At 55.8% G+C, this 57671-nt stretch carries 44 protein-coding genes and 8 pseudogenes (1 of these 52 only partly in view); 14 read left to right on the top strand and 38 right to left on the bottom strand.

The features are described 5' to 3' along the window. Window positions 1-493: 493 nt before the first annotated feature. Window positions 494-604, bottom strand: a pseudogene (locus ACYJL1_RS17670) (nuclear transport factor 2 family protein); the annotation flags it as partial. A 551-nt stretch (window positions 605-1155) separates the two neighbouring features. Here ACYJL1_RS17670 and ACYJL1_RS17665 point away from each other — a divergent pair. Next, window positions 1156-1737: an MBL fold metallo-hydrolase gene (locus tag ACYJL1_RS17665; RefSeq protein WP_460898237.1), complete on the top strand. Its 582-nt coding sequence runs from the start codon at window positions 1156-1158 to the stop codon at window positions 1735-1737. Here ACYJL1_RS17665 and ACYJL1_RS17660 read toward each other — a convergent pair. The 3 genes and pseudogenes from ACYJL1_RS17660 to ACYJL1_RS17650 all read right to left on the bottom strand — a co-directional run. Next, window positions 1734-2780, bottom strand: a complete 1047-nt coding sequence (locus ACYJL1_RS17660; RefSeq protein ID WP_460898236.1) for a glutathione synthetase — start codon at window positions 2778-2780, stop codon at window positions 1734-1736. The two genes, ACYJL1_RS17665 and ACYJL1_RS17660, sit on opposite strands and share 4 nt — an antisense overlap. A gap of 22 nt (window positions 2781-2802) precedes the next feature. Further along, the gene (locus ACYJL1_RS17655; protein ID WP_460898235.1) at window positions 2803-4671 is read right to left on the bottom strand and encodes a flavohemoglobin expression-modulating QEGLA motif protein; all 1869 of its coding nucleotides are present in this window, start codon (window positions 4669-4671) and stop codon (window positions 2803-2805) included. Beyond that, window positions 4668-4868 (bottom strand): annotated as a pseudogene (locus ACYJL1_RS17650) (N-formylglutamate amidohydrolase); the annotation flags it as partial. The gene ACYJL1_RS17655 and the pseudogene ACYJL1_RS17650, both read right to left, overlap by 4 nt. Before the next feature lie 718 nt (window positions 4869-5586). Here ACYJL1_RS17650 and ACYJL1_RS17645 point away from each other — a divergent pair. Further along, window positions 5587-6432 carry a DMT family transporter gene (locus tag ACYJL1_RS17645; RefSeq protein WP_460898234.1) on the top strand — a complete coding sequence of 282 codons (846 nt, stop codon included), beginning with the start codon at window positions 5587-5589 and terminating at the stop codon, window positions 6430-6432. After that, complete coding sequence (locus tag ACYJL1_RS17640; protein WP_460898233.1) at window positions 6433-7104, top strand: dienelactone hydrolase family protein; 672 nt, start codon at window positions 6433-6435, stop codon at window positions 7102-7104. 884 nt (window positions 7105-7988) lie between these two features. Here the strand turns inward: ACYJL1_RS17640 and ACYJL1_RS17635 are convergent. Continuing rightward, window positions 7989-8891 carry an AraC family transcriptional regulator gene (locus tag ACYJL1_RS17635; protein WP_460898232.1) on the bottom strand — a complete coding sequence of 301 codons (903 nt, stop codon included), beginning with the start codon at window positions 8889-8891 and terminating at the stop codon, window positions 7989-7991. A 108-nt stretch (window positions 8892-8999) separates the two neighbouring features. Here ACYJL1_RS17635 and ACYJL1_RS17630 point away from each other — a divergent pair, with 108 nt between their 5' ends. The 3 genes from ACYJL1_RS17630 (at window position 9000) to ACYJL1_RS17620 (ending at window position 11199) form a co-directional block, all read left to right on the top strand. Then, window positions 9000-9752 (top strand): SDR family oxidoreductase, encoded by a 753-nt coding sequence (locus ACYJL1_RS17630; RefSeq protein ID WP_460898231.1) that lies wholly within the window; start codon window positions 9000-9002, stop codon window positions 9750-9752. 18 nt (window positions 9753-9770) lie between these two features. Further along, window positions 9771-9953, top strand: a complete 183-nt coding sequence (locus ACYJL1_RS17625) for a hypothetical protein (RefSeq protein ID WP_460898230.1) — start codon at window positions 9771-9773, stop codon at window positions 9951-9953. 304 nt (window positions 9954-10257) lie between these two features. Beyond that, window positions 10258-11199, top strand: a complete 942-nt coding sequence (locus ACYJL1_RS17620) for an alpha/beta hydrolase family protein (RefSeq protein ID WP_460898229.1) — start codon at window positions 10258-10260, stop codon at window positions 11197-11199. A 622-nt stretch (window positions 11200-11821) separates the two neighbouring features. On the opposite strand, the pseudogene ACYJL1_RS17615 reads toward ACYJL1_RS17620, so the two are convergent. Both ACYJL1_RS17615 and ACYJL1_RS17610 read right to left on the bottom strand, forming a co-directional pair. Then, window positions 11822-12203, bottom strand: a pseudogene (locus ACYJL1_RS17615) (alpha/beta hydrolase); the annotation flags it as partial. A gap of 501 nt (window positions 12204-12704) precedes the next feature. Beyond that, the gene (locus ACYJL1_RS17610; protein WP_460898228.1) at window positions 12705-12863 is read right to left on the bottom strand and encodes a hypothetical protein; all 159 of its coding nucleotides are present in this window, start codon (window positions 12861-12863) and stop codon (window positions 12705-12707) included. A gap of 30 nt (window positions 12864-12893) precedes the next feature. On the opposite strand from ACYJL1_RS17610, the gene ACYJL1_RS17605 reads away from it, so the two are divergent. Then, window positions 12894-13151, top strand: coding sequence for a hypothetical protein (locus tag ACYJL1_RS17605; protein WP_460898227.1), 258 nt, complete (start codon window positions 12894-12896; stop codon window positions 13149-13151). Window positions 13152-13205: 54 nt separating this feature from the next. On the opposite strand, the gene ACYJL1_RS17600 is transcribed toward ACYJL1_RS17605, so the two are convergent. The 3 genes and pseudogenes from ACYJL1_RS17600 to ACYJL1_RS17590 form a co-directional block, all read right to left on the bottom strand. Beyond that, window positions 13206-13388: a Stf0 family sulfotransferase gene (locus ACYJL1_RS17600; protein ID WP_460898290.1), complete on the bottom strand. Its 183-nt coding sequence runs from the start codon at window positions 13386-13388 to the stop codon at window positions 13206-13208. A gap of 31 nt (window positions 13389-13419) precedes the next feature. Further along, window positions 13420-13728: a hypothetical protein gene (locus tag ACYJL1_RS17595; protein WP_460898226.1), complete on the bottom strand. Its 309-nt coding sequence runs from the start codon at window positions 13726-13728 to the stop codon at window positions 13420-13422. A gap of 939 nt (window positions 13729-14667) precedes the next feature. Next, window positions 14668-15695, bottom strand: a pseudogene (locus ACYJL1_RS17590) (IS110 family RNA-guided transposase). A 103-nt stretch (window positions 15696-15798) separates the two neighbouring features. Between ACYJL1_RS17590 and ACYJL1_RS17585 the strand changes: the two are divergent. Further along, window positions 15799-15964: pseudogene (locus ACYJL1_RS17585) on the top strand (IS6 family transposase); the annotation flags it as partial. Window positions 15965-16268: 304 nt separating this feature from the next. Here ACYJL1_RS17585 and ACYJL1_RS17580 read toward each other — a convergent pair. From ACYJL1_RS17580 to ACYJL1_RS17545, 8 genes are all read right to left on the bottom strand, one after another. Continuing rightward, window positions 16269-18134 carry an ABC transporter ATP-binding protein gene (locus tag ACYJL1_RS17580; RefSeq protein ID WP_460898225.1) on the bottom strand — a complete coding sequence of 622 codons (1866 nt, stop codon included), beginning with the start codon at window positions 18132-18134 and terminating at the stop codon, window positions 16269-16271. Next, on the bottom strand, window positions 18134-19060 hold the full coding sequence (locus tag ACYJL1_RS17575) for an ABC transporter permease (RefSeq protein WP_460898289.1): 927 nt from the start codon (window positions 19058-19060) through the stop codon (window positions 18134-18136). The genes ACYJL1_RS17580 and ACYJL1_RS17575 overlap by 1 nt, the downstream gene beginning before the upstream one ends. Then, window positions 19060-20040, bottom strand: a complete 981-nt coding sequence (locus tag ACYJL1_RS17570; protein ID WP_460898224.1) for an ABC transporter permease — start codon at window positions 20038-20040, stop codon at window positions 19060-19062. Before ACYJL1_RS17570 ends, ACYJL1_RS17575 begins: the two co-directional genes overlap by 1 nt. A 77-nt stretch (window positions 20041-20117) precedes the next feature. Beyond that, the gene (locus ACYJL1_RS17565; protein WP_460898223.1) at window positions 20118-21704 is read right to left on the bottom strand and encodes an ABC transporter substrate-binding protein; all 1587 of its coding nucleotides are present in this window, start codon (window positions 21702-21704) and stop codon (window positions 20118-20120) included. A 37-nt stretch (window positions 21705-21741) separates the two neighbouring features. Continuing rightward, complete coding sequence (ggt, locus tag ACYJL1_RS17560; protein ID WP_460898222.1) at window positions 21742-23352, bottom strand: gamma-glutamyltransferase; 1611 nt, start codon at window positions 23350-23352, stop codon at window positions 21742-21744. Window positions 23353-23354: 2 nt separating this feature from the next. Further along, window positions 23355-24794, bottom strand: a complete 1440-nt coding sequence (locus ACYJL1_RS17555; protein ID WP_460898221.1) for a M20/M25/M40 family metallo-hydrolase — start codon at window positions 24792-24794, stop codon at window positions 23355-23357. Then, window positions 24791-25207 (bottom strand): AtuA-related protein, encoded by a 417-nt coding sequence (locus tag ACYJL1_RS17550; protein WP_460898220.1) that lies wholly within the window; start codon window positions 25205-25207, stop codon window positions 24791-24793. Before ACYJL1_RS17550 ends, ACYJL1_RS17555 begins: the two co-directional genes overlap by 4 nt. Beyond that, window positions 25207-26586: an acyclic terpene utilization AtuA family protein gene (locus ACYJL1_RS17545; protein WP_460898219.1), complete on the bottom strand. Its 1380-nt coding sequence runs from the start codon at window positions 26584-26586 to the stop codon at window positions 25207-25209. The genes ACYJL1_RS17550 and ACYJL1_RS17545 overlap by 1 nt, the downstream gene beginning before the upstream one ends. A gap of 688 nt (window positions 26587-27274) precedes the next feature. Here ACYJL1_RS17545 and ACYJL1_RS17540 point away from each other — a divergent pair. Continuing rightward, entirely contained in the window at window positions 27275-28207 is a 933-nt protein-coding gene (locus tag ACYJL1_RS17540) for a LysR family transcriptional regulator (RefSeq protein ID WP_460898218.1), read from the top strand. A gap of 274 nt (window positions 28208-28481) precedes the next feature. Beyond that, window positions 28482-28934, top strand: coding sequence for a hypothetical protein (locus ACYJL1_RS17535; protein ID WP_460898217.1), 453 nt, complete (start codon window positions 28482-28484; stop codon window positions 28932-28934). Window positions 28935-29449: 515 nt separating this feature from the next. Here ACYJL1_RS17535 and ACYJL1_RS17530 read toward each other — a convergent pair. The 13 genes and pseudogenes from ACYJL1_RS17530 to ACYJL1_RS17470 all read right to left on the bottom strand — a co-directional run bounded on the left by ACYJL1_RS17530 (window position 29450) and on the right by ACYJL1_RS17470 (window position 45854). Further along, entirely contained in the window at window positions 29450-29698 is a 249-nt protein-coding gene (locus tag ACYJL1_RS17530; RefSeq protein WP_460898216.1) for a hypothetical protein, read from the bottom strand. Window positions 29699-30804: 1106 nt separating this feature from the next. Then, window positions 30805-31110 carry a hypothetical protein gene (locus ACYJL1_RS17525; RefSeq protein ID WP_460898215.1) on the bottom strand — a complete coding sequence of 102 codons (306 nt, stop codon included), beginning with the start codon at window positions 31108-31110 and terminating at the stop codon, window positions 30805-30807. A gap of 339 nt (window positions 31111-31449) precedes the next feature. Continuing rightward, a pseudogene (locus ACYJL1_RS17520) lies at window positions 31450-33035 on the bottom strand (ISL3 family transposase). A gap of 253 nt (window positions 33036-33288) precedes the next feature. Next, window positions 33289-33648, bottom strand: a pseudogene (locus ACYJL1_RS17515) (amidohydrolase); the annotation flags it as partial. A gap of 344 nt (window positions 33649-33992) precedes the next feature. Then, a pseudogene (locus tag ACYJL1_RS17510) lies at window positions 33993-35023 on the bottom strand (IS110 family RNA-guided transposase). Between the two features lie 743 nt (window positions 35024-35766). After that, window positions 35767-37332, bottom strand: a complete 1566-nt coding sequence (locus tag ACYJL1_RS17505; RefSeq protein ID WP_460898214.1) for an indolepyruvate oxidoreductase subunit beta family protein — start codon at window positions 37330-37332, stop codon at window positions 35767-35769. Beyond that, the gene (locus ACYJL1_RS17500) at window positions 37329-39482 is read right to left on the bottom strand and encodes a thiamine pyrophosphate-dependent enzyme (RefSeq protein WP_460898213.1); all 2154 of its coding nucleotides are present in this window, start codon (window positions 39480-39482) and stop codon (window positions 37329-37331) included. The genes ACYJL1_RS17505 and ACYJL1_RS17500 overlap by 4 nt, the downstream gene beginning before the upstream one ends. Before the next feature lie 18 nt (window positions 39483-39500). Next, complete coding sequence (locus tag ACYJL1_RS17495; RefSeq protein ID WP_460898288.1) at window positions 39501-39986, bottom strand: MarR family winged helix-turn-helix transcriptional regulator; 486 nt, start codon at window positions 39984-39986, stop codon at window positions 39501-39503. Between the two features lie 180 nt (window positions 39987-40166). Beyond that, on the bottom strand, window positions 40167-40958 hold the full coding sequence (locus ACYJL1_RS17490) for a cyclase family protein (protein WP_460898212.1): 792 nt from the start codon (window positions 40956-40958) through the stop codon (window positions 40167-40169). Between the two features lie 790 nt (window positions 40959-41748). After that, on the bottom strand, window positions 41749-43035 hold the full coding sequence (locus ACYJL1_RS17485; RefSeq protein WP_460898211.1) for a cysteine desulfurase-like protein: 1287 nt from the start codon (window positions 43033-43035) through the stop codon (window positions 41749-41751). Window positions 43036-43098: 63 nt separating this feature from the next. Beyond that, window positions 43099-43773 carry an amino acid ABC transporter permease gene (locus ACYJL1_RS17480; protein WP_460898210.1) on the bottom strand — a complete coding sequence of 225 codons (675 nt, stop codon included), beginning with the start codon at window positions 43771-43773 and terminating at the stop codon, window positions 43099-43101. An 86-nt stretch (window positions 43774-43859) separates the two neighbouring features. Further along, window positions 43860-44654 (bottom strand): ABC transporter substrate-binding protein, encoded by a 795-nt coding sequence (locus ACYJL1_RS17475; protein ID WP_460898209.1) that lies wholly within the window; start codon window positions 44652-44654, stop codon window positions 43860-43862. 81 nt (window positions 44655-44735) lie between these two features. Beyond that, window positions 44736-45854, bottom strand: coding sequence for an aminotransferase class V-fold PLP-dependent enzyme (locus ACYJL1_RS17470; RefSeq protein WP_460898208.1), 1119 nt, complete (start codon window positions 45852-45854; stop codon window positions 44736-44738). A gap of 224 nt (window positions 45855-46078) precedes the next feature. Here ACYJL1_RS17470 and ACYJL1_RS17465 point away from each other — a divergent pair, with 224 nt between their 5' ends. Then, window positions 46079-46753, top strand: coding sequence for a GntR family transcriptional regulator (locus tag ACYJL1_RS17465; protein WP_460898287.1), 675 nt, complete (start codon window positions 46079-46081; stop codon window positions 46751-46753). Window positions 46754-47545: 792 nt separating this feature from the next. Here the strand turns inward: ACYJL1_RS17465 and ACYJL1_RS17460 are convergent. From ACYJL1_RS17460 to ACYJL1_RS17430, 7 genes are all read right to left on the bottom strand, one after another. Next, window positions 47546-49063 carry an amidase gene (locus ACYJL1_RS17460; protein WP_460898207.1) on the bottom strand — a complete coding sequence of 506 codons (1518 nt, stop codon included), beginning with the start codon at window positions 49061-49063 and terminating at the stop codon, window positions 47546-47548. Between the two features lie 25 nt (window positions 49064-49088). Continuing rightward, window positions 49089-49457, bottom strand: a complete 369-nt coding sequence (locus tag ACYJL1_RS17455; RefSeq protein WP_460898206.1) for a hypothetical protein — start codon at window positions 49455-49457, stop codon at window positions 49089-49091. Then, on the bottom strand, window positions 49447-50475 hold the full coding sequence (locus ACYJL1_RS17450; RefSeq protein ID WP_460898205.1) for an ABC transporter ATP-binding protein: 1029 nt from the start codon (window positions 50473-50475) through the stop codon (window positions 49447-49449). The genes ACYJL1_RS17455 and ACYJL1_RS17450 overlap by 11 nt, the downstream gene beginning before the upstream one ends. A gap of 13 nt (window positions 50476-50488) precedes the next feature. Then, the gene (locus tag ACYJL1_RS17445; protein ID WP_460898204.1) at window positions 50489-51475 is read right to left on the bottom strand and encodes an ABC transporter ATP-binding protein; all 987 of its coding nucleotides are present in this window, start codon (window positions 51473-51475) and stop codon (window positions 50489-50491) included. Continuing rightward, window positions 51472-52389, bottom strand: coding sequence for an ABC transporter permease (locus ACYJL1_RS17440; RefSeq protein WP_460898203.1), 918 nt, complete (start codon window positions 52387-52389; stop codon window positions 51472-51474). The genes ACYJL1_RS17445 and ACYJL1_RS17440 overlap by 4 nt, the downstream gene beginning before the upstream one ends. Beyond that, window positions 52386-53363, bottom strand: a complete 978-nt coding sequence (locus ACYJL1_RS17435; RefSeq protein WP_460898202.1) for an ABC transporter permease — start codon at window positions 53361-53363, stop codon at window positions 52386-52388. The genes ACYJL1_RS17440 and ACYJL1_RS17435 overlap by 4 nt, the downstream gene beginning before the upstream one ends. 70 nt (window positions 53364-53433) lie before the next feature. Then, window positions 53434-55035, bottom strand: a complete 1602-nt coding sequence (locus tag ACYJL1_RS17430; protein ID WP_460898201.1) for an ABC transporter substrate-binding protein — start codon at window positions 55033-55035, stop codon at window positions 53434-53436. A gap of 681 nt (window positions 55036-55716) precedes the next feature. On the opposite strand from ACYJL1_RS17430, the gene ACYJL1_RS17425 reads away from it, so the two are divergent. From ACYJL1_RS17425 to ACYJL1_RS17415, 3 genes are all read left to right on the top strand, one after another. Next, window positions 55717-56994 carry an NAD(P)/FAD-dependent oxidoreductase gene (locus tag ACYJL1_RS17425; RefSeq protein WP_460898200.1) on the top strand — a complete coding sequence of 426 codons (1278 nt, stop codon included), beginning with the start codon at window positions 55717-55719 and terminating at the stop codon, window positions 56992-56994. Window positions 56995-57118: 124 nt separating this feature from the next. Next, entirely contained in the window at window positions 57119-57460 is a 342-nt protein-coding gene (locus ACYJL1_RS17420; protein WP_460898199.1) for a RidA family protein, read from the top strand. A 42-nt stretch (window positions 57461-57502) separates the two neighbouring features. Continuing rightward, window positions 57503-57671, top strand: partial view of an HpcH/HpaI aldolase family protein gene (locus ACYJL1_RS17415; protein ID WP_460898198.1) — the beginning only. It continues 587 nt past the right edge of the window; the window shows 169 of its 756 coding nt (coding positions 1-169); its start codon is at window positions 57503-57505; the stop codon falls past the right edge of the window.

Raw genomic sequence — 57671 nt, 5'->3', positions numbered from 1 at the left:
TCCCGCTACCGGTTCGACATTCGAAGATCCCGAACGGGGCACCGACTGTAAAGACGTCGTTCAGCCCGGCAGTCGTTGCGCTGCTTATGGAGGCTAGCATTGCCGGATGGAACTAGGGAGACGTTCTCGCTGCTATCGTGAGTGTAGCGGGCTTGCGCGACGACGCTGATGTATGGGAAGTAAAAAACTGTCACGCGAGATTTATTGATGCATCTATCAATATTATTATCGGTTCTTACTTCTTCCCGATTTATTCGATTTAAATTTCCATAACTTTCTCTTGACCCGTACTTCTTGCAATATTTGCGAACAACTAACCGCAAGAAAGTTGCTTATGGTAGTGAATGTTTTACCTCGGTACTCCTACCGATGCTTATCAAATAAACCAACTTGAGCGGCGATATCCGCTGCGATACGAAATAGCTGGTACAGGTCCCGAACTGCATGAGATGTGGCGCTGTCGGTCAATGTCAATTATCGAACTATTGAAGAAGCTGACCACAGTCCACTGGCCATCGACCTTCGGCAGATGGAAGAAGTTGGTGAACGAGATGCCCGACAAGTCGTTGGCGTCGATGGGGACGGTAGCCGCGGTACCGACGATCACTTGCAGGTTATCGCGGACGTCGCGAGTGGCATGTCGACAAAGCTCATAACAGCCTAAAACCTCTTCCACCCGCGATGCCGTTCATAAAATCCCTCGCTTTATCCTTAATCTGCGTGGAGAATTCTAAACTGGTAGGGGTTTGATGGATCTCTATCAGCTATCTGCACGGGTGCCCAGCACCACTGCCAAACGCTGATACGTTGGGCTCGAGAAAACTGAATCCTGCTGCGGGTACCTTCAACTGAAACTTGCTGCCAGAATTCGGACACGTCAGCCTGTTTCGGAGTCGAGACTGTAGCCCCTCGGCGAGGGCAAAAATCGAGTCATAGCCTTCGAAGGCAACAAATGAAGGTGGTTCACCTAGTTGCTCACGCAGGGTCGTCTCAACTCGTAAGCCAAGTGGACTTAGGCGCTCAGGCATGTAACGCAAAAATGGACTCAAGGCTGCATCATCACCCAATTTATCCAACCACTCCCCAAACAGGATAATATGAAGAGATTAGCTTCCCGGTACCGATTATGCCCGATTCACCCCCGGCAAGATCGACGTGATCGCGCTGCGGGACGGCTACATCGACATGCCCAAAAGCCGCTTGCGACAGGAAGACAATCGACCGTGCGAGAAACTCCCGGATCAGGTGGAAGTGGTCGACGGACAGCTGCGCCTTTCTGTCAATGCATTTCTGATCATCGACGGCGAAGATCTCACCCTAATCGACACAGGAGCGGGAAACTCCTTGGGCGCAACAATGGGAGAGCTGTTATCCGCGCTCGAAGAAGCTGGTATTGCACGCGATAAGATCAGTACCGTCGCTCTGACGCATACGCACGGAGATCATGCTCCTGGATTAGTGAGTGCCGAAGGTTTGGCGGCGTTTCCGAACCTTGTAAGGCTGTTCGTCCCGAGAGCTGAACTTCCATTATTTGATGGGATCGCCCGCGTCGCACACGCTTTATGCGTTTTCCGTTTAATTGCAGGCGATGCTACCATGTCAACCAGATGTAACGGCAGAGCGGACAAAGGAGTTTTTCTGGTTTCCGACTTTGGCCAACGAAATGGCGGGCGGGCGCTTATCCCGTTGGTCAGCATTGTCGCTTTTCACCTACACGGTCTGCTAACTTGGCGCTAAAGAGTCGCCAACCGAATATTTGACAGCGTGGTTGGATAGGCCGCACGTATCGAAATCTTACTTTCAAGTGCAGTGATTACGCTTTCTGCAAAATTGGTTTGGTACATCTGCGAAATGCTCCACAGCCCGCCGGGTGTAAAAACGTTGATCTCAAGTATCTTGTCTCCGACTATGTCCAGCCCCACGAGAAACATTCCGTCGTCTACTAGTTTGGGTCGGACCACTTCGGCGACAGCCAGCATCTTGTCGGTGATTTCTACTTTTTCCGGAGTGCCTGCCACATGAATGTTGGAGCGCACCTCTCCCTTGGCAGGTACACGGCGCAGGGCCGCATATTTGCCCGCGCGTTCAAGCGGCTTCCCATTCATAAGAAACAGTCTAACATCTCCACTTTTGGCTTCGGGTAGATAGCCTTGGGCAATCAGATATCCCTCGCCGCTGACCGCCTCGAATATCTGGTTAAGGTTGGCATCTTTTGGCGATTCTATCTTGAATACGTTTTTGCCTCCTGAACCTTGCAGTGGCTTTACAATCGCACCCTTGGGATGTTGTTCAATAAAAGCCCGAATTTCCTCAATGCTTTTGGAGATAAGTGTCACCGGACGCACCTTTTCGGGGAAATCCTGAAAATAGAGCTTATTTTGCGCGAGACTGAGCCTTGCGGGATCGTTGACGACCAGCACACCCCGTTCAGACGCAAGTCGGCCAAACATTGATCCAACATGTGCAGCCCAAGGGCGATCCAGTGCATCTTGTGAAGGATCATTGCGCAAAATAATTACGTCAATTTCCTGAACGTCGATGGTTTGGTTAGCAAGTTTATCGCTGTGTAAATCCTTGTGGAACGTCTCCACCTTTTTATACTTCGCAACAGGCAGAAGTTTAGCGCGAACCATCAGCGTATCGTCAGAGCGAAGCACGAAATCCCCAGGTGTCAAGTAAAGTATCTCATGCCCGCGCGTGAGTGCAGCCAGCGCGAGCAGTGTTGTTGTATAATGGGGTGTTTCAGCTTTGATAGAATTGACGAAAAATGCTATGCGCATAAAATCTCCTTTTAGGATCGGCTCAGATTGCGACCAATTCGATTGGCGACAGACCGGATCGTGCTTTGTCTAACCGTTTCTGTGCATCCGGATGCAAAAGGAAAGCCGGTTTTACAGCAGCGGCCCTCAAAAGCCCGCGAGTATTCAATTCCTGCATCACACCGAAATGTACGGCGGCGATTTTTCCCATCCAGAACGGTTCCAGACTTCCTCCTCTTTTCAAATGGCTTAGTACTTCCAGTAGCCCTCGGAGGTAAATTGCATCCTTTGCGAGTCCGCCTCCCCGGTACAGTCTAAGCGTCAAATTAAAAGGGACTGTTTCTCTGAAACCGTATTCCTGTACAAGAATGTTGAACGTCTCGACAAATGATGCGCCATCCAACATGGCTGCGCAAGCAACAACGCGAGCACCGATTAAGCGCATCCGTTCGGGAGTCATGCCACCCACCAGATATTCTGCGAATACGGCTATACCCTCCTGCAACCCTTCATATCCGGCAAGTCCTGAGCGGAACAATTTCAGCCCTTGAGCCGAGCCATTAAAATAGGTCAGCAAGTGCACACCGATCTCGTGGCTGAGCAATGCATACAGCCTAGAACGGGTCATTTTAGTGCTGCGGGAGACAAGGAGCCGCGCACCCGATACCATCAATCCAGCGGGCACATCGTCACGAAGTTCAATTGTTGCTTCAAATCCTGGAAACTCTGCTTGGTAGACTTTAATCATCGCTTGGGCAGCGCGTTCAACTTCATGACAATCTATCTCATCGACCTCGTGCCCGAGCTCCGAACGTGTAGTATGCGCCAATATCTCTTTTGCAGCGCCCATCAGCTCAGGCTCGACCGGGCCATAAAGAGCCCGGCCAAGTTCAACAAAGCGTCGTGTTTCCCGGGCGGACAGCACCGACAATTGCAGATCAAGTTCCTGCTGTTTTTCACGATAAAGTGCTGAAAGCACGGGATCTTCGAAGCGATCGAAGGGAATCGAAAAAAGCTTCTTTTTTTCCGCATCGACTTGAACTGTCAAAGGGCGATAAAGCCACCTTGGAACGCGTTGAAATTTGCTTTCCTTGAAATCAAACCAAGCAGCTTTGGCATTTATAGGCGTGACGGCCAGCAGAAAGTCGAATGATGCCGCTATTTCGTCAACCGACCGATCGGCACGCTCTACTGCCTCTACGAAGACACGCCGCCCGAGTGCACGATGTGTTGGATAATCAAACGCGTTCCGAAATTTGAGAAACCCAGAAATTGCCTGCAATCCCGCATCGAAAATATTTGCGACGACCCTTTCGCGCAAATCAGGATAAATATCGTCTGATTCAGGGACACGATAGATAGGCGCGAAGCGAACTGTTAGACAGGAATACGCACTGGCGGAATTTGCAAGGTGCGCGAGTTCATCATCCACGTATGAATACTTACTGACGCGCGGAGAACGGAACTTAGCGACAACACCATTAACCGCTTCCTCAAAACTGTCTCGGGCGGCATCTGTTTCGGGTTCTGACGTGGCAGAAAGCGTGATTTCAAATGGCGGAAGATAAGGAGCATCTTCGCTTAAGAGCTTATCCCGCTCAAGTTCACCGACATCAATCACTAGGAAAGTGCCAAACTGTTCAATCATCTCCGCGCCAATGGCGTCGATCACAGCCATAGCATCATGAATGTCAGGCGCGATGAGATATGAGGCATTGGCAGAGGCAACGTCCAGGGCCGCAGAATTTTTTCGCTCATTCCTCACATACACGCAAAGAAACGGTAAAGGGCGGTCAATATGTAAACGGCCATCATTTTCGAATTCCAGGCGCACTGGCTTGCCGGATTTGATCAAGCCGAGTGCCTCGATAATTACAGCCTCCGTTACCGATTTTCCCCTCGGTCTACTCATCGCACTGCTTGCAAGTTTTGCTCCAGCATTGGAAGCGTGGATGCTATCAGAGCCCGTAGTGCAACCAAAGCGGGTCCATCAGGAACGCCAGTCCACTCATCCATAAAAAACTTTTTGAATTCTATAGCAATGGCGCAGCCATTCTGAGGAAAGGCTTTATGAATGAAACGGGTTTGCTCGCCTTTGCCTTGAAAGCTGCTCATCCACAGCGTCAATATGAATCCCATTCGTCGCCACAATCGCTATCGGCATGCTTTCCCTCATTTTGCAAACCAGTCTAATTGTCTCACGACACTAGTTCGAAGAGATGAAGCTAAACAGGGACAATGCTGTCCTTGTTTAGCTTCCGATCACTCAATGAGGATCAGCATTTGATGAGAACCTTTCTTGTCGGCCGCCATGGTCGGGAATACGGACAGTCCGATAGCTTTCAGCGCTGAATCCAACAATGCCCTCACCCGTATTTTGATCTGCTGCCAAGCCTCAACAGCATCACCATCAGGACGACAAAAGGTGATCTGTCCGTGAGCCGGGATTTCTCAAGTGACTACACAGCTCAGATAGATGGTGGCCGTTAATGCTTGCTACGAACGCTCAACCTCGACTGTCGTGGCAGTTGCTGGATTAGTTCAAAGTCGGCGAGTGTTCGATGCCGGGAATACCAAGCACTATCCTGGCCAGAAACTCGACCAGCAGCCTAACGCGCGCGAGGCGCGAGCCCAGCCAATCGACCCAAAACAAATTGACCAGTACAATCATGTGTTAGCACTATAATGCGAACAATAGCGCCGCATTATGCATATTAAGAAACACCCGACCAAATAGATCCGGTTCGGAGGGCTTCCTGTCATGCATTCGACATGTGACGCCTGCTAATCGAAATGCGGGCACTCGGGCACGGAGGCGGGGATCGATATGACAGCTGGTGTGTTTGCGATGGTGTTTGGCGCGGCTGTCTTGCATGCTGCATGGAACGCCCTGGTCAAGGTCAATGCTGACAGGCTGGTCATGATAGCAATCATGATGATGAGCCAGGTTGCCGTTGGTATCTTGGTCGTTCCATTTGTGGCGTTCCCAACGCCAGAAAGCTGGCCGTATATTTGGGCTTCATGCGCGCTGAATACTGGCTACTGCGTGTTTCTGATCAACGCATATCGTTATGGTGATCTGAGCCACGTCTATCCCATTTCCCGGGGCTGCTCGCCCCTGATCGTAGCGTTCATATCCATTGCGATTGTGGGGGAAACATTGACCCCGCAGGCTGGGTTTTCGGTTGTTGTTATCGCTCTGGGTATCATGAGCTTGACCCTGACGCGTGGAGCGGGAGGCTTTCGGGAGCCAAAGGCCGTGCTGTATGCAGTGGGCACGGGGATATTCATCGCCGGATATACGGTCGTGGATGGTTTGGGCGCTCGTCTTGCCGAAACCGCAGAGAGCTACACTTTCTGGTCTCATCTCTTGAACGGTATTCCGATAACTTTGGTGGCACTGTATCTGCGTAGGGGACAGGTTGGGGTCTCGCTGCGGAAAAGTTGGAAGGTCGGAGTGCTCGGGGGCCTGATTTCTCTCTTGGCGTATTGGATTGTTACATGGGCAATGACGCAAGCGCCTTTGGCCCTGGTGTCGGCAGTCCGGGAATCCAGCATGGTGTTCGCTGTGCTGTTTGGTGTCTTCTTCCTCAAAGAGCGCCTTGACCTCGCAAAGCTGGCCGCCATCGGCGTTACATTGATCGGAACCGCAATGCTTAAAATATCCAGGTAAATGCGCTCGTTTGCATATGCTCTCGTTTTTCTGGCATGTATGCTCGGCAGTGGTCATGCAGCATCCCGGCAGCAATTTACCGTGCAGACAGACAGCGGTGGGGTTCTGGTCGAGAGCTTCGGGGATTGCGCGAACGCAACTTGCCCTGCTGTGGTGATCTTGAGCGGCAGCAAGGGCTTTGGAGCGGCCGTCTATGACGAGATTGGCCAGACGTTCCGGGCGGCGGATTTGAATGCCTATCTCGTTCATGTCCTGTCGGCGGACGACCTCGACGCTATAGCCACGGCAGGCAGCGCGCGGTCGCGCATCGCTTATTATGCCCAGCGGCTGCCGGACTGGATTTCTGCTGTTGGAGGCGTGGCCGCCCATTTTGAACGCCAACCGCGCCACGGCGGTAAGATCGGCATTCTTGGAATCTCTCTTGGAGCGCAAATCGCTTCGGCCGCTTCGGTCGGGCGTGCCGATGTGGACGCCCTGGTGCTGGTCGATGGTGGTCTTCCCAACGGCTATTCGAAGCCGATCAGCTCATTACCGCCCTTGCATTTGATTTGGGGTAGTTCCGATCAGAGTTTTTCCATGTCGATCGGCCGGGAACTGCCAGGGACAGCGCAGCAGCTTGGAGTGTCGGTCGCCCTTGATGTTTACGAGGCGGCGCGCACGACTTTTTCTTGAGATCGAGAACCCGGAACGCGGTGGCAGCTCACCAGAGCGCAGCCGATTTCTGGCATCGCATCTGTCGCGATAGGTGCCGCCGGTGTCGGGATTTCGCCAATGCTCCGACCACAGGCCCTTGTGGTGCTGCCACAATTACGCTTCCGCGCCGACCGCGCGTGCTTGCAGCGTGTAACTGCTCGATGTGTCGCAGGACACAGCCGTTGTTTGCTTACTATGTCGCTCGGACACTGACGATAGACGCACCCGAGATGCATTTGGCAGCTATGTGTGGGGAAAGGGTGTTCTTCTCTGGTATCGCTGCCAAACCTGCGGGTGCTTTACGTGTCATCATCCGGCTGGTGGCGAAGATGACCAAAGTCTGCGATCGGGTGTGAATCTGCGGCTGGCCGATCCTGTGGAAATACGCGGCGTGGCAGTCAAGAACCGATACAAAACGCAAGCGGCGCGATAAGAAGGAAGCATGAATACAGGTTCGTCAAGAGTATTAGAATTATAACCTCGTTAGTTGAACAATATCACCAAAGATGTCTTGCGGTGCGATGGATTGGTATTAATCTTCCTCCAAGGGATTAGATTAGGCATGAGGTGGTATTTTGAAATGCAGGAAATATACATCGGACGATGCTGGCTGCGTGTTACTAGTTGATCAGGATAGGCTGGTTGGTCAGCCACAGTGCACACAGGTGATGCTAGCAGCAATCGGCCCAAGGTTGATCGTTTCGATCGTCAGCCGGGTTCCGTAGACGACTGCCGGTGCGACTTTTCCGTTGGCCACTTTATGCATAATCCGCGGTAAGCCGAAGAGGGTGTCGCTCTCACTGGAGCTTCCCCAAGGCTTTCACCTATGCGTTCCCCGTGTAGATCGATTACTTGGTTGTGGTTTAACGGAACTTTCGGGCAAACTGCCCAGGCGAAGTGCCGAACTGTCGCTTGAACGCGTTGCCAAACGCGCTCTCGGATCGATACCCGAGGTCATTGGCTAATGTCGCCAGAGGCTGCGCGCGCGATGTTAGCGCACCGCGCGCAAGCTGCATACGCCACCAGGTGAGGTAGGTAAGGGGTGGCAGCCCAACCTTCTCGCGGAAGCGCGTCGCCAGACGTGATCGGGACATGCCGATTTCACGCGCGAGTCCGTCGAGCGAGAACGAGTCGCCAGGTCGCTCGTGCATCAGCGCGAGCGCGCGACTCACCTGCGGGTCTGTCAGGCCGAGCAGCCAGCCCGGCAGAGATGCATCGGGACCTTGCACGATCGCACGCACCGTTTGCATGAGCAGCGTCTTGCAGAGCTGTTCGACCATCATCGCCTTGCCGAGCCGCGCGTGCCGCAGCTCCTCAAGAAGCAACTCCGTCGAACGCTGTAGGGCCGCTGCGTCACTCCTCGGGACGACAAAGACGCGCGGCAATACCCGGAGCAGCAGGTCCAGGTTCTCGTTGTCAAGCTCGTAATGGACGCCGCACAGGACGGTGTCGGTGCTGCCCAGCCTTACGATCGGTTGATCGGGATCGGCAAACAGCGGCATGCCCTCTGCCGCCGCAACGCCGTCGTAGCTCGCTACGACGTAGCTCTTTGCATGCAGCAGCATGAGCATGTCGCCTTCCGAGAGGCTGAGCAGGGGCCCGTTGTCAGGCCGGATACAGCATTGCCCTTGCTTGATGCTGATGAACTTCAAAAGGGCCGTCGCCGGGAAGCAGAGCGCCCACTCACCGCCAGCTTCGAGCTGCGACCATGCTGCCTTCTGCACAGAGAGCAGCGAGATGATCTGCGACAAAGGATCCAGGATCACTGACACACGCCTCCACCGGCTTTATTGATGAGTCATTTGGGACGGACGCGACGAAATCCGGAACGCGCGCGAATTGATTTGGCTTACCGTTATATCTAGCTTCTCGGCATGGACAATATCGGAAACGTCAATATCGGAAACAAGGTCGTCGCCGTCACCGGCGCCGGCAGCGGGATAGGTCGCGCCATCGCGCTCGAACTTGCCACCCACGGCGCTAGGCTAGTGCTGAGCGGGCGCACCGCAGCACCGCTTGAAGAACTGGCTGCGGAGATCACAACTTTGGGCGGCGACGCGATCGTCGCTATCGCGGATGTAGGCAGCCGCGACGATGTCCTCGCGCTCGTGCAGGCAGCGCTCGACCGCCATGGCCGGCTCGATACGATCGTCAGCAACGCTGGGGTGGCCCCCATTTCGCCGCTTGCCGACCTGAGGGTCGACGACTGGGACGCGATGGTGGATGTTAACGTCAAAGGTGCGCTGAATGTTATCGCGGCCGCGCTGCCGGTGTTTCTGCGCCAGCAGCGCGGGCATTTTGTCTTCACCGTATCGACCGCCGGCCTCGTCGTGAGCCCGACCATGGCGATCTACGCCGCAACGAAAAACTTCGTCCGCACGCTCGCCGAGGGACTGCGCGTCGAATCCGAAGGTCGATATCGGGTGACCAGTATTTCCCCGGGCTTCGTGGCGACTAACCTGGTCCAGTCGATGACTGATCCGAAGGTACGCGACGCCATCAAGGCGCAGATGGACGAGATCGCGCTCGACCCCGCCGACGTTGCCCGCGCGGTCGGCTTTGCGATCGCTCAACCCGATCATGTCGACATTGGCGACGTCGTGATCCGGCCATCGGTGCAGACCTAGCGTCGGGGAGGATCGCCCATGGCGGATGAGGAGCAGATATCGCTGCCGAACGCTCCCGAACAGGCGCAGACGGCGCATGATCATGGCATGATCCGGCAGCTGATGCGGCGCTTGCATCTCGCGCCTGCCAGGATCGATCCGGTCTATCATGGACTGGAGCCGCTGGATTTGCTGCGCGGCTGGGATGGCGGCAAGCAGTAGCGCTATCCGAGTGTACCCTTTTGGTGACCGGCCTGTCGTAGATGCACGCGGTCCCGCCTACCTGTGGCAACGCCATCTGGTCATCGTTCCGGTGATCGTGACCGCGATGGTGTTCGCAATCATTATTGCACTCAAGCGGCTGAGTAGAACGCGCCGGAACTGCAAGGCATCCGCGGGTATGGACTTCCTGATGCGGTGTTGCTGAATTTGCGCCCCTAAGGCGCGGTTCGACTGACTAGTGGCGACACAGTTCGCGGTCCATATTTCATTCATTAACCGAACGAAGCTCTGAAAGGACAATGACATGACCCAGGTAACGCAAGCTGCAGCAACACAACCGACCCGCGCCGAATTCGTCGCCGGTCTGGTCTCCGCCATGGTCAACCCGGCGCGCTCGCCGATCATCCGCTCGCCAGCGGATGATGGCATCGCCTTCGAGGATGTCTTCTTTCCTGCGATGGACGGCGTGACGATCGAGGGCTGGTTCATCCCCGGCGACAGTGATCGCCTGATTATCGCCAACCACCCGATATGGGCCAACCGCTACGGCTTCCCCGGCCATCTCAAGCCCTATGGCGACGCCTGGGAAGCGAGCGGGAACAACATCGAAATCAACTTCATGCCTGACTACAAGCACCTGCATGAGGCCGGCTACAGCATTCTCGCCTACGACCTGCGCAACTTCGGCCAGAGTGCTGCCGGCAGCGGCGGCGTAATCGGCAACGGCATCCGCGAGTATCGCGACGTGATCGGCTCGCTGCGCTATGTCCGCTCGCGGCCCGATCTCCGGAACATGAAGATTGGCCTGCTCAGCCGCTGCTGCGGCATGAACGCGACGATGGTTGCCCTATCCAAGCACCGCGAGGAGTTCGACGACGTCCGCGCGATCGTCGCACCGCAGCCGATCTCGCTCAGCGCCTTTTACCGCACGATCCTCGGTCACATGGGCATGCCGGACGCGCTGCCCGAGGTGGCCGAGGCGCTGCGCCGCGCGACCAGCATGGAGCTGAAGGACATGGACATGCCGCCCTATGCGACGGCGGTGGATATTCCGACGCTGCTCCTGCAGGTCCGCGACGACACGCTGACCACGCCCGCTGACGTGCAGGCGATCTTCGACGCGATGCCGACCGAACAGAAGAACCTCATCTGGGTCGAGGGCACCAACCGACGCTTCGACGGGTACAATTATCTGCCTGAGAACCCGAGCCCCATGCTCGACTGGTTCGACCGGTTCGTCGGCTGACGCATCGGACAGGGCACATCCAGGCGAGGAGTCCGCGGCGCGGAGCCGAATAGTTGCCAGGGATATCATCCATGTGTTGGTGTTGGTATCGGCTCTGACCGCGCCTGTTGGCGTTCACTTCATGTAGCCGCTGTGGGGACGACAGTTGCCTTCCAGAGATGATTGCAAGGACCAGAAACTATGTCTAACGCACGCGCATCTTGTGCTTCTGGCCTCTCCCGAAGTGCCGGAATGCAATGATCAGCCGGGGTCGCTTGATCGTGCGTTGGCCACCTCAAAACACTATAAATGGATGCGTCGAACAAGGGCGTTTAATGACTGGTGCGAGACTGGCAAGGCAACAGAATAAGCTAATGGAGCGAGGAGATCGTGCCCGTTGTTACGGTTAAGTCCCACATCTCTGTGGTCCCGTCCGTTGAGTTTCAAATTATCATAGGACCATCACGACGATCGGCAGTTATGCTCGCCGCGGTCAATATGGGAGCCGATGGGGCGAGATGACTTTGGTGCTCGTGTGACGTATTCACCCGTCAGACCGAGCCGTCGTCTTCCAGTTCGGATGATCGTACGGCGTGACCTGCGGATCAGGCGCGCGGTGAGCAGCGCTCCGATCCTTGAGTGATCAGACCCGTCTGGCCGCCTCGAAGATCAGGTCCGCCACCTCGCGCGGACGAGATAACAACGAAACGTGGCTGGCGGCGAGCTCGATGGTCTTCGCGCTCATCCGTTTCGCCATGAACCGCTGGAGATCGGGATCGATAGCGCGTTGCTGCATGGACACCGCCTGGAAGTTCGGCTTCGATCGCCAGGCCGCGTGCGTGGTCCTGGCAGTGGTCAGCGTCTTCCTGAATGGCCACTGGACTGCATAAAGGGCCTTTGCCTTCGCTTGTGGCAGGTCGGGGGCGAGTTCCCGGAGAAAGTCTCCTCGCCGAAGCCGACGGCTTCCGATATTTCGCGGCGAGCGCCATACAGTCATCGTTGGCATCAGGTGCGCACGCTGCTACCTGCCGCGTGACACGGATCTCCTGTCACTGCCGCAGCAATCAGTGCGACCAATCTGCGAGTGTCTCGACACGACCCCGCGAAAGTGTCTCGATTACAGGACCCGACCGAAGTGTTCTGGGAGCAACTTGTTGAAATGGTATCGCTGCCGGACTAGCGTACCCCATTCCTCCGTTGCATTTGAATGAGAACCCACAGACGAGGACTACCTTGCCCGCGTGCGGCACTGCCGGGGCGGTTGCAACCGCCATCGGCGCCCTCAGCGTTCCGGCTGCGACCAGGAAGGAGGAGGTGAAAGTTCGACGATTGAGGTTGATGATTATATCTCCATCGGCCGCTTCGCGGCTTGACAGCCGGCACGCCGTACAACGCGGACGGAGCGATCAGGTTGCGACAAGACAATCCGCTCAATTCGATCGCGATATTTTTTGGTGCGCGCGCGACAGAGCACGTTCCGACCGCGAGCGGGTCGGAGCGCCTCTGTCACCATGCCACCTCCCCAGTCAGCCGCGATAGATCGGCGTCGCGCCGGACGCGCGCTGGCGATTGCCGAGCCCCTCGAGCTTCATGCGGAGCAATTCTATGTTACGTTCACCCGTGACCAGACCCTCAGACCGGGCGGTTGAGGCATTCGAACTGGCGTCTGACCGCTCACGCTCCATGAAAACACAACTTTCATTATAAGGTTCACGATGCGCGCTCTACCTGTCGACCGTCGCGCCTTCACGCGTAAAAGCCTGTGCCGTTGCCAGGCCACTGCCGGTGCTTCCGCCGGTCACGAGCTCAATCTTCCCGACCATTTCGGGGAGCGTTTCGGTCGCTCTTCTATAGCCATAGCTGTTCTCCCCCGCGCTGATCAACGGAACCATTCTGTTGATGCCATTGACGAAAAATATGATCCATCGTTGCACGAGAGCAATGTCGGTTTTCAGGGTCTGCGGACTTTATGATGCAGGACCGAAATGGGGTCGATTTCAGACCGGTAGTATCGGGGTGGGCAGCCATTATTTACTATCCTCACGGTATCGCTCTATCCAATCCCTGGTTGTGTTATCGCCCATCTTCGCAATTACTTCAGGGGTGTTGCGGGCACTCTCAGGGTTTACTTGAAGCGACAGGAGCACTTTATCTAACGATGCTTGGGTGTCGCTTGTGGTAGTTTCATAAGTCAACCGGAGGGGTTCAATCCCACGCTTCCCGGCTAGGTCTGTGGGAGGTTCAAGGTGATTTCGCCAAGGTTTGGTAGGCGCGGAGAACGGCCCAAGCTTGGCTCATGAAGCCAAAAAACGACACAATGGCCATCGCTAGGAGCGTGACGACCTGAAGGCCTACGCCCTCCAGGCCGACCTCGCCTGAGCTGCCTGTCAGCGCCATCAGCCCACCGAGACCGTTCAATAGACCGAGAGTAAAGTAAAGGCTGCCGCCGGACCAACCATTATCGTCGCGAGAAGCGCCAAAACGACAGCTGTTCTGGCACTCAGCCGACTGGTCGTCCGGAGGGCTAGCAAGACGGCGGCTAGCCCACATATCGATCCCGATATGATGACATATTCGTCAGGGGTGGAGAATGGCAGGACCCGTGGCGCAAGCGCAGCGATTATGACAGCCGCAAGACAAAGCAGAAATGTTGTCGAGAGAAGCGCGGCCCTTTTCACTATCATTTTGTTGCTTTTCCATCTCATTCACTGGATCCAATACTGATGAGGGCTGAAAATCCTACCTGAACAAAGAAGAACACGATCTCATCTCGCGGCCACGAGGCCGATATACTCTCTATGGCGTTATTCTTGTCGAGATTGTCCGGAGTACCAAGCCGCTCCGCCAAGGCATCCAGAAATCGGGTAGGTTTCGAGGTCGAATATGCACATGCTTTGTGCCCGTATGGGCCGACAGCAATCCAAAACGACAGTGACTCGGCTGCACCAGGCTGCTCCCGCCGCCAGCCAATAAGTTCCACCGAACCGCCATTGTAGCCGACAAAGCTAACACGCCATTCCTCTTTCTCGGCAGGTCGAATCCTGCACAGTGGGTGCTTCACAAATATTGAGAAGCCGGTCGACGGTCATGTCCAATGGCATCGCTGTGGCTGCTCCAACATTTAAGGATGCAGCACAAAAACGGCTCTTTTGCAAAGTTTTTGTAAATGAAGTCCGGTTGCATCGTTCTGGTTTTGAGTACACCAGGGGATTGGATGTTCAAAGGCGGCGCCATGTCGACTAGTCAGTGATCCTTCTGTGGTTGCCGCCCGTTGCGCAAGAAGTTTCTAACTTTGTGAATGTGATCGAATGCGGTCTTCTCAAAAGCCGCTGGCCGGTATGGTGATCTGCGGATCTGGTCCAAATCTTTTATTCGAGCTATTTATGCTCAAAGGATCACACTGGTTTTCCCTATCCGGATCGTTTCGATCATTTGCCCATTCAGGTCGACGACTTCTCACATCTCCTTGTCGGCTTTTTGGTAGACAGCTTACACCGCTACACCAGCTGACAAATCTCGATAATCTTCCTGCTTCGTCAACATAGCCCATATTTTTCGAGCCATCTTGTTCGCCGGCGCAATCGCAACCAGAATTTTTGACTTTTTTGCCAGCATCCGTGCCAGCCAGCTTCCTTGAACAGGCGGCTTTCGGCTGGCCCAGCTCACCCGTGCCATTGCACCGATGATAAGCAGCCGCCGGATATCGGCCTGCCCGGCCTTTGACATTCGACCGAGCCTTTCTTTGCCACCGACGAGAACTGTCGAGGTACCAGTCCGAGCCACGCCGCAAAATCCCGTCCGCAGCGGAAACTTTTCATCGCCGGGGCAAATGCTTCGACGGCAAGTGCGATCATTGGGCCGACACCCGGCATTGTCTGAAGCCGACGGGCCGCATCACTGTGTTTTGACAGAGCCGTGAGCTTCTTCGTCTTCTGTTCGATTCGCACCGTATGCTCGTCAATCTGCGCCAGCAGATCACGGCATTCTTCGCGCACGACGTCTGGTAAATCGATGCCATTGTCTTCTATTATTATCTCGATGCGTTTGACATGACCAATGCCAAGCGGGATGACCTGTCCATATTCGTAGAGCACAGCGCGCAGCGCATTCACCAACTCAGTGCGCTGATGGACAAGGCGTTCGCGCGCACGAAAGAGAACCGCTCGCGCCTGCTGTTCCTGTGTCTTCGGTTCAACGAAGCGCATATCAGGCTGGCGAGTAGCTGTGACGATGGCTTCTGCATCAGTCGCATCGTTTTTCTGGCGCTTCACGAACGGGCGAACATATTGCGGAGCGATCAGTTTGACTTCATGGCCGAGCGCAGCCAGTTCACGTGCCCAATGATGGGCGCTGCCACAAGCTTCCATCGTCACGAGCGCAGGAGCTTGAGCGGCCATGAAGCGAAGAAACTGACCACGAACCAGCTTCTTGCGGAATTTTACCTCACCCGTCATCGCTGCGCCGTGAAGCTGGAAAACGTTCTTTGCCAGATCAATTCCAATTACTGTATCCTTCATATCCGTCCTCTCCGCGTTGTAGCCTGTTCAACCCATCTTGGCACATTGCGATGCCGTCTGGGGAGGGCGGCAACCACTCCATCTTTTGTGCGTACGATGGTAGTTGGCTTACAATCTCAGCCTTCGCACTCTGAAGGAAATGATGGCAGAGCGCGGCATTGATGTGGAGCATTCGACGGTGCATCGCTGGATCATATATTTTAGTCCCAGATTGCTCGAGCGCTTCAATAGAAAGAAGCGTCGCACGCAACTGGAATTTGGATGAGACCTAGGTCCGGGTAAAGGGCAAATGGATGTACCTGTACCGTGCTATTGATGAAGGTATTCGCTGCCGAATTCACCAGAGGCGCTTGACTTTTACCGGCCGAATAGAGAAGCGTGGTCAATCGGATCGCGGCACACCTGTCAGGCTGAAGTTTAATAACGCCGGCGTAAAGTCGGTGCTGCAAATCTATGCGGCCTTACCCACCATGAGGGTCACATGATGCACTTGGATTAGGTTCTCCAAAATTGCTAGAAAACAGTGTCGGCAAACTCAAATGGAGCGGGTTCTGCTGGATCATTAGGGTTTTCTCAAAACCGTCCACCTTCATCATCCAGCATAACAAGATGGTCCGACCCTACTTCAACGTAGCGCCGCATCGGTGGTAAAAAATCAGGTGGATGTATGGGGCTATGCACTTCGTTGGCCGATAATTTCCGTTGCAGATGCCTGCGCGACGGGTCCGGAATCGGTACTGCTGCGATCAGCTTCTTTGTATATGGATGCCTTGGATTGGTGAAAATAGAAGCGCGAGGACCAATCTCTACAATCTCGCCCAGATACATCACAGCGACCCTATGACTGATCCTTTCGACTACAGCCATGTCATGGCTGATGAACAGATAAGACACCTTTAGGCTTTCCTGAAGATCGAGCAGTAGGTTGACGACCTGCGCCTTTACCGAAACATCCAGAGCTGAAACGGATTCATCTGCCACAATCAGTTCAGGATCCAGCATCAGTGCCCGCGCGATGGAAATTCGCTGCCGTTGCCCGCCAGAAAACTCATGCGGAAAACGATTCATCATGTCCGGACGCAAGTCTACACGCCTCAAAAGTTCCTCGGCCTTTACCTGAGCCGCCCGGCGGTCGCCCAGGCGATGAACGAGGAACGGCTCCATTAGCGCTTCTCCGACGGTCATTCGCGCGTTCAGGCTGGAAACCGGATCCTGAAAAATCATTTGCATCTTGCGACGCATATTGCGCAATTCACTCCGGTTCAGGGTTGACATATCTGTTCCCCGCACGACGACCTGCCCGGATAACGGCTGGACAAGCCGCATGATCGAGCGTCCGGTGGTCGATTTACCGCAACCGGATTCCCCTACGAGCGAGAGGGTTTCGCCAGCGCGAATGTCGAAACTGACATTTTCCACCGCATGCACGCGGGCGGAAATACCTCCGAAAGTTCCGCCATGAATATCGAACCGCGTCACCAGATTGGTGACTCTCAGCACAGGCTCCGAAGCCGGCTCGACGGTTTCTGTAACAGGTCGGGCAGAAGCAGCCGCCCCTGTCGCAAGATCAATCTCCGGGAAGCGGGCAGGCAACTGCGTTTCGCCCATTGCACCAAGTTGCGGTACAGCGGCAAGCAGCTTGCATGTATAAGCCGCATGTGGCGCTAGGATGACCTGCTCGGTCGGACCTTCTTCGATCTTGCGACCCTGATACATCACCACGGTCCGGTCCGATATTTCGGCTACCACACCCATGTCATGCGTGATGAACATGACCGACATGTCCTCTTCCGCCTGTATCTCCTTGATAAGCTCAAGAATCTGAGCTTGGATGGTCACGTCGAGCGCCGTCGTCGGTTCGTCGGCGATGAGCAGCCTTGGGCGACACGCGAGCGCAATGGCAATCATCGCGCGCTGGCGCATCCCGCCCGAGAACTGATGCGCATATTCGTCCATCCGCCGGGCTGCGGCTGGGATACGCACGCGCTCAAGCAACCGCAACGCCTCCTTGCGGGCTTCAGCTTCGGAAAGATTCCTGTGCTGGCGCAGCGTCTCGACCATGTGGAAGCCAATGGTCAAGACCGGATTGAGGCTGGTCTCCTGAAAGATCATGGCGATCCGGTTCCCGCGAATGCGCCGTATGCCTTCTTCTGGCAAGGACAACAAATCCTGTCCTTCAAAGAGTATGCGACCCTTGATCCGGCTGGTCGTCGGTGGCAGCAGACGCATGATAGACATCGCGGTTACACTTTTTCCCGAACCGGACTCGCCAACAAGAGCCACAGTTTCACCGGGGCCTATGCCGAAGGAGACATTCTCCAATACCGGGCTCCAGCGCCCCCGCTGAAAAAATGACGTCCGCAGGTCGCGCACGGAAAGGAGAGCCTCATCGGCCGGGCCACCAGTTTCCAGGCGGCGTTGCAGCAAATCAATCCCCATCAAGCTTGTCCTTTCGGATTGAACACGTCGCGCAGGCGGTCGCCCACAAGATTGATCGCGACGATGGTCGCAAGAAGTGCAATACCGGGATAGAAACTCAACCAGTATTCACCCGAAAACATGTATTGATAACCGTTCGCGATGAGCAGGCCGAGACTTGGCTCGGTGATCGGCACGCCGATTCCCAGGAAAGAGAGGGTCGCTTCCAGTGTTATAGCCCGAGCGACCTGAACGGTGCCGATCACGATCAGCGGCGTCATACAGTTGGGGAGCAGGTGACGGAAGATGATCCTGCGCAACGGTACGCCAAGGCAACTTGCAGCCTCGATATATTCACGGCGGGTCTCGATCAAGGCTGTGCCGCGCGCTGTACGGGCATAAGTTGCCCATTCCACAATAATCAGTGCAAGGACTACGTTGCCGACGCCCTTGCCGAGAAAAGCTAGGATCATCAATGCGACCAGTATCGCCGGGAATGAAAGCTGCAAATCGACAAGACGCATAATCAGATTCTCGGCGCGTCCACCTAGAAAAGCTGCCAGAAGCCCCAGCGTTGCCCCAAAAAGCGCGGCGCATACAGCCGATACCACGCCAACCCAGAGGGAAATGCGCAAGCCATGCAGAATGGCGGACAGCATGTCGCGGCCCTGATCGTCAGTTCCCAGCCAGAAGATATTTCCTCCGGACCCTGATATTGATCCCGGCGGCGACAGTCCATCCATGATGTCGAGTTGCATCAGGTCATAAGGGTTTTGGGGTGAAATCCAGGGCGCAACTATGGCCAAGGCCACGATCACAAGCAGAAAGATCAGCATGAAAACCGCCAGGCGAGAGGCACAATATTCGCGCCACATCCGCCGCAATGGTGTTTCGCGCGGCGCATTGTCAGCCGCATGTACGCTTTCGGTGTGGATGGACTCGCTCATCATCCTTTTCCCTTCGACGTCAGGCGGACCCGCGGGTCGAGTAGCGTGTAGATCAGGTCGACGAGCAGATTGATGGTGACGAAGATCACGACGATCATCATTAGGTAGGCGACCATCACTGGTCGATCGAGCACGTTGATACTGTCTATGATGAGCTTACCCATCCCAGGCCAGGCAAAGATGGATTCCGTGACGACCGAAAAAGCGATGACCGATCCGAACTCAAGACCGATAACGGTCACCACAGGGATCAGGATATTTTTAAGGACGTGCACATAGATCACCCGACGTTCGGTGAGCCCGCGGGCGCGCGCATAGCGGACATAGTCCTGAGGCAGTACGTCCTGCACTCCGGCGCGGACAAGGCGCATCACGAGAGCGATCTTGAAAAGCGACAGATTGAGGGCAGGCAGTACCAGGTGCTTTAGCCCGTCAGCACTCAGGAACGACCATTGCATACCGAGGAGTCTGACGGTTTCGCCGCGTCCAGAGGCTGGGAGCCAACCCAGTTTCACCGAGAAGAGCATGATCAGCATCATGCCTATCCAGAAGGTCGGCAGCGAAAATCCAAGAACGGATCCTGCCATCAAGATCTTTGACAAAAAGGTGCCTGGCCGCAAACCGGCATAGAGGCCGAGCGGAATTCCGATCAGCACGGCCATAAGCAAGGCGCAGATGGCCAGCTCCAGCGTCGCAGGCATACGCTGTAAGATCACCTCCAGGGCAGGCTGATTATAGACATAGCTGCGACCGAAATCGCCACTGAGAACACCGCGCAGAAAATTCAGATACTGTTCCCACAGCGGGCGATCCAGCCCAAAGGAATTGATCACTCTTAGCCGCTCCTCGGCGCTGGCGTCCGGCGGCACGAGAATAGTGACAGGATCGCCGATCACGTTGACGCCGATGAATACGATCAGTGTCATGGCGAACATGACAAGTAATGCCTGAGAAAGTCGGCTGGAAAGCCACATGAACATCGCGGTTTCCCTTTTCTGTGTTGGCTCGAAACAAGATGGGAGCGGTATCGAAACAATACGCCCCGGCGTTACACTGCTTATTGTGCGGGGTGCACATCCATCGCAAGCGTGCGCTCATCGCGGCGCGCGTCAATTTTGACGGTGTCTCGCGTTGCCCAATTGTTACGGAGCATGAACAGGGGAATGATCGGCTGATCTGCATCGGTCATCTCGACCGCCTTGACCAGCAGCTGTTCGCGCTTCGCGTCGCCCAATGTGCTCATGGCAGTAACAATGGCCGTGTCCAGTTCGGGATTGGAATAGGAACCCTTGTTGAATATCCCGAGGCCGGAATCGGTAGAATTCGTGTGCAGTACGTTCGTCAGCAAATATCCAGCCTCCCCGGTCGGGCTTCCCCAACCCTGAAGGGCTGCGGGGAAGTCTCCGCGATCAGCCAGGCCCGCAAAGGTTGGCCATGGCTGGGTATCAACCGCTGTCTTCACGCCAATCTTGGTCCACATCTGAGCGATAGCCTGGACCGTCGCCGCGTCGTTTGGATAGCGGTCATTCGGCCCGAAAAGAGTCATTGAGAACCCCTTCGGAAAACCAGCTTCGGTTAACATTGTCTTGGCGCGTTCCGGATCATATGTCGGGACAGCCACATTGGCGGCATAACCGAACTGGCCCTCGGCCAACCACTGTCCAGTTGGAATGGCAGCGCCCTTCATAATACGCATTGCAAGGCCTTCGCGGTTGATGGCGTAGGATAGTGCCTTTCGAACACGCACGTCCCGCAGCGGATTTTTCTCAACAGGTTTTGAACCGCTGCCAGTGAGTGCGGGCGGCATCTTCTCCCCCACATTCAGCGCGACATATATGACTCGCATTCCCTCTATGCTGAACACAGACAGGTTAGGCTCGTTGCGAAGACGTTCCAGATCACCCGAAGGTGGTGTATCGATAACGTCCACATCGCCCGACATTAGAGCAGCAACGCGCGCTCCGGCGTTCGAGATCATGCGGATCGTGAGCTTCTCCCAAGGTTGTTTGGGTCCCCACCAATCGTCATTCCGCGCATATTCCACGCGATCACCGGGCGCATAGCTGACAAAGCTATAGGGACCTGTACCGATCATTGCCTTGCCGGAATTATAATCCGCCGTCGTAGCCGTTTCACCAACGTGTTTTGAAATAATCGGAACGAAAGCAATATTGCGCGGCAGGTTCGGTGCAGGCGTTGGTGTATGGATTTTCAGCGTCAGATCATCGACGACTTCGACTGAAGCTACTTCACGCAGGAAGCCCCCAAAGCCACCGGGGCTATTCGGCACATCTTTGGCGCGAGTGTATGTGAAGGCGACATCCTGCGCAGTGAAAGGCTTGCCATCGTGCCATTTTACACCTGGACGCAGTTTGAAGAGCCATTCAGTATCGGAAACGGCCTCCCAGCTTTCGGCAAGACCCGGCGTCAGCGAAGTGTCAGGAAGACGATCAATGAGGCGGTCGAAGACATGCATGGCGATGGTGTGATTAGGCGTTGCATTGTGAAAATGCGGGTCCATCGAGGTGAATGCCCCGCCAATGGCGATACGCAAGGGCTTAGCATTAAGGGGCGAGCCGAGCATGAGAATGCTCGTCGTGGTGACGGCGATGAGCTTCGCAAGTTTTCCGGTGAATTTTATCATGGTCTTTTCCCTCCTGATCGGTTCCTCGGTCTTTTTGTTATCCGCGCAGCCACATGCCGTCGCGTTGTGGGTCCGCCGCTCCCGAGAGCGTCCCCATACCATCGCGATGCAGAGCGTGAAGCGCTGCAAAAGCGTAGCCAATGCTTGAGCGAGTGATCGTATAACCCATACCTTCAAGTTCGGTCTGGACATATCGTGGAATGCGATTTGAAATGTCGATGATATCGCTGGTAACGGATACTCGGGGAGCGGCCACCGCTTCCAGAACGGTCATGCCGAAATCGACGACGTTGCTGATGCCCTGCACCAAGGCGGGCAGGATTGCGGTTCCGCCCGGAGCGCCGATCACAATCTTAGGCGCCTCACCATCGAAAACGATGGTCGGAGTTTGCGAGCTGGTCCGGCATTTCGCGGGACCGAGTGATCCCGGTCGGCCCCGCCGCGGGTCAAATGCGCTCATGATGCAATTATACATGATGCCGAGACTAGCGGTCATTGCACCGCTCGGGACACCAAGCGTATGTGTGAGGCTGACGGCATTCCCGCTACCGTCCACGACGCAAACCTGGGTGGTATTTTTTGACTCATGTCCCATGTCCAGACGTTCGACATGTGCCACCCGGCCGCTGCGAATGTCATCTGCATGTTCGGTGGCCCGTTCCCCGGACAAGAGCCATCCGGCGGGCACGTCAGTAAAGCGGGGATCGCCTATATGAGCGTCCTTGTCGGTCGTCACGCGCTTAAGCACCTCGGCAAGCAGCCGCAAATGCTGTGCCGAGCCGTGCTCCATTGCCGGAAGATCGAAATTATCGAGTATTTGCAACGCTTGTATGAGGCTGATCCCACCGCCGGCAGGCGGAATGGAAGCCACGCGAAGCCCGCGATAATCTCCCCATACGGGATCAGAATGCCCAACTGCCACGGACGCCAGATCTTCACGGGAAAGGAGACCGCCGTTCGCCTGGAAGTCGGCGATGATTTCCTCGGCGATTTCACCGGAATAGAAGATCTCCGGTCCGGCCTTTGCAATGCGTTCGAGTGTGGTTGCGAGTTCAGGATTGACGATCCGCTCGCCCGCGCGCTTGAGCTGTCCGTCGGCGTGGAAATAAAGGCGGCGACCCGCCTCGCTGAATGCCAACTGATCACGGACGGATACACGTCCCTGCGCGGCGTCATCCAGATTCCAGAAATAACTCATATAAGGACGGATCATGAAACCACCGCGGGCATATTCGATTGCCGGCTTCAGCGCCTGCGCCAGGTCCATCGTGCCATGCCGCCCCAACACCGTGGCAAACCCCTTCAGACTGGTGGGCGTGCCTGCCGCCTGATAGCCGATTTCGTTCACATGGCCGTCGATCGTGAACGAGAAGCCGTCGCGAGCCTCGCCTCGCAGTTTGTCCACCCACATGTCCGGCGTGACTGCTAGAGGAGAGCGCGCGAAGAACTCCCAGACTTCATGCACTCCCTTGCCGGGCATGAAGGTCTGCATGGAACCGTAACCGGCGATACCTGCCATCTGCGGATCGACCACACATTGAACCAACGCCGCCGTGATCGCGGCATCGACAGCATTACCCCCGCGCCGCAGTACAATGGCCCCGGCTTCAGCGGCTTCCGGTTGGGCGGCGACGATGATTCCGTTCATCTCTAACCTCGCCGTGCATCTGCGGTTGCGGCGCGGAAATCCTCAGGCGTGAATTCGGCCAGTTGCTCAAGCAGGGCCGGCCACAGCTTTAGCCCCAAGGGAATTGACTCGATATGGAAAAATTCGTTCGGGGCATGCACGTCTTCATCAGGAAGGTTCATGCCGAACATCATTGTATCGAGACCAAGCTCGCGCGAAAAGATCGCAGTGATCGGCACCGTGGCGCCAAGCCGGACCAGCACAGGCTCCTGTCCTGTTTCAGCCTTGAGGACCGTGCGTGCCGCCTTGATCAGCGGATGCTCGGACGAGATATCCGAGGCAGGCGAGCCGTAGCCGTGCTTGAGGATGAACCGTAGCTTGGCACCCTCGGGGCATGCTGATTCAAGATGTCCCTTGACGGCCGCCTGCGCTGCAGCCGGATTGACACCGGGAGACAGGCGGACCGTTATCTTGGCATGAGCCACTTGCGGAATGACAGTCTTGCTTCCCTCACCGATGTAACCGCCCCACATGCCGTTCACATCGATTGACGGAAATAACGTCAGCCGTTCACGAATGGACAGATCCGGTTCGCCTGCGTTTATACCGCCCACCTCGTCGACAAAGGCCCGCTCGTCGAAAGGAAGGGCAGCCGCATTGTCCCGTTCATCGTCGCTGACGGGGCGGGCCATTTCGCACAGGGCTTTGACCGCGATCGATCCATCGGGATTGTGCAGGCTGGCCACCAGACGAGCCATTTCGTGCAAGGCATTGCGGATTGCACCACCGTAACGACCGGAATGCACTTCCTTGTCAGCCGTACTCAGCTCGATCTCGAAGCCGGTCAGGCCGCGCGCGCCGACATTAATGGTTGGCGTGGTCGGGCTTGCCCGTCCGCCATCCGCCGAAATCATCGCGTCAGCCTCTAGCAGGCCGCGATATCTGCGGATGATCTCGACAAGGCTTGGGCTACCACTTTCCTCCTCGCCTTCGATGAAGAATTTGATATTGACTGGCAAGCGGCCATGAATGGCCAGATATTCCGCAACCGTCTCAATCGCGATCACGGTCGATCCCTTCACATCGGAAGCCCCTCTGGCGTAAAGCCGGTCGCCGATGACCGTCGGCTCAAACGGCGGCGTCCGCCACAGTTCGACGGGATCGGCAGGCTGGACGTCGTAATGGCCGTAGATGATTAGGGTGGGCGCTTCAGCGTCAGCTTCCTGCCACGCCGCATATATCGCGGGATGTCCGCCACCATCCAGCAAGCGGACATCGTTCATACCGATTTCACGCAGCCATGCGCACAGATAGTCCCGCGTGCGCTTCATCTCCGGCTTGAAAGCGTTATCGGTGCTCACGCTCTTAAAGCGCAGAAGAGCCTTGAGACGCTCCATCACGCTGTCCTGCCGCGCCAGCAGCGAATCGATGACAGTTTGTGCCGTCGTATCATTACGGATCATGCGCGCGCTTCCTCCTTGACCTTCGAAGAGATGGATGTTTTTTCGTGTCTGGAAGCCCTCACCTGTGCAACGATGCGCGCCGTCTCGTCGTCGAGTTCGAGTTCCAGTCCCAGCAAATAGAAAGACAGCGTCTTGCCGTGCCCGTCGAGACCGAGGGAAGAATTGACCCCTCCGTCAAGAACCGCATCCAGCACGAAGTTAAACGCTTCAAGGCGCGGCAGATCGTAACGAACCACTTTCTCCGGCTTGCGGTGCCCGAAACGGCGGGCAACTAGGTCAGCCGTCAGCAACCGCTCCAATATCGGATAAAATTCGGGCTCGCGCGCAATGACGGACAGGTTCGAACGGTCCCCCTTGTCGCCCGAGCGCGAATGCGCTAGCTCATGCAGAATAATGGTGGAAGGATGGGTCATTATTGCGCTCCGATCAAGCTTACCTTCGGCTCCACCAGTTCACGCGGAAGCAGGCAGGACGTGCTTTTAAGCCGCGGAAGTAACCGACTGCGCACGCCGCCGCCGCCAGCAGGGCCGGAAACGTAAAGTGCCTCGACTTCGTCGATCAGAATTCGCCCCTCTTCGGGCGACCCCACCTCAGTAGCAAACATGACACGCAAATCTGGACTAAGGTCCGTTGTCTTGCGCGCCGCCAATGCCTGACCTCCAGTATCGCCGAAGACCGATACAAGTCCGATGATGTCGGCCCTGATGAGCAGGTTGGCTGACACCCGCGCCATGCGGGCACGGATAATATCGATTGCGAGTCTCGCACGGGCTTCGGCATTCACCCCCGCATAGGATATTTCGGCCTCTGTCAGATAGCCGCCGTCGATACAGACGGTCGCTTTCAGCCTGTCCGGCCGCATCTTGCCCCGCGCGCCGGTGACACGGACCCGGTCCGGGCCCATCTGGGTAAGTTCGACCTGCGAGAGATCGAGAACCACGTCGGGCGTCAGATAAGCCGCTGGATCGTGAATTTCATACAGAATCTGTTCTTTTACCGTGCGGAGATCTATGAGCCCGCCAGTGCCTTCTGGCTTCGTCAGCACGATAGTCCCATCCCGGCTTATGCTAGCCAGCGGATAGCCGATCATGTCCATGTTAGACACGTCGTTGAAGCCCGGATCGGCGAAATAACCTCCAGTTACCTGAGGGCCGCACTCCAAAAGGTGTCCTGCAAGAACGCCAGCGGCAAGGCTGTCCCAATCATCTTCTGCCCATTGAAAAACATGCCAGAGCGGTCCAAGCGCCAGCGCCGGGTCGGCCACACGTCCTGTAATGACCACGTCAGCCCCGATATCGAGGGCGCGTGCTATAGAAGCTGCGCCGAGATAGGCGTTGATTGCTAAAATTTGGGGGTTCGACCTTAAAACCTGACCGTCGACCTCGGCGTCCGCAAGGAAATTGGTACTGAGTTTGCCAATAAGATCGTCGCCTTCCACGCAAGCGATACGAATATCCGGAAAACCCGCTTCCTTAGCCCAGGTGGCAACGTGTATTGCCGCAGCGTGCGGGTTTGCCGCTCCGAAATTACCTATAATCTTGATACCGGCTTTAACGCAGGCAGCGAGATTTGAACGAAGCATTGGCTCGATCGCAGCAATAAAGCCGCGATCGGGTGACCGCCTTTTCTCATTTTGCGCAAGGGCCAGTGTGCGTTCAGCCAGCATCTCGAAAATCATGAAACGTGGACCTTCGTGGCGAGACAGGGCGTCGATCAACGGACCGGTCGAATCTTTTCGATCATTCGCAAATCCAGCACCACCTCCGATCATCACCTCTACGGCCTTATGCATTCGTCTTCCCCAGTTGCTGGTTTCCCCATTTATTGCTGAGAGGAATATATATAGTCAAATAATGCTGTGGGATTTTTATATAGCGTTACCTTATGGAACATCGACATGTGTAGATGTCCATGGCAATAGTTGTCGGTCTTCAGAGTGGCAAAGCACAAACAATCGCGGTTTATTAAAAATCGCTGGACGAAGCGCTTTTCTTCGGTTAGCCAGCCGTTTTGTTGTGTGCGGGCGACCACCATTGATCCACATCGAGCGAAGGTGAAGCCACCGGGTCGCCGGAAAATACTGGCCTTTCTGCTAATCTGTAAACGCGAAAGCAATGAACTTAGTTGGTGGGATTCCTAGCTGCTCGGCCGAAAGGCGACGACTCTGTTGCAGTCCGCCGAGCTCGCTTGGCATGAAATCGCGGCAAGAGCATTGCCAGCGTCAAAACTTCCTGTTCCAACACTTCGAAGATGCGATCCCGATACAGTCTAAAGATCGTTTTACCAATCATAGCGTCGACAGTAATTCGCACACCGTAATGGTAGTGAGGGAGTTTGACTGCGGCATGCCCCGGACCGACCAATGGACCCGCGAGGGCAAGAGCCTCTTGGAATTCTTCAAAACGTGAGTCTATGATACTGCGTTCATTCATCGGTTATTGTTATAATTGAACTGGTGAGCGATTGAGGAGGGACCGACCATGAATTTGACGATTCGCCAACTAGAGATCCTTGTGGCAGTCGCCGACACAATGAATTTCACTGTCGCGGCGGAAGCGATGGGAATCTCGCAACCAGCGGTCAGCGAAATCATCCGACGGATCGAATTCGAGCTTGGTTTAACCGTCATTGATCGCACCACGCGCAAGATGAAGCTTACACGCGAAGGACATCACATCGTTGTCACCGCGCGAGAGGCCGTACGTATGCTGCGTCACTCACTCGACACGATCAGCAACCATATGAACGGCCAGCGTGGCCGTATCGCAATATCGACGTTGCCCTCGCTTATTTGTTCACTCTTGTCGCATCATCTCCATGCTTTTTTAGCCGCGCATCCGGGCATGGACATCGAAATCCATGATGTACCGCAGAGTCAAGCAATGGCAATGCTCAATGATGGAACCGTTGATGCAGCGTTGGTTAGTCGGCCCGAGCGCATGACCGGGCTAGAGTTCCACCATATCATTGAAGATGCTGTACATGCAGTGTGTCATCGGGATCACCCTATGGCCCGCATGTCGCAGGTCACGTGGAGTGAATTAGGACAGTGGCCCTTTATCGCGGTATCCCCCAATTCATCTGTGCGCCAGTTGACCGACGCCGGTTTCTTACAGGCTGCGATCACAATCGAGGCCGCATTTGAGATCAACCAGATTCCATCAGCGAGTGCTCTGGCCTCATCAGGGTTAGGGATAACCGCCCTTCCTTCACTTACGCTGTCGATGATCAATAATGACAACCTGTGCATGATTCCGCTCGTTGAGCCTGTAATCGTTCGGCGGATCGGTTTCGTGGTGCGGAAAGAGCGGCTGCAGTCGCCAGCTTTAGGCAATCTCATCCGTTTCCTCCGGGATCGTAGATATGAACGGGCGGAGACACTGACACACACGTTGAAGAGGCCAGCCTGTTAACCACAAGCATCCAGGAACCGATGAAGAATGATATCTTTAATTTCACTGGTAAGCGCGTGCTGGTCACCCCCGGTAATGGCCAAGACGAAGTTTGGATTCTCGCTGAGGATGCTATCAACCCGCAGACTCTACGTGATCACCGGCAAATCGCGCAGCGATGGTTGAGCTGGAACAAGAACCGTTATCAGAGTTTTACACAATGGTTATATGTGCGTCTTGAAGGCGATTTTAACGTTAGTCCGGGCAGGCCATGGATTGAACTAACCAAGGAAGCATGGACGAGCAATTGGAGGAAACTGATCTGGTTGTGGAACTGGTGTCCACTTGGCAGGACCGCACGGGGCCAGTGCGCAGGCAGATTTCATTCGTACGGGCGAAGGAACTCATTTATCCCATTTTCGACGATGTCGGCGTTCCCAGACCTTTTGTGAAGTGCACTCCTGCAAACAACCACATGCAGGGTTTTGTCACGGCAGAACACGAGATCTTCATATCGGAGCTGCCCCGCAACGCGACAGTGATCGAGGCCTGTGCACAACTCCTGCTCGGCCTGGGCGATAGCACCCCGGTCCAACAGAACATCAACCATAATTCGGTTGTACTTCCGGAACTGTATGGCACTGGCCGACCGTTACGTAGACAATCTGGCTCACGCAAACGCCCGGCGCGAAACCTGCCTGACTATCGGCAGCGTCCATTCCAAATGGGCGGGCATCAAAAAGGGTGATCCTCTTTATAAAACTGCAGTCGGTGCAGGATGCCGCATTTTTAGACGCGGCGGAGAACCCGAACCGTTGCGTGATCCGTAACAAGGAGCGTTAAGACGGTGTCTTCTGCACAACATCGGGGTTTTGCCAGGTCACAACATGACGCACCGTTGGCGAGTATTGCATAACGATGCTTCCGCCTGGAATCACCAGACGAAGATGCAAGATTTAATTTGGGTATTCCCGCTTAGAAGGTGAGATGAGCACCACCACTGGGCGGCCTTCTTTCCAACTCCTCGCAGGATGCGGCCGAGTTTTTCAATCCCTGCCCGACGGCAAGTCCTCTATCTGCAGAACCATTTCATGCTGTTTTTTATAGCAGCCGGAATTCACCGTGGGAATCTGGTAGCTTATGATCAGGATGGTCAATGGTGGAACATGGCGCTGAGATCGCGCATGTCGATTGCCTGGCCGCAAGCCAGCTACGTCGCCTATGGTTCAAACCTGCTTTGTCTGCCGCAAAGTTCTCATACGGTTATTGGACAGGGCGAGTGGAGCCGTTGGCAAAAAGTTCGTTCAGTTCGTCCCTGATTTTTGCGAATGTCCCCTTCTTCGTTCGTATCGGAACATAGATGCAGCATCGCCCCTCTTTGTCCTTTACTCGAATTGCGTTGGGAAAGTTGTCCGGCACCTCGCCTCCATGCTCCATTGTTTCGAAGATGAGGTCTCGGCCGTCACCGTGCGGATCTTGTGGGCGGTCTCGCTGGATGTCTTTCTCATTCATGTTGAATCCTCCTGCCTTCGTTGGACTTAAGGGCCAAGCCCATCGTATCATGGGAGACAAATCCAATGAACGGCCGGAGAAGTGTACCGTTTGCTTCATCTAAATAGCTCTCCTTGGCAAGCTTGGCCTTCCGAGCCGAGATTTTCACTGATTATCCTTCCGACTGGTTTTTACATGCCCGCTGCCGGGGAATTCAAAGGATCAGGCATCTTCGTTCGGTAGCTTTATTCCACAGTCATTCAGAGCCCTCAACAGGCTGCGGCCCGGCTTGCTGTTTTCCATCCTGTAATACGGCCCAGGTTTGACAGAAGGACCAGATCGCCTGCAGCTCCTCATTCATCTCTTTCGGCGTAATTTTTACCGCAGTATAAAAAATACCATAGCGAAAATTGCCATAGATGAAAGAATGGGGGAAAGGAACATCACCAACATAGTGCGATCAATGGAAAGTCGGCCTTTCTTGTCCCTACTCACGTACACGAATGTGCCAAGGACGAACGCTGCCACCAAGGTAACAAAGGCCAGAATGATGTGTTCAAGGGTAAACAATGACGCCTCTCTGAATTACAGTCTACGGGAAACCGCTCGACTGTAATTTGTCTGCATGCTCATTCAAGCTGGCAAATCGAAAAAATAATATTCCAGACGCTACTTCCTCTCCGCCAAAAAAACTCAGACGTGCGTAAGCTGACCATCCGAGGAAGCGGTGCGAGTATTCTCGCGATCGCGAGCACATTTCCGCTGCTCACAAATCCTCCCGGACGTGCCGCTTATACGGGGCAACGGATGCGTCAAAGGCTGGCGCTTCACCGACCAGGGGACTAAACTCCACGGTTACCCTGCGTCTCAAATTTCAACAGCTTCCGTGTGTCAGAAATTGATGTGTCCAGAAATGTTTACGTTGTAGGACGTGAGTCCCAGGATTTCAGGTCTTTGAAATCATCGGGTATTTTTATGCTTTGGTCTGCACCATTTCCCGACAGTGTCTTGTGGGAACATTTTACCCGTATCCTCATCCTGCCTCCAAGAACCACTGAAGCTTAGACAACCTCAGTCTCCCAGTTTGAACCGGATGGACAACCCCTTGAAAGCTCACAGCCAGGCAGCTATTTCGACTGGAGATAACCTTCCTTACGCCAGTATTTCAAAGCGAATTCATCGTCCTCGTTAGGTGCTTCACCGTCGAGCAGGTGTTCATTGGCATTCGTCATATTCCTGAGCGCGAGCTTGAAGTATTTCGCCGCTTTGGTTAGCAGTTCGCCGCCCAGATAACTCAAAGCAATCCGTTCGTCGTCATCCTCGTCAGTTTTGTACTCGATGAAAACACATTCCGTGCCGTCAAGATGCTTCTGCACCGTGTAGAAAAAATGTTCGTGAGTGTCGGGTTTGTACTCGCGCGATACCCGTAACATTGCAGGCTGGGGCGCCCCTGTCCTCTTACCCAACCCGACCGACCATCGTCACAGTCAGGTTAGCGGCCTTTTATGTCATTTTTTTACTTCTCCGCGCGACGGAAGCATGTCGTAGAGCGAGGACAAGACCGGCAGCAGGCTGATCGCCACCGTCGCAAGCAGGAAAGAGAAGATGGTCACTTCGACCGAACCATCGAAATCCTCACCACTTATTGAGCGGCGCCCGCATCGCCGGGTTTCCAAATCGCGTGCAATTGTCGGTGCGGTGCGGCCGTTTCAGAGTGAAGGCCAGCTACGCTGCGGTTGCAGCTGTCGCTTTGCCTTTAATTCGGTTCTTCCTCAATTTGTGTGATTCAGCGGCAACATTCTCGCTCTCATCAGTTCTGGCCCGGCTCTGCCATACATTGCTCGCTTCAATGTCTTGAGGCAGTTGATCTGCCCTTCGGCTTGGCCGTTGCTCCAGGTGGAGTTCGATTGCGTTTTTGACGGCATTGATATCCCGTCGTAGAACGCTGGCGAAACGCATGATTGCCGTAAGTTCGGTGTCGATGGCGTCATCGATCCATTCATCGAGCGCCTCTGGATGCCTATTGCGCAGGATTCCACTGAAGCGCATGGCCAAGCCTCGCATCTTGCAGAATGCCTCGGAACCCTTCTTCAAGGCATCGACCTTTCTCGCCTGGCGGTTGGTCAGAAGGCCGCGCGGCTTGATGCACAGCGCAACGACGACATCTGAAGAAATGACATGTCCAGTGTCAGGATCACGGATGGCTTCTGAAACATTCACCTCGGGCGGCACCTCATTGGATCGGAAGTTTTCTGCCTTGCGCCATACCTTCAAAAGTCGCTCCAGATTGGACCGGCTGCCAGTGTAGCCATGGTTCTTGACGTCGTGGAACAGATGGCGTCCAATGCGGTTTCCATCTTTCCAGCATTCAGCTAGGAATACTTCAAAATACAATGGCGATGTCGGGTTCAATGCGGCCCGGTTCCTGTCCTTGGGTGCGTTTGAAGTCAGCCAATTTGTGACGCTCCGGCGCTCATAGCCAGTGCGCCTCGCGATCTCGCTGTAGGTGAGGCCCTGCTGGCGTAAAGCGTGGAGCATTTCGAATATCTCCTGGCGCGACTGTCTGTGGGCCAGGCGGGCACGGCGGTGTTGAGCAGTGGTGCTGGCAATGGCGTCTTCCGACAATATTGGTCTGACGTTGGCATGACCGCAAAGGCTCATCTGCTCCTTGATCGCCGTCCTGAGATTTTGAACCAGATGAAAGCGATCAGCCACCTGTCTGGCCTGCGGCGCACCCTCTCTGGCAGCCTGTGCGTAGAGACCACAGCGATCTCGGCTGACGACCTCAATAGAAGGGCGTTCTTGTAACCACGCTTTCGCACTCTCAACGATCGACCATGATTGTGCCGTATCGTGTGGAGCGCCGCCAGCTCCAATCATCGATGCCAACGACCCTTATGTTGGCATCCTGGTTTGAGGTGGAAGCCCTTCGTTTAATCTGGCGAAGGATCGTGTCATCGCTAATGGGCATTCCAAGCCGGCCCATCAGATATTCAGCGGGGCGGCCGCCCATGCTGTGGCCGATCATGTCTACAACCGCCGCCATCCGTGCGGTTCGCCGCGAATGGGGTGAAGCAATCTCGGGAAGCCGATCGGTGAACGTTCGACGCTGACATCCCAAGTCTCTACATTGCCACCGATTCAGTGCGAGCTGAACTTTCACAACTTGGCCCTGAACCGGCAAGTCTTGAAGAGTGCGCTTGCGCCAACCGTGCCGATAACGGCTTCGCGTTCTGCAATCTGGGCAAATTCCGATTGGTTTCGCAACCGCGGAAACAATCCAACTTGCTTCGCTTTCGAGAGAGATGCCCAGAACGTTGACGCTTGGGCCGGGTGACCATTTTGATTTCGTGCGCATCACCGTGGATAGCAACTGCGACGTTAAGGATCTATTAACCACACAAAGTGAGGAAGAACCTCTTAAAGTGCAACAAGCCAATGAATTCATGGGGTTATCCGGTTGGCGGCAGCTGGAACGGCTGCTTCATCGAAATATTCGACAGCGACTGGTGGCCTGCGCGTGCGCGCAGGCCACCAGTCGGAATAGTTTATCGACAGGACAAGCGAAGTCCGGTCACCCTGATGAAATATCCGCCAGCTCTCGTCGCGTATCAGTGGCTGTGTCCGGGATGTACGTCCGGCGGAATCGGGCAAATGTAAGCCTTTCCATCGGTCTTTTCTAGCCATTCCATCTTGGCCGCGACCAGCAGTTCCGGCGAGGTCATCAATGACAATCCGGTCGTGGCAAGGGCCTTTGCGGCATGTGCCATCGCCTTGTGGGCCGCCGGGCTCTTGCCCTGCGCCACAACCTGCCAGGTATGTGGATTGGTGCCGATTGCCCAGGCCGGCGTCCAGCACTGCGCCGTTGGAGTGACCCAGCTGACATCGCCGACATCCGTCGAGCCCGCACGGAAATGCGACTGTCCGTCAAAGGCGCGCAGGCCGAGGTGCAGCGGCGGCGAGCCGTCCACCTTCGTTGTCTAATAGCGTTCCAAGAGTCAAGGAGCGGTGGGCACTCGTCAACGTCGCCGTGCAGCGGAACACGCTGGGCGGCGTACGTTATTCAATTCGATCGGGCCTCAGCGACTTTGTTTTCTTCAGAGCTATCCGGTGCCGGGAGCAGCGTTGTCTGCGCGGTCGACACAAGGTCGCCGCATAATGGGTTTTCGCAGGGTGGATCTTCCTATGTTTGAAGCGCAGTCTCGACCGAGCTGCAACGAAGGTAACCGGAATGATCCAACCCACGTCCGCAGCACGGACGCTCAGTGCCTCAAATCAGATTTGACGCGCTGAGGTGAGAAGGCTGGTTCTTCGTTTATGCGGTAGCGCCAGCCAATGCGTTGAACACTTCCCCCGTCTTGAGCATGCTATGCATGATAACGGCGAGTTTTCGGGCGACTGCCACTGCGGCGCGCTTGAAGCCCAGCCGCTCACGCAGTTTAAGTCCCCAGCTCCTGAGACTGTTTTCGTTTCTGCACTGGTTCTTGTAAGGAGTACCGTCGCTGCTTCATAAAGCAAGCCCCGCAGATGGTTGTCGCCTCTGCGTGAGATATGGCCGTCATAATCGACTTCGCCGGACTGGTACCGCCGCGTTGTCAGCCCTAGCCAAGCGCCAACTGAGCGCGACGTTTTGAAGTTTTCTGGATCTTCGATCGCTGCGACATACGAGATGGCGGTGACGGCGCCGATCCCCGGGATCGTCATCAAAAGCTTCGTCTCCTGGCTCTCCCGAGCCGCTGCGAGCAACTGCCGATCAAGATCGGCCGCGCGCCTGCGTATGTCGCGCCATGCCTCGAGCAGAGGCAATATGATCTTTCCCAGGCCGTCATGCCCATCCAGCAATTGCCTAATGTTCCCATCAAATATCCGACCTTTCCCTTTCGGGACAATAAGACCGAATGTCTTCATCAGGCCGCGGATTTGATTGCTGAGCTGGGTCGAGATAGTCAAAAGCTGATTGCGAGCCGCCACCAGCGTGCGCGTCAGCATGCTATCGAAAGCCTTCACCCGGACGGCCTTGTAGAACCCAGCTTCAGCTAAATGGGCCAAGCCATCCGCGTCGTTGGCGTCGGTCTTGTTGAGCGTCTCGTCCAAGACCTTTTGCGCGTGCCGCGCTTCGATACAGATTGCTGGAACCCCTTCGGCTGTTAGCGCATGATAGAACCATGTCGACAACGGCCCTGTCTCGAATACAACGCGCTTGGCATGCGGGGCGTGTTTGCGGATCATCTGCGCCAAAATTTTTGGGTCAGAGGGGCACTTGCCGCGCCAGATCCGCTTCCCGTCCTTTCGGATCGAGATGGCGGTCTCTTTCAATGAAACATCAAGCCCTATATATTCGACCATGGTTGCCTCCGTTTGATGTTTGGGCCCGGTCCTAATCGTGAGCCCGTATTTCCATCTTATCGGGGGCAACCACCATTACCAGCCATCATTGCATAACTGACCTGGGACGATCGCGCCGCGATTACCCCATGTTTGAAAATGCCTATAACAGACTAATTTTCACAGATTTCGATTGTAGCGCCTATGTCTACAATACCTATTGGCATGCCAACTCGCAAGTGCGGCGGTGGCTGCCGAGGAGTACGTCGACAGAGAACAAGAAGATAATTATTTAGGAATATCAAAAGCTTATTGCCATAACCCATCTTATGCCTCAAGCACGTGTAGCAGAGGCGCCTTCTATTTTCGAAAGCGACATGCCAATGAATTCATGAGGTTAGCCATGGAGGAAATTGGCTGTCAAACTGCTATACGCGGATCACTTTGTCCTAACGCCGCTTTTTTGAGCTTAAACAGCCTAAAGTCCCTCTTGGAGGCATTGCGCGACTGATGGGACGATCAAGCGCAATAAGCGTTCAGGATCAGCCACAGTACATCAGCGTAGGCTGGGCGTACCTCTTACTTCTGTTAGCAGCAAAACTTTCGGAGATATGCATGCGGCTGTACTGTCTTTTCTCCACAGACAGATCATCTTTGCATTTGGGAAATTCTGCGAACCGGTCAGGCCATCTGCATTGAGGATTCCCATCCAGACCGCTAGGACAACAGTCCGGTCAAGCTGACCGTTCAAAAGCAGTCAAAGTTCAACTCGAAAGGATCTCGCCTGAGCTGGTAAATGATCGTACGGTGCGGATCGCGCCGTCGAGCGCTGAGCCATCCGCGTCGGCAAGCGCAGCCTCCCTCAATCGCCTAATCCAATCGGCAGCGTCATCCCTGCCGCGCAGCAAGTCCAGGCACGACAGCACCTTGTCGAACTTGGATTGGCCGCGCTTGTGGGTATCCGAATAGCCTTTGATCAGGCGGCGGCACTTCAGCACCTCCACGCCGAGGGCGTAATCGGAAGCACGCTCGCGCACTGCAACGGCCAGCCAGTCCTCCAGATGACGAGTCTCGACCTGATGGCGCAGCAGGCTGCGGCGCCAACGGCGCAGCCCGGCAAGAGACCATAGGACTCCAAAACCGAGCACACCGTCTGTCCGGATTCGGCGACCCCCATCGACGAGACGGTTGAACGCTTTCATCAACCACAGCCGCCGCTCTATGGCCGCACCCAGCCTTACAGGCAGGAGGCCGCAGATCTCGTCCATACGTGGATGGAAATATTCGGTGGTCCGCAACGTTTGGCCTTCGCGCAGATGGACCTCGGCGCGGACTCGGGCGGCACGCGTCGGCCGGGTCTTGAGATCGGCCACCCGGATGATGTCGTCATAGACCATTGCGTTGGCGATATATTTTGCCGCCTCGCGCGAAAAGGCCCAGCCTTCCGCCTCCTCATCGATGGTGACGATTTTTTCAAGACGGGCGAGATATTCGGCGCCATAGGCCGCATCGAGAAAATCCACGACCTTGATAAGACCCAGCTCTGCCAGTTCGCGCGCCGGTTGCGGCTGGTGACGGATGCGCTCACGCAGACCGTTCCACTCGTCCTGAAGCCAGCCTGGCACTGTTACATGCCTCGGCTTTGCCGCAAGCGTAGCGGATTCGTCCTCACCATCGCTGGCAGCGCGCTCATAAGCAAGTGCGAAAGCCCGCAAGCTTGCGTCCACGCCCTTTCCCCCAGCCCTGATGGTTTCCTCGAAGGCCGCACGCGGGAATGGCAGTTCGGCCGATCCGGCCAGAGCGCCAAACAGGCTCGCCGAGACGACGCTCCCGGCCTTCTTTGCCATCGTTTCCATGTCGAAGTTAATGAAGCGGCGGGATGCCTGCGCTGCGCTTTTCACGACAGTGTCCACAGAGACTTTACCGTCACCCGGCACAATTTTTTCCGAAACGGCCAGCATGCGGTGGCTCGATGCGATCAGTGTGGTTCGTTCGGGGGTGACGAAGCCGCGCAATACCGCTCTGCCGGCTTCCACCAGTTCGGCAGCGATCAGTATATCGACGTCTCCCGGCGCTGGACTAAGCGACAATACAGGCCGGATATTGCCACGATCCGGCTCGCAAGGCATCATCTCGACATAGTAGATCGTGGCCCCCGTGCGCTGGGCAACGCCTGCGACGGATGTGGACTGGACATGCCATCCTGAACGCTGGGCCAAATCTGTGATCCAGCCCGCCAAGACGCCGCCGCCTTGACCACCAACCGCCAGTATGGCAATTTTGAAAATGCCTCTTGTGGCGTCGCCTCCTTCCGGCAATTCGTATTTCATGGCTGCGCCACGTCGAAGGAGAGACGACGACGCTCCCGGCTTGCCTGCAACGCTGCAATCACTCGCCCGCGCAGAGCAGCCCAGAACCGCTCCCATGCCTTTGGATTGCTGACGATGTCGGCCTGATAAAAGGATGGACACAGGACCGCCGCGTCTGCTACCTCGCCACAATTGCCGCAGCCGACGCAGTTGTCGTCGATCGCAGCCACCGGATCGTCGCGCAGCGGGTCGTCCAGATGCTTGACGGTCAAAGAAGGACAGCCGGAAAGGCGCATGCAGGCATGATCGCCGGTGCACACGTCCTCGTCGACCCCGAATTTGGTGCGCACCACGCGCTTGCCGTCCGCGATCGCGATCTTCTTGAGTGGCGCCTCGCGTCGCTGAAGGTTGAGCATGCACTCCGAGGACGCCACGATGACCTTGGGCCCTTTCTCGGGCGTAGTCAGCGCTTCCCTCAACGTGTCGCGCATCAGTCCGACATCGTAAGTGCGTTTGACATGACGTACCCATTTCACGCCTATGCCCCGAAGGGCGTTTGTTATCGGGTGGTTGGTTGATTTAGACCGATTGGAGGCGCGGGAGGATAGTATATCCTGGCCGCCCGTGGCCGCCGAATAATAGTTGTCCACCACCACGATCACGCCATCGTTCTGGTTGAACACCGCATTGCCGATAGAAGAGGTTAAGCCATTATGCCAGAAACCGCCGTCGCCAACGAAGGAGATGGAGCGTCGGCTGGCGTCCGGGGCATTGAAAGCCGAAGCCGAAGCCGGCCCCAGTCCGTAACCCATTGTCGTCGCGCCAAGCTCGAACGGGGGCATGATGGAGAACAGGTGGCAGCCGATGTCCGACGCTATATGGTGTTTGCCCAGTTCCTCCTCGACAAGCTTGGTCGCGGCGAAGATTGGCCGTTCCGGACAACCGATACAAAAACCCGGCGGCCGGGCCGGAACGGCTTTGTCCAGATTGACATAAATTGGCGGGGCCGGCGCGTTTGGCGCTCTGACCTCCGGCGCCAGTAAATCGCCAGCGTGCTGGCGCAGAAAGCCGCCGATGCCGTCCAACATCACGTCGCCGGAATATTCTCCGGCCATGGGCAGCAGCCCTTTACCTTCCAGCTTTACCGAACCACCCGTCCTGTAGAGAATGGCGCCTAGTGCCTGCTCAATATAATCAGGCTGGCCTTCCTCGACCACAAGAATGGCATCCTTGCCCTCACAGAAGCGAACCAACTCATCCTCGATAAGAGGATAGGTCACGTTGAGCACATGAAGTGGCACCTTGGTCTCGCCGTAGAGGTCTGCAAGGCCCAGCCGCTGCAAAGAACGCACAACGCCATTATACATGCCGCCTTGGCAGATAATGCCGATTTTGCCTTCGCCGCCGAAGGTCTCGTTCAGCCCATGGCGCTTGATGTAGTCGATGGCCGCTGGCATGCGCTTCGATATCTTCTCCTTTTCATGCTGGAAGGAGGCGGGCGGCAGGACGATACGCTGGGTGTCGCGGCGCGGATTTTCCAATGCTTCGGCCACGGTCATGGCGGGGCGTTTGTTGTCCTTGGCGATGAAGGAGCCATGGACATGGCAGCAACGGATGCGCACCTGCAACATGACCGGCGTGTTGGAAGCCTCCGATAGTTCGAAGCCGTGTTCCACCGCCGCCACAATGGATGGCAGGTTGGGTCGCGGATCGAGCAGCCACACCTGGCTCTTCATGGCGAAAGCATGACTGCGCTCCTGCATGATGGAAGAGCCTTCGCCGTAATCTTCGCCCACGATGATCAGGGCGCCACCGGTTACTCCGCCCGAGGCGAGGTTGGCGAGCGCGTCCGAGGCGACGTTGGTACCGACAGTCGATTTGAAGGTTGCCGCACCCCGGATCGGATAGTGGACCGAGGCCGCCAGCATGGCAGTGGCGGTAGCCTCGGATGCACTCGCCTCAAAATGAACCCCGAGTTCGCCAAGGATTTCCTGTGCGTCCGCAAGCACGTCCATCAGGTGGCTGATCGGCGCACCCTGATAGCCGCCAACATAGCCGACTCCGCACTGCAGCAGCGCCTTGGTAATAGCGAGGATGCCCTCTCCCGCGAATTCCTGTCCCTCGCCCAGCTTGAGTTTCTGGACCTCCTTCGCGAATGACCGTTCAGCCATTGGGTGCCTCCTCAGGTGTCAAAAATCGTGCTTGCGTACGTTGATCAGAAGTTTCTGCAGGGTGGCGACGAAGGCTGCTTGTTCCTCGGGATCGATGCCGGCAAACATTGTCTCGTAGCTCTTGCGCATGGTAGGCCAGAGCTTTTCGAACGTGGCTCGGCCCAACTCGGTGATGGTCACACGTGTAGCACGGCTATCGTCCGGATCGGGATTGCGGCGGACCAATTTCTCGGCCTCGAGTGCGTCAAGCCCCCTGCTTAGGGTCGAATGTTCAACTACAGCGTAGACGGCAAGCTGGCTAATCAGCAGACCGTCGACCACCGAGAGAATAGCCAGCGCTCGCATCTTCGGTATGGTGAGTCCAAGCTTGGCCAGATCGTCGCGCAACGAGGCGTTGTAGCGCCCCATGATGCGGTTCATAAGGTAGGGTGCAAACTGCTGGAGTCCGATTTCTCCCAGCCTTGGACCGTCCAGTTCGACATCGGTGGGCACGCGCGCATTCATCGAGCTTCCAGTGCCGCCAGATATTTGGATACGTTGCATGAGCTCACGCTTGGTTGATTCAACTCGCCGGCGCGGACGAAGCGCTCCCAGCGCAGCACCCTTCCACCTTTGCCCGTGAGAAAGGCCGCCACGCCGAGTTCCTCGACGTTGCCAATTGCGACCCGAACGCTGGCGACGAGCCTAACCATTGGGCACCAGTGCCAGTGCACGCACCGGACTGCCAGTACCCTTGACGATCTTGAGCGGCGCGGCGATCAGGATTGCCCCCTTGGGTGGAAGCTTGTCGAGATTGATGAGGCTGGCGAGCCCATAACGATTAGCCTTGTGCAATAGGTTGTGCGCTGGGAACGGCGGCTCAAATGCACCAGCCGCGCCGGCATCGGTGCCGATGCACTGGGTTCCCCAGCCGATCGCGCCGCGTTCCAATATATATTCGATGCAATCTACAGATGGGCCAGGCGAATGTGGTCCGCTGGCGTCCGCATTGAGGAAGCGCTCCCGGGAATTGTTGTATTTATCCCAATCGGTGCGCATCACTACCCATTCACCCGCGCCGATGGCGCCGTGTTTGGCCTCCCATGCCTTGACGCCGTCGGCCGTCAGCAGGAAGTCGGGGTTGGCCTCTGTCTCGGTCGCGCAGTCAATAACGTTGACGGGAGCGACAAAGTTCTTGACCGGGATCGTGTCCGTGTAGCCGTCCTGATAGTCCTTGCCAGTTATCCAATGATGGGGAGCGTCAAAATGCGTTCCTGAGTGCTCGCCGATCTTGAGCCAGTTCCAAGCCCAAAATGGCCCGTTCTCGTCATATTCTGAAATGGAGTGAATCTCGATCGCCGGCGTATCCTTGGCCAGTTCCGGAGGAAGCTTGAGCAGCGGCGTGTCTGGCCCCAACGGCGCTGTCAGGTCGATCACATTGACCCCCCCGCTATGCAGCAGTTCGGATAGGTTACCTAGAGTGCTTGCTGCGGTCATCGCGAATCCTCCTCCTATGACGCGAAACATTCCCTTTTTTCCCAAATGATCCCTAGTGGATTTTATGTGCATATGCAACTATTTTTTGCATGCCACAGGACGCCGGCACGCTATATCGCCACTACCTCGTGAGCGGTTGTTGCTCGTTATGTGCAGTTTTAAGTGTGCATGTGGCGCGACGAATACTTCACCCGAGTGGTTCAATAAATATGCAATTGCATGTTTGTTGAACTTTCATCCCGTGACTTAGTCAATCGACCTGAACATCAAATGCAAGTTGGTTGATGTGAACCCGCGGAGAACTGTCGACGAGTTTAGCAGCCCAGATTCGATGTGGCGCTGACCCTGAGGAACGCAATGCGATTTTGCGAGAGGCGCCTTCGAAACCCGCTGGAACACGATATCTACCTGCTGCAATTCCGCGGCCGGTTTTAGTGAACTCAGTCCCAAGCAAGAACCCTTCGGCTTCACGCAGCGGCGGGGCAGCCTTTTTCGCTGCAATATCGCAAGCCCGCCGCCTCAAGCGAGGATCGTTGACAAGCGCCTTCTCCAGCCGTGTGCCGCCCCGAGTGGGAAGCCGACCGCTCCCCGTCCAGATCTGATCTGGAGCCGGAACGGCATGCCGGCAGGATCATGTGCAACCGGAATCGACGTTCCGAACAAGCAACCAATGCCGTTGCATAAGCCTTGCGAGCGAATGACAATAGTTGCGGGTCACCTTGCCTTCGTCTCCAGTGGATAAAGCTCCTGCGAGGACGGGAACTTACCAAAACACGCAGGTTGCATTTGGCTACAGTTGCGCGTGCCTCGCGATGATTGTCTTCAACGCCTCCTCGAAGCGGTGAATTTCCTCCATGGTATTGTAGTGGACCAGGGAAAGGCGAACCGCACCGGTATCCATGCTGAGATTGAGCCGCTTCATCAGGCGTGGCGCATACATATGGCCGTCACGGATGCCGATCTGCATCTCCGCCATCTCTTCGGTGACCAGCTTGGGCGACAGTTTACCGATATTGAAGCAGAAGGTCGGTACGCGCTCATTGATGCGGTTGACATCGTCGATACCATAGATTGTAGCGCCAGAATCCTTGAGAACGCGCAGCATCTCCGTTGCCAGCTTCAGCTCATAGGCCCGGATTTTTCCCATGCCCGCAACGATATTCTCGCGGCGCGACCGGTTGTTTGACGGGGCAAAATTGCGGCCAATCGACTCCAGATAGTGAACCGCAGCATCCATGCCCGAAACGTTTTCGTAGATGAATGTACCTGCTTCAATTTTGTGCGGTGGTACATTGGGAATGAAGTCCTCCCGGAAAGTCGGCAGGCGTTCCAATGTCTCGAAGCGACCCCAGAGAAAACCCATATGCGGCGAGAAATTCTTGTAGCCCGAGCAGACGAGATAGTCGCAATCCCAGGACTGGACATCGATCAGCCCGTGCGGACCGTAATGCACGCAGTCAAGAAACACCTCCGCACCGGCATCGTGGGCGATCCTGGCGACGGACTTGACATCGACGATCGATCCGATCGAGTGCGCCGTAACGGTGCAGGCAACGAGACGTGTCTTTTCGTTCACCAGCGGCTGCAGGTCCTCGACATGCAGATTGCCGTCTTCGCGCATGCGCCACCAGACGAATTTTGCTCCCATCGACTCAAGTGCAAGCCAGGTGGCGATGTTCGCGTCATGATCCATATCGGTGACGATGATCTCGTCCCGTTCTTCAAGCATTTGGCCGATACCAAGACTGACCAGGCGGATGAACGACGTCGCATTCATGCCAAAGCAGATTTCCTGCGTATCGCGAGCATTGATGAGCAGCGCCACGCTTTCGCGCGCATCGGCAACCGCCTTGTCCACCTGCAAACCGCGACCATAACGGGCGCCGCGCTGGACGTTGAAATCAACGAGATGTGCGGTCACCGCATCCAGCACGCTCTGCGGTATCTGGGCACCGGCAGCATTGTCGAAGAAGATGAAGTCACCGGCCTTCTGCAATGCCGGAAACATCGGACGTATGGTGTCGATCGGAAATGCGGCCTCGTTGCTATTGGCTTGGGGGGTATGGTGCTTGTTCATGGATGCTCCTGGAACTTATGGCGCGTCAAGGCGCCCATGCTTGGATGATTGTGGATGGGTTGCTCATCGCGAATGCTGCTGTTTGCCGCGCGCCTCGAGATAGCTGACCAGTCGAACGAGCGGCCAGAGAAAGGCGAGATAGATAATGGCAGCGCCGATCAGCGGTGTCGGATTGGCCATCAGCGCCTGGGCATCGGTTGCCTGCTTCAGCAGGTCCGGCATGGCAACGACCGAAGCCAGCGAGGTATCCTTGTAAATGGAAACGCAATTGCTGGTGAGCGGCGGAATAACCACCTTCAAGGCTTGCGGGAGAATAACCTTGCGCATGGTGATCCAGAAGGGAAGACCAAGAGCGGACGCCGCCTCGAACTGGCCCTTGGAGATATTCTCGATGCCGGCGCGGCATACTTCCGCGGTGAACGCCGCCAGCACCATGGAAAGCGCGATGGTTGCCGAGGTGAAGGAGGTAAACCGGATGCCGGCCAAAGGCAGCGCGTAGTAGATCAGTATCAATACCACCAGGATTGGCAGCGCCCGGAAAATATCAATGTAGAAAATCGCCAGATATTTCAGCCATCGCGGCGAATAAAGACGCATCAGGCAAAGGACCAGACCGCCGATGCAGCCGAAGAAGATGGCTGCGCAGCCGAGCATGATTGTATTGCCAAGCCCGCGTAACAGGATTGGAAAGGACTCGACCAGAATTTGCCAGTTGAAAAAAGTGTTGATCAATTCCATAGGCGCCTACCTGCAAATTGAATAGGTCGTCGGCCCCTGAGAGCCGTAACGGCCGGTGCTGAGCACCGGCCTCAATGCGCGAACGGTTATTCGGCCTTCGGCAAAGGCAAAGATGTGACCGTGCTGGTACCTGGCTCCGGATCGACGTTGAACCACTTCTTGTGGATAGCGGCCAATGTGCCATCAGCTTTCATCGTCGAGATGGCGTCACTGACCTTTCCCACCAGCGGGCTGCCCTTCTTCGCCATAAGGGCAAAGCGCTCGCCGGTCGGAATACGCACCAAAAGCTTCAGGCCAGCTATCTTGGTCATGGCATACTGGAATCCCGCAAGTTCGCCCGCCCCGCCGTCGATGCGCCCGTTTTGTACTTCCATCAGCAAATCCTGCTGAGCGGTATAGCTTTTCACTTCGGCAATGCCGAGTTTTTCAGAGTTTGCTTTGGCCCAGGCATCCCCGGTCGATCCTGCAATAACGCCAATGGTTTTTCCCTTTAAGTCATCCAGCGATTTGATAGTGGACTCTGGCTTGCCGACAACGGTGCCATCACTGTCATAATAGGGTTGGGTGAAGGACTGATTCTTCAAACGGTCATTGGTGATTGAAATCGACGAGATAGCAAAGTCGATGCGGCCTGAACTGGTGGCGGCAAACAGAGCCTGGAACCCCATATCCTGAAAATCCGGAGTCAGGTCGAGGCGTTTGGCAACCTCGCGGACAACATCAACTTCAAAGCCCTCAAAATCTCCAGATGCGGTCTTGTATTCCCAAGGCGGATTGGCCGGATAAGTTCCGATAACAATCGTATCGGCAGCAATAGCGGGCGCGGCGGCAAAAAGGCTTGTCGCCATAAAAATTCCCATCAGATTCAGACGATTCAGCATGGTGTTTCCCTCTGTTTTTACCACTCGCAGTGGCTTTTGGTGTTCCACATCCCTTGCCCCGACGCAGGGGACGCGCCGTCTCTACTCCATCATTCGTTTCAGGGCGTCACAAAGCGCATCGACGTCCTCCATGCCGGTTACGCTTCCCGGCGACAGACGCAATGTCGATCCGCGGGCGTCGCAATAGAGTTCCTGCTCGCGCAGTGCCGACACGATAGCGGCTGCATCGTGCTTTTCCGGCAGCGAGAGCATGACGCTGCCACCACGCTCGTTTTCATCCAATGGCGATCCAACCACCCAGCCATTTTCCCGCGACCGTTCGATGATGCGGTTCGTCAGGCTCAAATTCTGTGTGCGGATCGCATCGACACCAGTGTTTGCAACCCATTCAAGACCCGGCAGCGAAGCGACGGAAGCGAGGATGGCAGGTGTTCCATGATCGAAACGGCGCGCATCCGGCGCATAGGCAAAGCGATCAAGATCCCACGAAAAAGGATTGTCCTGGCTGAACCACCCGCGCAATTCCGGTTCGCATTGGCCAAGAAGCGCCGGACGTATCTGAAGTATCCCGGCGCCGGAAGTACCGCAAAGCCATTTCAGCGATGTCGAAACAACGTAATCCACCTGCGTTTCTTCAATCGAAAATGGCGCAGCGCCCACCCCTTGGGTAATATCAGCGCCAACAACAGTTCCCATACGATGACCGTGCGCAACAAGCCGGCCTACATCCGAGCGATGCGACGATGTGGATGTGACGAAGGTCAGCAAGGCGACGCCGACATCATCCTGCCAACGTGCGATCATATCTTCTTCGCGCACCCATTTCTCACCGGGACGGACGGGCACCGTGTCCAGTGTAAAGCCGAAACGCGGGGCGATCTTGGCAAGCATAAAATGCAGGCTGGGGAAACAGTCCGCCGCGATGAGGAAGCGGCGCCCGGAAAGGTATGACTGCGGCAGGCTGCCGACCAGACTGTAGAGCGCCGTCGTAACATTTTCCGTTGTCGTCAACGACCCTGCCGGTGCGTCGATCAACGCATTCCAGAGTTCTATGAACCCCGCGCGCGCTGTCAGTGCAGCGTGCCATTGCCCATCATTCTCAGCCGACCATATCTCGGAAAAGTCCGCCAGAGCTCGGCTCATTGCATCCGCCTTGCCCGGGAATGTGCCTATCGAGTGATAGAGAAAGTAACCTGACATGCATGCCCCATACTTTATGTGTGATCATTTGATCACAAATGCTATAAAGCGTCAATTCGCATGGCCGCCGAATTTTAAAGGCTGGCCGTATCGGCATGCCGAGATTGTAAGGCCAGAGGATTTCAGGCTATTGATCGTCATATTGGTGTTTGTGAACTCGGCCTGCACAACGGCACCAGAACTTCATGGGCTCGAAGCAGAACATAAGGAATATGTCAGTGGATATGAGTTTTGGGCCTGTGTCTTCGCGCACGACTATCCAGGACGGGGTCTACCAGCAATTGCGCCAGGCGCTCATGAACGGGCAATTCGACCCGGCTCAAAGCCTGACAATTGCCGGTCTTGCCGAAACATTTGGCACCAGCAACATGCCGGTGCGCGAAGCACTGCGGCGTCTTGCGGCGGAGAATGCGCTGGAGATCGCATCCAACGGTTCGGCACGTGTGCCGGTGGTCACTTTAGCACGGCTGGATGATCTTTGCCGGGCTCGCATCGCCGTTGAAGCGCTTGCAACAGAACTTGGAGCCCCCCGGCTTACTGCAGCCGATCTTGATGTACTCAAAGGCATTGTTTCCGATCAAAAGGAAATTGGCCGCGAGAAGAACATCTATGCCCTCATCACCAAGAACCAGCAGTTTCACTTTACCATTTATCGTGCATCCGGTTCCGATGTATTGATCCAGCTTATCGAGACGCTATGGTTGCGGTTCGGCCCCTATATGCGAATGCTGTCTACACATGTCGCTCCACAGATCAGAGCGGGCGAATCCGAGCCTTCCGGCCGACATATTGCGATTGTCGAGGCACTCCAGAACAAGGATTTTCCCCGCGCCCGTGATGAACTCATCGCAGATATTACGACGACCCAAGAGGTTTTGCGCCCTCTCTGTCCTAAATAATCGCCGGCTGGCTTCATTGGTTGCAACGCACACCTGGCGGTTTCACATTGTTTTGGCTTAACGGTTCTGGATAATTCGTTGATGCACAAAGACGCCCTGTCAGGTCAAGAGCCCCGCTTCCCTCCGCCGATTATTGCGGGTGCTGTCTGGTTCCATATGCTCCATCAGCAATCGCAATTCAAACTCCGGCGTCTGCATGACAACGTGATCCGCCGGTTGCTCCGCGCTATGCATTAACCGCGCATCTGCTGCTGTGCCATACGCTCGGGACTAAGGAATTAATAGCCAATTTGGCAAGGGTGATCAAACCACGCAGACCATTGGATAGCGAGCTTCGGAGTTAACAATCCATCGCGGTTGAGCGGGCAGGAGATCGCGGAGCCCATAAGGTGTGAGGCGCACGCAATTCTTCATGTCCTGATCGAACCAGCCACAAAAACGAAATGACGCGCGTAAATTATCCCGAAAAAAGAGCCGGACCTGAAAGGCCCGGCTCCATTGTGAAGGTTAAAAACCTCCAGAGGGGAACAGCCGACACGGATAAATGGGAGGAGTATCGCGTCGGCTGGTTGCGATATAGGATTCCACCTTGATTTTTTCAAGAGCCAAATTCGTGTTTATTCTCAATCGCTTGGCAAAATATGCACCGTCATCCGATCCTCGATTCATGCGGACCGCTTGGACAGGACAGGTTCGATTTGGTGCCGACGGTCGGATTCGCAACACGGTTGGCGAGATGCGTTTTGCCAGAACTCGACATCTGCCTGCATTCTGCGGCCGGGTTCAGTAAACTCAGTCCCAAGCGAAAAACCCTTCGGTTTCACGCAGTGGCGGGGCAGCGCCTAACGCTGCAATATCGGGCGTCGGCCGCCTCAAGCGAGGATCATCTGCAAGCGACTTTTCTAGCGCGTGTGCCGCCCCGAGTAGGAAGCGATCCGCCCCACGCCGAGCTATGATCTGGAGTCCGAACGGCATTCCCGAAGGGTCACGCCCCACGGGGAGCGAAATGGCGGGACAGCCCGCCAAAGTTACTGCATAGGCACAGGCCAGCCAATGATAGTAACTGCGGGTTGGCGTGCCCTCGATTTCCAGCGGATAAAGCTCCCGCCAAGGCCGAGGACTTACCGTTACAGCCGGCGCGAGCAGAAGGTCATAGTCGCCGAAGAACGCCTGCCAGCGTCGATGGTAAGCGGTTTGTTCGTTGAGCGCGCGACTGACGTCGCTGGCGCTGTATCCTCTACCCTCGGCCACGTTGGCTTTGATGTTGGGCCCGATCTGGTCTGAATGCTTTTCGAGCAGCTTCTCGAACATCCCGAGTGCCGCCACTGCGCGCAGAATTGCAAAGATGTCGTCTGCGCCGCTGCAATCCGGGGCTGTCTCCTCGATCGAAGCAAAAAGATTGCCAATCAGCGTTGTCGTTTCGGTGAGGGTAGATGCTATCGCCCGCTCTACAGGAGCAAAGCCGAAATCTGTCGTATACGCCACCTTGAGACGAGACAAGTCGACTTCAGGCGGGCGAGCCCAGGAAGCGCTGTCGTGCGCCGCCTCACCATGACAGACCATCGAAAGAGGATCGAGCACATCCGAATCCATCATGACCGACAGCATCAACGCCGCATCCGCGACGGTCCTCGCCATCGGGCCGAGGGTCGAAACCTGTAACCAGGCTGTTCCGCGCTTTTCGCTGGGGATGAGGCCAGGAGTCGGTCGGAAACCAACCACCCCACAATAGGCCGCCGGGTTTCTAAGCGAACCGCCGGTATCCGAACCCGATGCAAGAGGCATCATCCCACACGCCAGAGCCGCTGCCGATCCACCCGACGATCCCGCCGCCGTCTTCATAACGGCGAAGGGGTTGCCGGTAGCGCCAAATACCGGATTGCGGGTGTTCCCACCGGCTGCCCATTCCGGGACATTGGTCTTGCCTAAAACGATGCCGCCGGCCTGCCGCAAGCGTGCAACGAACCGGTCGTCCTTTTCGGGCCGGTGGTCACGAAAGACGGTGCTGCCGAAGGTGGTCGTGATGCCTTCCGTCTCGGCGGTATCCTTGATACCGACGGGCAGGCCATGCAGGGCACCGAGAAACTCGCCCTTCATGACGGAAGCCTCGCACTGGCGCGCGATTTCCAGCGCCCTGTCGAAATCGCGGTACACCACAGCATTGACAGCGTGGTCAACTCGCTCAATGCGATTGATGCAGCTCTTGGTGAGATCAACAGGGGATATGGCCTTACAGCCGATCAGCTGGCGGGCCGCCGTTGCATCGAGGTCGCAAAGTTCGGTCGCCGAATGGCGCGCGTCGTTCATCATGTCCGTTTTTCCTGGTCAACCATTGTTATGCTGAATTGAATTCTGCGCGACCTGCGATGAAAATGTCTCTTGCTCGCAAACGCGGTCCGCTCTGTATTTGGCAACACTCAACGTTGTTAAAAGGGAACACACGTTCGTCCGGTGCCAGGACGGTCACGTCGACATTAGAGCCAAAGGCGAGCGTGCCGATCAGTGGATTGCGGAGAGATGCAGCCGGCAGGGCGATCAAACCGTCCGCCTCGTAGAGCTGAGGGCCTTCCCTACCGGTCTGCGCCGCTACAGCTACCACCTTCCCGTCTTCCAACATAATGTCGGCGTAATTTCGCGCCGGATCCACCAACCACCCGCCGACAATGAATATCCTTGTGGATATACGCTCTTTGTCACGGGACATACTGCAACTCGTTGTTTCGAAATTGACCACTGAAATGGCAGGCTGAAGAATGCTGGGGTACGGTCTCGAGCAATTGCGGTTGTTCCTGCGCGCAAATTGATTTCGCAAAGGAACAGCGGGGATGGAAGTGACAACCGGAGGGGGGGTCGAGGGGCGAGGGCATTTCACCATTGATGGCAGTAAAGGCTCGCTTGCGCGGCTCCAATGTAGGAATTTCCCGTAGCAACGCTCTGGTATACGGATGAAGCGGATTCGAAAATAACGCTTCCGCCTCGGCCAGTTCGACGACACGGCCAAGATACATGACGGCTATACGATCGCAGAAATTCCTGATCAGGCCAAGGTCGTGGCTAACGAAGATATAGGTTAGGTCGAGGTCGCGTTTGAGCTCCATGAAAAGGTTGAGAATTTGTGCCTGGATCGACACGTCCAGAGCCGCTGTTGATTCGTCGCATACGAGCACGCGCGGCTTGACCGCGAGCGCCCTGGCGATACCGATCCGCGCACGCTGACCTCCCGAGAATTGATGCGGATAAAGATCGCGGCTGGCCGGATCGAGCCCAACACGCTCCATCAGGTCACTCACATAGCGAACCATCCCCCCAGCGCTTACGACACCGTGGACGACCGGTGCTTCGCCGATAATCTCAACAACACGCTTCCTTGGATTGAGCGAGGCTGTGGCATCCTGGAAGACCATTTGGACAGACAGATTGCCTTTCTTGCGTTCATTTTCCGATATCCGCGCAACATCCTTGCCGTCGAAAAGCATGCGACCATCCGAGGGCGGCAGAATGCGGGATATGATGCGGGCCAACGTTGACTTGCCACAACCGGATTCGCCGACAAGGCCAACAATCTCCCCGGGCCATACACGAAGGCTAATCGAGTCGACCGCACGGACGACCTGTTCGGAATTGTGACTAGTCAGCATGTCCACGATGCGCTGGGCAAAGTCCGGCGTCTCGCGGAATTGGCGGGAAATATTGTCGAGTTCAAGGATCGGCTGATGCATCATTCTCCTCCGACGGCTATCTGGGATGATAGCAACGTAAGATGTGACCGGAAATACCCTCCGTGACGGGCGGGAACTCGTTTACGCAGATGTTGGTGCGAGCGGCGCAACGCGGATGAAACGTGCAACCCGGCGGCATCGCCCCTAGCCTCGGGGTGCTACCGGGTATCTGCGCTAGCGGCTGCCCCCTTTGGTTGCGACTGGGTACCGATGCAATCAAGCCGGCGGTGTAGTGATGACGCGGCTTGGTCAATATGGTCGCAACGTTGCCGCTTTCAATGATACGGCCCGCATACATCACCGCGACACGGTCGGCGAGGCCAGCAATGACGGAGAGGTCGTGCGTGATCCAAACGAGTGCTGTACCGTTTTCTGCTGCCAGCTTTTGGACTTCGCTCAGAATCTGCGCCTGGATCGTGACGTCGAGCGCCGTCGTCGGCTCGTCGGCGATTAGCACCGCCGGGCTGTGCAAGAGCGCGATTGCCACCGCCACTCGCTGGCGCATGCCGCCAGAGAACTGATACGGATACGCTGTGAGACGAGCTTCGGGCGAAGGTATCCCCACCGCTTTCAACGCCGCGATGGCCCGCCCCCTGGCGGCTTTGACGGAAACCTTTTCGTGGGCAACGATTGTCTCGATGATCTGTGTGTCGACGCGCAGAACCGGGTTCAGCGTGGAGACTGGGTCTTGGAATACCATCGCGATCCGCTTGCCGCGCAATGCGCGCAACTCCCCTTCACTTTTGCCTGCAATCTCCTGGCCCTCGAGGCGCACGCTCCCGGCAGTAACCATTCCCGGCGGCTCGATCAGGCCCATAATCGCAAGGCCGGTGACCGACTTTCCCGAACCGGACTCGCCCACCAATCCGAGAACTTCTCCCGGATTGACGTGAAAGCTCACATTGTGGACGGCCGGAATCATTCCGGCACGGGTCTTGAAAGCAACCGAGAGATTTTCAACGGTTAATGCCGGAGTCTTTTGGGAGAGTTGCATATCTGTCATGGGTTATATCTCGGATTCAGTATGACACGCAGGCGGTCCCCGACAAGGTTGATGGCAACAACAATGATGACAAGTGCGACACCAGGATAGGTGGACACCCAGTAATTGCCGGACAGCATGAAATCATAGCCTGTCGCAATGAGCATACCCAGCGAGGGCTGCGTCACGGGCACGCCGACGCCGAGAAACGACAGCGTTGATTCCAGGGTGATGGCGTGGGCAACCTGAACTGTCGAAACGACGATCAGCGGGGGAATGCAGTTTGGCAACATGTGCCGGATGAGAATACGCAAACGCGACAGTTCCAGACATTGTGCTGCGGCGATATAGTCCTTGTTTTTTTCCACCAGCGCCGAGCCGCGCACGGTTCGCGCATAGTACGCCCATTGAACCAGGACGAGAGACAGGATCACTTTGTCCACGCCGCGTCCGAATACGGTGAGCAGGACGAGAGCGATCAGAATCGATGGAAACGATAGCTGGAGGTCGACGATCCGCATGAAAAGAGCGTCGAAACGCCCACCCAGATAGGCTGAGAGAACGCCGATGAAAGCTCCAACAATGCTCGCGATCAGGACGGACACGATGCCAACCCCTAAGGACACGCGCATGCCGTACATTATGGCAGAAAGCATATCCCGGCCCTGGTCGTCTGTCCCCAGCCTTGCTGTTATGCCGCTCCCGAGTTGGAATCCAGGCGGCAGCATGTTGTCCATGATGTCGAGTTGCATCAGGTCGTATGGATTTTGTGGCGCAATCCATGATGCAAACAGCGCGACCAGGATCAGGGCGAACAGAACTCCAAGGCTGATGGCTGCGCCGGGGCCGGAGAGCAAGTCAAGCAATTGGCGCCGGAACAGCCGTTCAGAGCGAGGCACTGTGGTGGACGTGTTTGTGTCGACGGTCCCGCTCATGAGTTCCCCTCGCCCAGTCGAACACGCGGATCGAGCATGACATAGAGCAGATCTACCACCAAATTGATCGTCACGAACACCAGCGTCGTCACCATGAGGTAAGCGACGACGACGGGGCGATCGAGCCGGCTGACCGATTCGATTAGCAGCTTGCCCATGCCGGGATAGGCAAAGACCGATTCTACGACAACCGTAAACGCGATCATCGCTCCAAATTCCATACCAAGGATCGTCACGACCGGGATCAGCATATTCTTCAGGAGATGCAACCGAACAATACGAAATCGGCTGAGGCCCTTCGCGCGGGCAAAACGGATATATTCTTGCGTCATGATTTCTCGAGTGCCTGATTCGCACAGCCTCACGACCAGCGAAGCCTTGTAGAGCGCCAGTGTCAAAGCTGGCAGCAGCATGTGGCGCCAGCCCTCCCAAGAGAAGATCGAAAGCTGCATTCCAAGGAATTCACTTGTAGGCCCGCGTCCTCCAGCGGGCATGACGCCAAGATACACGGCGAAAAACAAGATAAGCATCAGTCCAATCCAGAAGTTCGGCAAAGAGAAGCCGAAAATTGAGGTCGTCATGATCGCTCTGCCCGCGATGGACCGAGGCCAGAGCCCCGCAATCACCCCAAGCGGCACGCCAATCAAGACAGAGAAGCTGAGGGCAAGAACGGCAAGCTCAATGGTGGCGGGCAATCGCTCTATGACCACAGTTAGCGCAGGTTTGCCGTAAACAAAGGAAGACCCAAGATCACCGCGCAGCGCATTGCCGATGAAGGTCGCGAACTGAATCGGCAGCGGCTGGTCAAGGCCGAATCGAACGGCGAGCGCCGCGCGCTCTGCTTGATCGGCATCTGGGCTGGCGAGAACATCTACTGGATCGCCCAGAGCGAAAACTGCCAGGAAAACCAATACCGCCATGGTAAACAAAACAAGGACGGATTGTCCAAATCTGCGTATGAGATAGGCTAACATATTGATGATTGTCCTTACACGCTCCAACCGCCCGAGGTGATCCAGCCACGGACGGATCGTCTACATGCCATCACTCGGCAGGTTTGAAAGTAAAAGCAGAGGTGCGCTCATCCATCCGGGGAACGATAGTGATGCCTTTGCGCGCTGCCCAGGTCATTCCTTGGAAATAGAGGGGCACGATGGCCATATCATCCACGACGGTATGCACGGCTGCTTTCAACATTTCGTTGCGCTTGGCATCGTTCATTTCCGAAGTCAGTGCAACAAGTTGCTCGTTGAGGGCGGGGTTGCAATAGTGGCTCCAGTTCACAACTCCCCAGCCGCGTTCCTTGTCTGGGCAGGCAACAAGCATGCGTATACCGGAGGATGCCTCAGCGGTCTGTACGCCCCACGCCATCATGACGGCCGAGTATTCACCCTTGTTACCGCGGGTGTTGATTGCCGCGAACGGCACCGCATCAACTTCGGTGCGGATTCCGATGCGGCTAAGCATCTGGGCAATCGCTTGCGCCACGCGTTCGTCATTAATCAAACGGTTGTTCGGCGTGCCCAGCACGAGCTGGAAGCCATCGGGATAACCGGCCTCTGCGAGGAGCTGGCGCGCGCGCTGCTGATCGAAGGGTACGTTCTCCAGCGCCGGATCGAACCCCATCATGTGTTCCGTCGCCATGTTGTTGGTTGGATAGGCCAAGCCCATCATCAGACGGTCGCCGATGGCATTGCGATCAATTGCCATGTTGATCGCCTTTCGAACCCGCACGTCCATCAAAGGATTTTTGGCTAGGGCGCTGCCGTCAGCGCCGCGGACCCCTGGGCTGTTTTCGCGTCCGCTATCGAGGAAGAGAAACACCATACGATGGGTTTTCTTCGTCGCGACGACGAGCTTTTCCTCAGACCTGATCTTAGCCAGGTCTGAGGTCGGCACGTTCTCCACTGCATTGATATCGCCTGAAAGCAACGCGGCCATGCGGCTTCCGTCATTGGGCATGAAGCGGATAGTCACATTATCCCAGCTTGGGCTGCCATTCCAGTAATCGTTGAACCGGGACACCACGACGCGATCGTCGGGTGAGTAGCTTACGAATTTATACGGACCAGTACCAACAATATGTTCGGCCGTATTAAACTGTTCAGGCTTCAGGCCTTCCGTCACCTTTTTGCTGACGATGAAGACGTTGGTTAGATCTGCTGGTAACAGCGGATAGGGTTTGTTCGTAATCAGGCGGATCGTATGCGGATCGACGATCTCGGTCCGCACTATCGCCCGAGTATATATGGAAAAGCTGGCAGGACTGTTTTCAATAATGTTCGGACGTCGAAGCGACCAAGCGACGTCTTCGGGGGTCAAGTCGCTTCCATTGTGAAATTTGGCTTTGCGAAGTTTGAACTCCCACGTCACGTCATCGATCGCTTTCCAGGATTCCGCAACACCGGGAGTAATCTGGCTGTCCGGATCCATCTGCGTAAGCGTGTCGAAGATGTTACGCGACACAGCGATATTCTGGCTCGCATTGTGAAAATGGGGATCCATAGTCGTTGCCGAGGAACTGAGGCCCAACTTTAGGTCTTCAGCTAGAGCGGGAGTCGCCATGAAGACCAGGCCTGCGAAAAGCAACTTGAACGTCCGTCTGCCAATTAACAGGCCGGACAATAATTCCAACATTTTTGTCATAACCTTCCCCTATTCTTACTGTCCCTTATAAAGGACATTTGATCGTTATAGGGTATCTGAGAACATATTTGCCGCGAAGTCAACTGTCAGAACGTTAAGCAGCATGAGAGCCGACGAAATTCTTAGTCCGTTTCAATGACCTCATTAATTTCTCAATGTCCGTGGTTGCCACAATCGGGTGGCGCCACAAACAGCTGCTCACCCCGTTATATCTGTCCGGGACATTTCACTGAAATAGGGTTTCGCGCCTTCACGATAGTGCATCGTCAACTTGCCTTCAGGAGTCGTCAGCATCCTCTGTCACGTGCATTGCCGTAATGAAACTGCTCAGGCAAACCATCGTTTGTGCGAACGGTCTAATTGTAACAGCACGGTGGCACGCTCAGACATCTGGCCGTGACCGCGCGGGGATCGACTGGGTCGAAAATGAAGACGCCTCGTTCTTTCCTCTGACAGAGAGCGACGGGCCGCGCTTGCGATAATGCGATTACTTCTTCGCACGGGAATGCTCTCTGGAGCTTCGTTTCCCTATGTGGCAGTACGGGTTGACGACCGCTAGAGAGTCAACATACAGTGGCCTTTATAACGTCTTTGATTCCTTTATAAGAGACATGTAATGACGGTTGGATTGTTAAGAGCTTCGAGCGGCTTTACAGCTCTGGAAGCTGAGAGCGGCGTGTGATGGCTCCAAAGTCTTTTGATGTCATGGTGCTTGGCGCCGGCGTTATCGGGATCTCGACGGCTTTGTATCTGCAGCAGCGGGGCAAGAAGGTCGTGGTGATCGATCGTTGCGAACCCGGCCGCGAAACGAGCTACGGCAACGCGGGCTTTATCGAAGCATCTGCTGTCTTGCCCCACCCCTTTCCAAAAGGATTGAGAAATCTTGTCCGCTTGGCTCTTAACAGGTCCAACGGCGTCCGTACGGACTATCTCTTCTTGCCGCGCATCCTACCCTGGCTTTTGGCTTACAAGACGGCGTCTAGAGAAGTCGGCCTTGCCAAGATTGGTCCATCCTTTCGTGCTCTGATCTCCGCCTCCCTTCCGTGCTACCGGGAGTTGATAGCGAATGCGCAGGCGACGGACTTGCTGGTGGAGGACGGCTGGCTGGAACTGTGCAGAACGAATACGGAGTTGCAGGAGGCAGACCGCGTGGCCGATCAGGCGCGTGGTTTCGGCGTGCGCGCCCACAAAATTGCAGCCCAAGAACTGGAATCTATGGAGCCAGCGCTCATCGACCGGTTTGCCGGCGCAATTCACTGGCAAGATACGGTGCGTATCAGTGACCCCGGTGGTCTTATCCAACGTTTTGCAAAGCACTTTCTGTCCCAAGACGGGTTTATCGCGAAAGGTGATGCGCTGGACTTGCATCAGGCCGGCACAGAATGGCATTTGACGGCTGGCGACGTGTGTTTTAGCGCGCCGCATGTGGTTGTCGCCCTCGGACCATGGTCTGGTACCTTGGCGAAGCAACTGGGCTATCGTATTCCGCTTATAGCCAAACGCGGCTATCATCAGCATTTCGAGAACACTTCTTCGCCGCCTTTGAAACACGCTGTCTACGTGCGTGACCAGCAATGTCTCATCGTGCCGACGGTTCAAGGCGTACGTGTGCTGACGGGTGTCGAACTAGCGCCGTTCGACGCTCCGCCAGCCTTCTCACAAATCGACAAAATGGTCCAATGTGCGCAAAACACGGTCGCTCTCGGCAAACAGATGGAAACAAGTCCGTGGCTTGGAGCCCGGCCCTGTCTACCGGATATGTTGCCGGTCATCGGGCCAGCGCTACGCCATCCCGGCTTATGGTTTGCATTTGGTCATGGTCACTACGGCTTTACGCAAGGCCCGGTTACCGGCCGCCTTATCGCTGATCTTATTACAGGTGAACGGCCGCTTTTGCCGGTCGAACCTTACGCGGCAGACCGGTTTTCCGGTGTTCATTCGCAGACGGGTTGGGCATGAACAGAATTTTCATTCCAACGAGCCAGTTCCCCGGATCCCCAGTTTACATCCGCGACTTTCTTGCGTGCAGCGGCCCTCCCCGCTGAACGGAATAATTGACCCTACAACAACCAGGATGGCCAGAATGGAAATACAGCGCTTTGAAGTTGATGCCCGCCTCAGCGGAGTCGTTATCCATAACAACACCGTCTATCTCTCCGGTCAGGTGGGCGAAGGTGAGACTGTGGATGATCAATGTCAGTTCGCCTTGCGCGAGATTGATCGCCGTTTGGCCTTGGCAGGCACAAGCAAAACTCGAATATTACAGACTTTAGTCTATCTTGCCGATATTTCAGACTTTGAAGAAATGAACGCGGCGTGGATGTCTTGGATAGACCCTCGAAATCCTCCCGCCCGCGCAACATGCGAAGCCAAGCTCGCGCTCCCGGCGATCAAGGTCGAGTTTATCGTGACCGCAGCACTCTAACTCTAGGGTCACACCAACTTCAGCAGAGGAGCATGAGCATTAATGAGCGAATTTCGACAGAGGTGCCTTACCCGCGAGAGGATGATCGGCAGTTTCGCCGCCATTCCACATCCGATCATGATGGAAGTTATTGCATCTGCTGGTGTCGATTTCTTGTGCATAGATGCCGAGCACTCACAGATAGACAGAGCCATGATCGAGAACCTGGTAC

It is taken from the genome of Phyllobacterium sp. K27 (assembly GCF_054796155.1).
The sequence above is the reverse complement of the archived record's forward strand: the minus strand, read 5'-3'. Positions and strand labels throughout refer to the sequence as shown.

Excerpts from the sequence above, each read along its gene's own strand:
- ACYJL1_RS17435 (WP_460898202.1), bottom strand. The coding sequence starts at position 53,363 with ATGTTAGCCTATCTCATACGCAGATTTGGACAATCCGTCCTTGTTTTG.
- ACYJL1_RS17495 (WP_460898288.1), bottom strand. The coding sequence starts at position 39,986 with ATGAATGCGCGCGTGCCCACCGATGTCGAACTGGACGGTCCAAGGCTG.
- ACYJL1_RS17450 (WP_460898205.1), bottom strand. The coding sequence starts at position 50,475 with ATGATGCATCAGCCGATCCTTGAACTCGACAATATTTCCCGCCAATTC.
- ACYJL1_RS17610 (WP_460898228.1), bottom strand. The coding sequence starts at position 12,863 with ATGGAGCGTGAGCGGTCAGACGCCAGTTCGAATGCCTCAACCGCCCGG.
- ACYJL1_RS17475 (WP_460898209.1), bottom strand. The coding sequence starts at position 44,654 with ATGCTGAATCGTCTGAATCTGATGGGAATTTTTATGGCGACAAGCCTT.
- ACYJL1_RS17460 (WP_460898207.1), bottom strand. The coding sequence starts at position 49,063 with ATGATGAACGACGCGCGCCATTCGGCGACCGAACTTTGCGACCTCGAT.
- ACYJL1_RS17420 (WP_460898199.1), top strand. The coding sequence starts at position 57,119 with ATGGAAATACAGCGCTTTGAAGTTGATGCCCGCCTCAGCGGAGTCGTT.
- ACYJL1_RS17550 (WP_460898220.1), bottom strand. The coding sequence starts at position 25,207 with ATGACCCATCCTTCCACCATTATTCTGCATGAGCTAGCGCATTCGCGC.
- ACYJL1_RS17655 (WP_460898235.1), bottom strand. The coding sequence starts at position 4,671 with ATGAGTAGACCGAGGGGAAAATCGGTAACGGAGGCTGTAATTATCGAG.
- ACYJL1_RS17660 (WP_460898236.1), bottom strand. The coding sequence starts at position 2,780 with ATGCGCATAGCATTTTTCGTCAATTCTATCAAAGCTGAAACACCCCAT.
- ggt (WP_460898222.1), bottom strand. The coding sequence starts at position 23,352 with ATGAACGGAATCATCGTCGCCGCCCAACCGGAAGCCGCTGAAGCCGGG.
- ACYJL1_RS17545 (WP_460898219.1), bottom strand. The coding sequence starts at position 26,586 with ATGCATAAGGCCGTAGAGGTGATGATCGGAGGTGGTGCTGGATTTGCG.
- ACYJL1_RS17445 (WP_460898204.1), bottom strand. The coding sequence starts at position 51,475 with ATGACAGATATGCAACTCTCCCAAAAGACTCCGGCATTAACCGTTGAA.
- ACYJL1_RS17540 (WP_460898218.1), top strand. The coding sequence starts at position 27,275 with ATGAATTTGACGATTCGCCAACTAGAGATCCTTGTGGCAGTCGCCGAC.
- ACYJL1_RS17505 (WP_460898214.1), bottom strand. The coding sequence starts at position 37,332 with ATGAAATACGAATTGCCGGAAGGAGGCGACGCCACAAGAGGCATTTTC.
- ACYJL1_RS17490 (WP_460898212.1), bottom strand. The coding sequence starts at position 40,958 with ATGACCGCAGCAAGCACTCTAGGTAACCTATCCGAACTGCTGCATAGC.
- ACYJL1_RS17640 (WP_460898233.1), top strand. The coding sequence starts at position 6,433 with ATGCGCTCGTTTGCATATGCTCTCGTTTTTCTGGCATGTATGCTCGGC.
- ACYJL1_RS17570 (WP_460898224.1), bottom strand. The coding sequence starts at position 20,040 with ATGTTCATGTGGCTTTCCAGCCGACTTTCTCAGGCATTACTTGTCATG.
- ACYJL1_RS17440 (WP_460898203.1), bottom strand. The coding sequence starts at position 52,389 with ATGAGCGGGACCGTCGACACAAACACGTCCACCACAGTGCCTCGCTCT.
- ACYJL1_RS17620 (WP_460898229.1), top strand. The coding sequence starts at position 10,258 with ATGACCCAGGTAACGCAAGCTGCAGCAACACAACCGACCCGCGCCGAA.
- ACYJL1_RS17580 (WP_460898225.1), bottom strand. The coding sequence starts at position 18,134 with ATGGGGATTGATTTGCTGCAACGCCGCCTGGAAACTGGTGGCCCGGCC.
- ACYJL1_RS17525 (WP_460898215.1), bottom strand. The coding sequence starts at position 31,110 with ATGTTACGGGTATCGCGCGAGTACAAACCCGACACTCACGAACATTTT.
- ACYJL1_RS17535 (WP_460898217.1), top strand. The coding sequence starts at position 28,482 with ATGGACGAGCAATTGGAGGAAACTGATCTGGTTGTGGAACTGGTGTCC.
- ACYJL1_RS17575 (WP_460898289.1), bottom strand. The coding sequence starts at position 19,060 with ATGAGCGAGTCCATCCACACCGAAAGCGTACATGCGGCTGACAATGCG.
- ACYJL1_RS17630 (WP_460898231.1), top strand. The coding sequence starts at position 9,000 with ATGGACAATATCGGAAACGTCAATATCGGAAACAAGGTCGTCGCCGTC.
- ACYJL1_RS17530 (WP_460898216.1), bottom strand. The coding sequence starts at position 29,698 with ATGAATGAGAAAGACATCCAGCGAGACCGCCCACAAGATCCGCACGGT.
- ACYJL1_RS17605 (WP_460898227.1), top strand. The coding sequence starts at position 12,894 with ATGCGCGCTCTACCTGTCGACCGTCGCGCCTTCACGCGTAAAAGCCTG.
- ACYJL1_RS17565 (WP_460898223.1), bottom strand. The coding sequence starts at position 21,704 with ATGATAAAATTCACCGGAAAACTTGCGAAGCTCATCGCCGTCACCACG.
- ACYJL1_RS17595 (WP_460898226.1), bottom strand. The coding sequence starts at position 13,728 with ATGTGGGCTAGCCGCCGTCTTGCTAGCCCTCCGGACGACCAGTCGGCT.
- ACYJL1_RS17480 (WP_460898210.1), bottom strand. The coding sequence starts at position 43,773 with ATGGAATTGATCAACACTTTTTTCAACTGGCAAATTCTGGTCGAGTCC.
- ACYJL1_RS17645 (WP_460898234.1), top strand. The coding sequence starts at position 5,587 with ATGACAGCTGGTGTGTTTGCGATGGTGTTTGGCGCGGCTGTCTTGCAT.
- ACYJL1_RS17625 (WP_460898230.1), top strand. The coding sequence starts at position 9,771 with ATGGCGGATGAGGAGCAGATATCGCTGCCGAACGCTCCCGAACAGGCG.
- ACYJL1_RS17470 (WP_460898208.1), bottom strand. The coding sequence starts at position 45,854 with ATGTCAGGTTACTTTCTCTATCACTCGATAGGCACATTCCCGGGCAAG.
- ACYJL1_RS17455 (WP_460898206.1), bottom strand. The coding sequence starts at position 49,457 with ATGTCCCGTGACAAAGAGCGTATATCCACAAGGATATTCATTGTCGGC.
- ACYJL1_RS17465 (WP_460898287.1), top strand. The coding sequence starts at position 46,079 with ATGAGTTTTGGGCCTGTGTCTTCGCGCACGACTATCCAGGACGGGGTC.
- ACYJL1_RS17500 (WP_460898213.1), bottom strand. The coding sequence starts at position 39,482 with ATGGCTGAACGGTCATTCGCGAAGGAGGTCCAGAAACTCAAGCTGGGC.
- ACYJL1_RS17425 (WP_460898200.1), top strand. The coding sequence starts at position 55,717 with ATGGCTCCAAAGTCTTTTGATGTCATGGTGCTTGGCGCCGGCGTTATC.
- ACYJL1_RS17485 (WP_460898211.1), bottom strand. The coding sequence starts at position 43,035 with ATGAACAAGCACCATACCCCCCAAGCCAATAGCAACGAGGCCGCATTT.
- ACYJL1_RS17555 (WP_460898221.1), bottom strand. The coding sequence starts at position 24,794 with ATGATCCGTAATGATACGACGGCACAAACTGTCATCGATTCGCTGCTG.
- ACYJL1_RS17430 (WP_460898201.1), bottom strand. The coding sequence starts at position 55,035 with ATGACAAAAATGTTGGAATTATTGTCCGGCCTGTTAATTGGCAGACGG.